At 70.9% G+C, this 55,027-nt stretch carries 52 protein-coding genes (1 of these 52 cut by a window edge); 29 read left to right on the forward strand and 23 right to left on the reverse strand.

Annotated elements, in window-relative coordinates:
- The 3 genes from AC2YHJ_RS08330 to AC2YHJ_RS08340 all read right to left on the reverse strand — a co-directional run.
- Positions 1-1,387 (reverse strand): AAA family ATPase (locus AC2YHJ_RS08330; protein WP_487395288.1); only part of this gene is annotated, 1,387 nt, incomplete at its 3' end.
- A 3-nt stretch (positions 1,388-1,390) separates the two neighbouring features.
- The gene (locus tag AC2YHJ_RS08335) at positions 1,391-2,026 is read right to left on the reverse strand and encodes a DsbA family protein (RefSeq protein WP_487395289.1); all 636 of its coding nucleotides are present in this window, start codon (positions 2,024-2,026) and stop codon (positions 1,391-1,393) included.
- A gap of 70 nt (positions 2,027-2,096) precedes the next feature.
- Positions 2,097-2,561, reverse strand: a complete 465-nt coding sequence (locus AC2YHJ_RS08340; RefSeq protein WP_487395290.1) for a DUF721 domain-containing protein — start codon at positions 2,559-2,561, stop codon at positions 2,097-2,099.
- On the opposite strand from AC2YHJ_RS08340, the gene AC2YHJ_RS08345 reads away from it, so the two are divergent.
- A complete protein-coding gene (locus AC2YHJ_RS08345; protein ID WP_487395291.1) occupies positions 2,555-3,610 on the forward strand; it encodes an A/G-specific adenine glycosylase in 1,056 nt (351 codons plus the stop codon). The two genes, AC2YHJ_RS08340 and AC2YHJ_RS08345, sit on opposite strands and share 7 nt — an antisense overlap.
- Complete coding sequence (locus AC2YHJ_RS08350; RefSeq protein ID WP_487395292.1) at positions 3,607-4,779, forward strand: glycosyltransferase family 87 protein; 1,173 nt, start codon at positions 3,607-3,609, stop codon at positions 4,777-4,779. Before AC2YHJ_RS08345 ends, AC2YHJ_RS08350 begins: the two co-directional genes overlap by 4 nt.
- 132 nt (positions 4,780-4,911) lie before the next feature.
- Here AC2YHJ_RS08350 and AC2YHJ_RS08355 read toward each other — a convergent pair whose 3' ends face one another.
- Genes AC2YHJ_RS08355 through rnhB form a run of 3 tightly spaced genes read right to left on the reverse strand, consistent with a single transcriptional unit; the run spans position 4,912 to position 7,276 of the window.
- Entirely contained in the window at positions 4,912-5,478 is a 567-nt protein-coding gene (locus AC2YHJ_RS08355) for a hypothetical protein (RefSeq protein ID WP_487395293.1), read from the reverse strand.
- 15 nt (positions 5,479-5,493) lie between these two features.
- Positions 5,494-6,579 (reverse strand): DNA methyltransferase, encoded by a 1,086-nt coding sequence (locus tag AC2YHJ_RS08360; protein ID WP_487395294.1) that lies wholly within the window; start codon positions 6,577-6,579, stop codon positions 5,494-5,496.
- Between the two features lie 58 nt (positions 6,580-6,637).
- A complete protein-coding gene (gene rnhB / locus AC2YHJ_RS08365) occupies positions 6,638-7,276 on the reverse strand; it encodes a ribonuclease HII (protein WP_487395295.1) in 639 nt (212 codons plus the stop codon).
- 50 nt (positions 7,277-7,326) lie between these two features.
- Between rnhB and AC2YHJ_RS08370 the strand changes: the two genes are divergently transcribed.
- On the forward strand, positions 7,327-8,385 hold the full coding sequence (locus AC2YHJ_RS08370; RefSeq protein ID WP_487395296.1) for an NAD(P)H-dependent flavin oxidoreductase: 1,059 nt from the start codon (positions 7,327-7,329) through the stop codon (positions 8,383-8,385).
- A gap of 64 nt (positions 8,386-8,449) precedes the next feature.
- On the opposite strand, the gene AC2YHJ_RS08375 is transcribed toward AC2YHJ_RS08370, so the two are convergent.
- Together AC2YHJ_RS08375 and AC2YHJ_RS08380 are read right to left on the reverse strand one after the other, a co-directional pair.
- On the reverse strand, positions 8,450-9,670 hold the full coding sequence (locus AC2YHJ_RS08375; protein WP_487395298.1) for an MFS transporter: 1,221 nt from the start codon (positions 9,668-9,670) through the stop codon (positions 8,450-8,452).
- Entirely contained in the window at positions 9,667-10,380 is a 714-nt protein-coding gene (locus AC2YHJ_RS08380) for an ArsR/SmtB family transcription factor (protein WP_487395300.1), read from the reverse strand. The genes AC2YHJ_RS08375 and AC2YHJ_RS08380 overlap by 4 nt, the downstream gene beginning before the upstream one ends.
- Before the next feature lie 217 nt (positions 10,381-10,597).
- On the opposite strand from AC2YHJ_RS08380, the gene AC2YHJ_RS08385 reads away from it, so the two are divergent.
- The 4 genes from AC2YHJ_RS08385 (at position 10,598) to AC2YHJ_RS08400 (ending at position 15,221) form a co-directional block, all read left to right on the forward strand.
- A complete protein-coding gene (locus AC2YHJ_RS08385; RefSeq protein WP_487395302.1) occupies positions 10,598-10,984 on the forward strand; it encodes a DUF4280 domain-containing protein in 387 nt (128 codons plus the stop codon).
- An 18-nt stretch (positions 10,985-11,002) separates the two neighbouring features.
- Entirely contained in the window at positions 11,003-14,173 is a 3,171-nt protein-coding gene (locus AC2YHJ_RS08390; protein WP_487395304.1) for a type VI secretion system Vgr family protein, read from the forward strand.
- Positions 14,174-14,190: 17 nt separating this feature from the next.
- A complete protein-coding gene (locus AC2YHJ_RS08395) occupies positions 14,191-14,802 on the forward strand; it encodes a hypothetical protein (protein WP_487395306.1) in 612 nt (203 codons plus the stop codon).
- Between the two features lie 68 nt (positions 14,803-14,870).
- On the forward strand, positions 14,871-15,221 hold the full coding sequence (locus AC2YHJ_RS08400) for an antibiotic biosynthesis monooxygenase family protein (RefSeq protein WP_487395307.1): 351 nt from the start codon (positions 14,871-14,873) through the stop codon (positions 15,219-15,221).
- On the opposite strand, the gene AC2YHJ_RS08405 is transcribed toward AC2YHJ_RS08400, so the two are convergent.
- Entirely contained in the window at positions 15,222-16,385 is a 1,164-nt protein-coding gene (locus AC2YHJ_RS08405) for a pyridoxal phosphate-dependent aminotransferase (RefSeq protein ID WP_487395309.1), read from the reverse strand.
- Entirely contained in the window at positions 16,382-17,782 is a 1,401-nt protein-coding gene (locus tag AC2YHJ_RS08410; protein WP_487395311.1) for a gamma-glutamyltransferase, read from the reverse strand. Before AC2YHJ_RS08410 ends, AC2YHJ_RS08405 begins: the two co-directional genes overlap by 4 nt.
- Before the next feature lie 305 nt (positions 17,783-18,087).
- On the opposite strand from AC2YHJ_RS08410, the gene AC2YHJ_RS08415 reads away from it, so the two are divergent.
- The 5 genes from AC2YHJ_RS08415 to AC2YHJ_RS08435 all read left to right on the forward strand — a co-directional run bounded on the left by AC2YHJ_RS08415 (position 18,088) and on the right by AC2YHJ_RS08435 (position 26,162).
- Positions 18,088-18,822 (forward strand): DsbA family protein, encoded by a 735-nt coding sequence (locus AC2YHJ_RS08415; RefSeq protein WP_487395313.1) that lies wholly within the window; start codon positions 18,088-18,090, stop codon positions 18,820-18,822.
- Positions 18,819-19,640 (forward strand): MBL fold metallo-hydrolase, encoded by an 822-nt coding sequence (locus tag AC2YHJ_RS08420; RefSeq protein WP_487395314.1) that lies wholly within the window; start codon positions 18,819-18,821, stop codon positions 19,638-19,640. Before AC2YHJ_RS08415 ends, AC2YHJ_RS08420 begins: the two co-directional genes overlap by 4 nt.
- A gap of 139 nt (positions 19,641-19,779) precedes the next feature.
- A complete protein-coding gene (locus AC2YHJ_RS08425) occupies positions 19,780-20,445 on the forward strand; it encodes a Hint domain-containing protein (protein ID WP_487395315.1) in 666 nt (221 codons plus the stop codon).
- Between the two features lie 138 nt (positions 20,446-20,583).
- On the forward strand, positions 20,584-21,060 hold the full coding sequence (locus AC2YHJ_RS08430; RefSeq protein WP_487395317.1) for a hypothetical protein: 477 nt from the start codon (positions 20,584-20,586) through the stop codon (positions 21,058-21,060).
- A 182-nt stretch (positions 21,061-21,242) separates the two neighbouring features.
- Positions 21,243-26,162, forward strand: coding sequence for a beta strand repeat-containing protein (locus tag AC2YHJ_RS08435; RefSeq protein ID WP_487395319.1), 4,920 nt, complete (start codon positions 21,243-21,245; stop codon positions 26,160-26,162).
- 85 nt (positions 26,163-26,247) lie between these two features.
- Here AC2YHJ_RS08435 and AC2YHJ_RS08440 read toward each other — a convergent pair whose 3' ends face one another.
- Positions 26,248-26,655, reverse strand: a complete 408-nt coding sequence (locus tag AC2YHJ_RS08440) for a CDGSH iron-sulfur domain-containing protein (RefSeq protein ID WP_487395321.1) — start codon at positions 26,653-26,655, stop codon at positions 26,248-26,250.
- A gap of 142 nt (positions 26,656-26,797) precedes the next feature.
- On the opposite strand from AC2YHJ_RS08440, the gene AC2YHJ_RS08445 reads away from it, so the two are divergent.
- The 3 genes from AC2YHJ_RS08445 (at position 26,798) to AC2YHJ_RS08455 (ending at position 29,555) form a co-directional block, all read left to right on the forward strand.
- Positions 26,798-27,787 carry a M14 family metallopeptidase gene (locus AC2YHJ_RS08445; protein WP_487395322.1) on the forward strand — a complete coding sequence of 330 codons (990 nt, stop codon included), beginning with the start codon at positions 26,798-26,800 and terminating at the stop codon, positions 27,785-27,787.
- A 221-nt stretch (positions 27,788-28,008) separates the two neighbouring features.
- Complete coding sequence (locus AC2YHJ_RS08450; protein WP_487395324.1) at positions 28,009-28,899, forward strand: fumarylacetoacetate hydrolase family protein; 891 nt, start codon at positions 28,009-28,011, stop codon at positions 28,897-28,899.
- Between the two features lie 5 nt (positions 28,900-28,904).
- The gene (locus AC2YHJ_RS08455) at positions 28,905-29,555 is read left to right on the forward strand and encodes a polysaccharide deacetylase family protein (RefSeq protein ID WP_487395326.1); all 651 of its coding nucleotides are present in this window, start codon (positions 28,905-28,907) and stop codon (positions 29,553-29,555) included.
- On the opposite strand, the gene dctP is transcribed toward AC2YHJ_RS08455, so the two are convergent.
- The gene (gene dctP / locus AC2YHJ_RS08460) at positions 29,543-30,508 is read right to left on the reverse strand and encodes a TRAP transporter substrate-binding protein DctP (RefSeq protein ID WP_487395327.1); all 966 of its coding nucleotides are present in this window, start codon (positions 30,506-30,508) and stop codon (positions 29,543-29,545) included. The genes AC2YHJ_RS08455 and dctP overlap by 13 nt on opposite strands.
- Positions 30,505-31,191: a NeuD/PglB/VioB family sugar acetyltransferase gene (locus tag AC2YHJ_RS08465; protein ID WP_487395328.1), complete on the reverse strand. Its 687-nt coding sequence runs from the start codon at positions 31,189-31,191 to the stop codon at positions 30,505-30,507. Before AC2YHJ_RS08465 ends, dctP begins: the two co-directional genes overlap by 4 nt.
- 57 nt (positions 31,192-31,248) lie before the next feature.
- Here AC2YHJ_RS08465 and AC2YHJ_RS08470 point away from each other — a divergent pair, with 57 nt between their 5' ends.
- Complete coding sequence (locus AC2YHJ_RS08470) at positions 31,249-31,869, forward strand: Tat pathway signal protein (protein ID WP_487395329.1); 621 nt, start codon at positions 31,249-31,251, stop codon at positions 31,867-31,869.
- A 32-nt stretch (positions 31,870-31,901) separates the two neighbouring features.
- Here AC2YHJ_RS08470 and AC2YHJ_RS08475 read toward each other — a convergent pair whose 3' ends face one another.
- Positions 31,902-32,510: a glutathione S-transferase family protein gene (locus tag AC2YHJ_RS08475; RefSeq protein ID WP_487395330.1), complete on the reverse strand. Its 609-nt coding sequence runs from the start codon at positions 32,508-32,510 to the stop codon at positions 31,902-31,904.
- 232 nt (positions 32,511-32,742) lie between these two features.
- Here AC2YHJ_RS08475 and AC2YHJ_RS08480 point away from each other — a divergent pair, with 232 nt between their 5' ends.
- Positions 32,743-34,965: a zinc-dependent metalloprotease family protein gene (locus AC2YHJ_RS08480; RefSeq protein WP_487395331.1), complete on the forward strand. Its 2,223-nt coding sequence runs from the start codon at positions 32,743-32,745 to the stop codon at positions 34,963-34,965.
- Between the two features lie 19 nt (positions 34,966-34,984).
- On the opposite strand, the gene AC2YHJ_RS08485 is transcribed toward AC2YHJ_RS08480, so the two are convergent.
- Positions 34,985-35,212 carry a hypothetical protein gene (locus AC2YHJ_RS08485; RefSeq protein WP_487395332.1) on the reverse strand — a complete coding sequence of 76 codons (228 nt, stop codon included), beginning with the start codon at positions 35,210-35,212 and terminating at the stop codon, positions 34,985-34,987.
- The gene (locus tag AC2YHJ_RS08490; RefSeq protein WP_487395333.1) at positions 35,209-36,837 is read right to left on the reverse strand and encodes an electron transfer flavoprotein-ubiquinone oxidoreductase; all 1,629 of its coding nucleotides are present in this window, start codon (positions 36,835-36,837) and stop codon (positions 35,209-35,211) included. The genes AC2YHJ_RS08485 and AC2YHJ_RS08490 overlap by 4 nt, the downstream gene beginning before the upstream one ends.
- Positions 36,838-36,922: 85 nt before the next feature.
- On the opposite strand from AC2YHJ_RS08490, the gene AC2YHJ_RS08495 reads away from it, so the two are divergent.
- Together AC2YHJ_RS08495 and AC2YHJ_RS08500 are read left to right on the forward strand one after the other, a co-directional pair.
- Positions 36,923-37,732, forward strand: coding sequence for a uracil-DNA glycosylase (locus AC2YHJ_RS08495; RefSeq protein ID WP_487395334.1), 810 nt, complete (start codon positions 36,923-36,925; stop codon positions 37,730-37,732).
- A 143-nt stretch (positions 37,733-37,875) separates the two neighbouring features.
- On the forward strand, positions 37,876-39,657 hold the full coding sequence (locus tag AC2YHJ_RS08500; RefSeq protein WP_487395336.1) for a lytic transglycosylase domain-containing protein: 1,782 nt from the start codon (positions 37,876-37,878) through the stop codon (positions 39,655-39,657).
- A gap of 155 nt (positions 39,658-39,812) precedes the next feature.
- On the opposite strand, the gene AC2YHJ_RS08505 is transcribed toward AC2YHJ_RS08500, so the two are convergent.
- A complete protein-coding gene (locus AC2YHJ_RS08505) occupies positions 39,813-40,754 on the reverse strand; it encodes a sterol desaturase family protein (protein WP_487395338.1) in 942 nt (313 codons plus the stop codon).
- Positions 40,755-40,823: 69 nt separating this feature from the next.
- On the opposite strand from AC2YHJ_RS08505, the gene AC2YHJ_RS08510 reads away from it, so the two are divergent.
- Positions 40,824-41,603, forward strand: a complete 780-nt coding sequence (locus AC2YHJ_RS08510; RefSeq protein WP_487395339.1) for a creatininase family protein — start codon at positions 40,824-40,826, stop codon at positions 41,601-41,603.
- Positions 41,604-41,662: 59 nt separating this feature from the next.
- Positions 41,663-42,202 (forward strand): molybdenum cofactor biosynthesis protein B, encoded by a 540-nt coding sequence (gene moaB / locus AC2YHJ_RS08515; protein ID WP_487395341.1) that lies wholly within the window; start codon positions 41,663-41,665, stop codon positions 42,200-42,202.
- A gap of 148 nt (positions 42,203-42,350) precedes the next feature.
- Here moaB and AC2YHJ_RS08520 read toward each other — a convergent pair whose 3' ends face one another.
- Positions 42,351-43,496, reverse strand: coding sequence for a PA0069 family radical SAM protein (locus tag AC2YHJ_RS08520; protein WP_487395343.1), 1,146 nt, complete (start codon positions 43,494-43,496; stop codon positions 42,351-42,353).
- Positions 43,497-43,645: 149 nt separating this feature from the next.
- On the opposite strand from AC2YHJ_RS08520, the gene AC2YHJ_RS08525 reads away from it, so the two are divergent.
- Entirely contained in the window at positions 43,646-44,329 is a 684-nt protein-coding gene (locus AC2YHJ_RS08525) for a glycosyltransferase (RefSeq protein WP_487395344.1), read from the forward strand.
- The gene (locus AC2YHJ_RS08530) at positions 44,326-44,913 is read left to right on the forward strand and encodes a TIGR04282 family arsenosugar biosynthesis glycosyltransferase (RefSeq protein WP_487395346.1); all 588 of its coding nucleotides are present in this window, start codon (positions 44,326-44,328) and stop codon (positions 44,911-44,913) included. Before AC2YHJ_RS08525 ends, AC2YHJ_RS08530 begins: the two co-directional genes overlap by 4 nt.
- Positions 44,914-44,933: 20 nt before the next feature.
- Here AC2YHJ_RS08530 and AC2YHJ_RS08535 read toward each other — a convergent pair whose 3' ends face one another.
- Together AC2YHJ_RS08535 and AC2YHJ_RS08540 are read right to left on the reverse strand one after the other, a co-directional pair.
- Positions 44,934-45,113: a hypothetical protein gene (locus AC2YHJ_RS08535; protein WP_487395347.1), complete on the reverse strand. Its 180-nt coding sequence runs from the start codon at positions 45,111-45,113 to the stop codon at positions 44,934-44,936.
- Positions 45,114-45,272: 159 nt separating this feature from the next.
- Complete coding sequence (locus tag AC2YHJ_RS08540) at positions 45,273-46,013, reverse strand: metallophosphoesterase family protein (protein WP_487395348.1); 741 nt, start codon at positions 46,011-46,013, stop codon at positions 45,273-45,275.
- Positions 46,014-46,091: 78 nt separating this feature from the next.
- On the opposite strand from AC2YHJ_RS08540, the gene AC2YHJ_RS08545 reads away from it, so the two are divergent.
- A complete protein-coding gene (locus tag AC2YHJ_RS08545; protein WP_487395350.1) occupies positions 46,092-46,778 on the forward strand; it encodes a DJ-1/PfpI family protein in 687 nt (228 codons plus the stop codon).
- A gap of 1 nt (position 46,779) precedes the next feature.
- On the opposite strand, the gene AC2YHJ_RS08550 is transcribed toward AC2YHJ_RS08545, so the two are convergent.
- Entirely contained in the window at positions 46,780-47,388 is a 609-nt protein-coding gene (locus AC2YHJ_RS08550) for a pyridoxamine 5'-phosphate oxidase family protein (RefSeq protein ID WP_487395351.1), read from the reverse strand.
- A 134-nt stretch (positions 47,389-47,522) separates the two neighbouring features.
- Here AC2YHJ_RS08550 and AC2YHJ_RS08555 point away from each other — a divergent pair, with 134 nt between their 5' ends.
- Positions 47,523-47,879 (forward strand): hypothetical protein, encoded by a 357-nt coding sequence (locus tag AC2YHJ_RS08555; RefSeq protein WP_487395353.1) that lies wholly within the window; start codon positions 47,523-47,525, stop codon positions 47,877-47,879.
- A 3-nt stretch (positions 47,880-47,882) separates the two neighbouring features.
- Here the strand turns inward: AC2YHJ_RS08555 and AC2YHJ_RS08560 are convergent, their stop codons facing one another.
- Positions 47,883-48,200 (reverse strand): hypothetical protein, encoded by a 318-nt coding sequence (locus AC2YHJ_RS08560; RefSeq protein ID WP_487395355.1) that lies wholly within the window; start codon positions 48,198-48,200, stop codon positions 47,883-47,885.
- A 61-nt stretch (positions 48,201-48,261) separates the two neighbouring features.
- Here AC2YHJ_RS08560 and AC2YHJ_RS08565 point away from each other — a divergent pair, with 61 nt between their 5' ends.
- Positions 48,262-48,825, forward strand: a complete 564-nt coding sequence (locus tag AC2YHJ_RS08565) for a lysozyme inhibitor LprI family protein (RefSeq protein ID WP_487395356.1) — start codon at positions 48,262-48,264, stop codon at positions 48,823-48,825.
- 46 nt (positions 48,826-48,871) lie between these two features.
- On the opposite strand, the gene AC2YHJ_RS08570 is transcribed toward AC2YHJ_RS08565, so the two are convergent.
- Entirely contained in the window at positions 48,872-49,885 is a 1,014-nt protein-coding gene (locus AC2YHJ_RS08570) for an aspartate-semialdehyde dehydrogenase (RefSeq protein ID WP_487395357.1), read from the reverse strand.
- A 308-nt stretch (positions 49,886-50,193) separates the two neighbouring features.
- On the opposite strand from AC2YHJ_RS08570, the gene AC2YHJ_RS08575 reads away from it, so the two are divergent.
- From AC2YHJ_RS08575 to AC2YHJ_RS08585, 3 genes are all read left to right on the forward strand, one after another.
- Positions 50,194-51,837, forward strand: coding sequence for a lysine--tRNA ligase (locus AC2YHJ_RS08575; RefSeq protein ID WP_487395358.1), 1,644 nt, complete (start codon positions 50,194-50,196; stop codon positions 51,835-51,837).
- 2 nt (positions 51,838-51,839) lie between these two features.
- Positions 51,840-53,792 carry a phosphatidylglycerol lysyltransferase domain-containing protein gene (locus AC2YHJ_RS08580; RefSeq protein ID WP_487395614.1) on the forward strand — a complete coding sequence of 651 codons (1,953 nt, stop codon included), beginning with the start codon at positions 51,840-51,842 and terminating at the stop codon, positions 53,790-53,792.
- 66 nt (positions 53,793-53,858) lie between these two features.
- A protein-coding gene (locus tag AC2YHJ_RS08585; RefSeq protein ID WP_487395360.1) for a UDP-glucose dehydrogenase family protein crosses the window boundary here: on the forward strand, positions 53,859-55,027 show its 5' portion. Its footprint extends 136 nt past the window's final position; 1,169 of the gene's 1,305 nt are visible here — the first part of the coding sequence; it begins with the start codon at positions 53,859-53,861; its stop codon lies beyond the right edge, outside the window.

Below are 55,027 nucleotides of genomic sequence, written 5' to 3' on the forward strand. Positions count from 1 at the left end.
CGCGGGCACGGGCGGCGGCCTCATGCTCGGCGGCGAGGCGGGCGTGGCCTTCCTGCGCGCGCTTCAACCGTGCCTCGGCGGCAGCGCGCGCCTCGCCAGCCGATTGCACGCGGGCGGCGGCCTCGGCGGCCTGTTCGGTGGCGGCCTGGGCGGCGAGCTCAGCGGCCTGGGCGGCCTGCTCGACCTCCGCCAGCGCTGCTTCGGCGGCCTGCTTGCGCGCAGGCAGCGAGCCCTCGACGGCGCGCAGCGCCTCGGCTTCCTGGGCAAGGCGCTCGCGTGCGGCGTCGGCATCGCGCAGCACGCCCTCGGCATGGGTCAGGTCGCGCTGCAACTGGGCGAGGCGGGCCTCGGCGGCGTCCAGCGCCTCCCGTGCACGGCGTTCCTCGGCTTCCAGCCCTTCGGATTCGACGCGGCGGCGTTCCAGCGCGGTGCGCGCGGCGGCCTCGGCGGCGCGCGGGGCGGGGATGGCCTGTTCGGCCTCGAAGGCGGCGATGGTGGCGCGCTCGGCCTCGGCCTCGGCGGCGCGGACGGCGGCGCGGGCCTCGTCGAACTGGGCCTTGGCCATGCGTGCGGCGGCATCGGCGCGGGCGGCCAGGATGGCGAGCCATTCCCCTTCCGCCTGCCGCACCAGCCCCGACAGGTTGCGGTAACGATTGGCCTGCCGCGCCTGGCGCTGCAGGCCCTGGCGCTGGCCGTCCAACTGCCCGAGCAGATCCTCGGCGCGCGACAGGTTCGTCTCGGCCTGGCGCAGCTTGAGTTCGGCCTCATGCCGGCGGGCGCGCAGGCCGGCGATGCCGGCGGCTTCCTCCAGCACCTGGCGGCGATCCTCGGGCTTGGCCTGGATCAGCGTTGACACGCGCCCCTGGCTGACCATCGCCGAGGCCCGCGCGCCCGACCCGATATCCGCGAACATCGTCTGCACGTCGCGGGCGCGGATCTCCTTGCCATTCACCCGGAAGGCCGAACCCTCGCCGCGGTTGATGCGGCGGACGATCTCAAGTTCCGGCTGGTCCTGGTTCGGCGGCGGGGCAAGGCCCTCGGCGTCCTCCAGGCTCAGCGTGACTTCGGCGAGGTTGCGCCCGGCGCGTGTCGCGGTGCCGGCGAAGATGACGTCGTCCATCTCCCCGCCGCGCATCGCCTTGGCCGAGGTCTCGCCCATCGCCCAGCGCAGCGCCTCGACGACGTTGGACTTGCCGCAGCCATTCGGGCCGACGATGCCGGTCAGGCCCGGGCGCACCTCGACCGTCGTGGCCTCGGCGAAGGATTTGAAGCCGGCGATGCGGATGCGCGACAGGGTTGCGCGCACGGAAGCAAGGCGCTGCTCCTCGCTGCGCGGCGCGCCGTCATCCTCGTCCTCCGGGGAAGGAGGGATCGCCTGCCCGTCCACCACTCAGCCCCGCGCCACTTCCTGCGCGAAGCGGTCGAAGGGGATCGCCCCGGACACCACGCGGCTGCCGAAGACGAAGGTCGGCGTCGCCTGGATGTTGTACTGCCTCTCTCCCTGCTGGCGCAGCGCGAGCACGCCGCGCGCCGTGTCGTCATCAGCCCAGGCGGCTTCGAAGGTCGCGGAGGACATGCCGGCCAGCGCCGCGATCTTGCCGATCTCCGCCTTGTGGTCGATGCCGCGCGCGAAGGCCCAGCGGTCCTGGGCGGCGAACAGCGTCTCGATGAAGGGCTCGTAGGCCTCGGCCGGGAAGTAGCGGGCGACGACGGCCGCGCGCAGCGCGATCTGGTCGAGCGGGAAGTCGCGCCAGATGAAGCGGATCTTGCCGGTCTGCACCAGTTCCGCCTTCACCTGCGGCCAGGTGTCCCGCCCGAAGGCGCCGCAATGGGAGCAGGTGAGGGAGAAGAATTCCTGCACCACCATCGGCGCCGATGCCTGGCCCATCGACCGCTCCGACAGGCGGGGGTTGTCGGCCGCGGGGGCCTGGGCGGCGGCCGGGCGGGACAGCATCGCCATGGCGGCGGTGCCGCCGGCGAGGAGGGCGGTGGACCGGGTCAGCAGGACGCGGCGATCGAAGGGCATCGGTGGTTCCCGTCTTGTGGCGGGCCGTCCGGCCGGGGCGGGCCCGGGGGGAGGCCAGTGAGTCGGCAGATCAACGGTTTCGATAGACGCCGCGGGCCAATCTTGCCAGCGCATCCCGCAATTCCGGGGAGGACACCCCCTCCAGCGCCGATTCGACCCTCTCCGGGAGGGGTTTCGGCGCCGATTCGCGGGGTTTGCGCGGGGTGGGCGCGGACGGGGCGCGCTGCACGAATCGGAATCGTTCCACCGCCACCCGCCCCAGCGCCGCATTGATGCGGGATGCCAGTTGCGGGGCCAGGTGCTGCATCTCCATCGCCACCGGCCCGGCGCAGGCCAGCGTCAGCGTGCCCTGGGTCAGGCGCAGCGGCTGCGTCACTGCCGCGATGGCCGGGCCGACCAGGGCCGGCCAATCGGCCATGATCTGCGCCCCCGCGGGAGACTTGCGCTTGAAGGCCGGGCGTGTGAGCGCTGGCACCAGCGCGCCGACCGGCCGCGGCCCGCCCAGGAACCGCTTATCCTCCGCATCCCGTGCCATACGCATTGCCCTCCGCCGCCGCCTTGCTCGCCTGGTACGACCGGCACCGGCGCATCCTGCCCTGGCGTGCCGGCCCCGGTCAGGCGCGCGACCCTTACCGCATCTGGTTGTCGGAGGTGATGCTGCAACAGACCACCGTCGCCGCGGTGGGGCCGCGCTATGCCCGCTTCCTGGATCGGTTCCCCACCGTGCAGGCGCTGGCTGCGGCGGATTGGGCCGAGGTCGCGGAGGAATGGGCGGGCCTCGGCTACTATGCCCGCGCGCGCAACCTGCATGCCTGCGCGAAGGCCGTCGTGGCGGCAGGGAGCTTCCCGCGCGAACCGGCCGCACTCGAGGCCCTGCCGGGGATCGGGCGCTACACCGCCTCGGCGGTCGGGGCGATAGCCTTCGATGCGCCGGTGGTCCCGGTCGATGGCAATGTCGAACGGGTCACCGCCCGGCTCGCGGCCATCGAGGACCCGTTGCCAGGTGCGAAGCCTCGCCTGACCGCGCTCGCCGCCGGCTTCATGGCTGACCCGGCCGCGCGCGCCCGCCCCGGGGATTTCGCCCAGGCGCTGTTCGATCTGGGCGCCACCATCTGCACCCCGCGCAGCCCTGCCTGCGCCCTGTGCCCCTGGCAGGAGGACTGCGCGGCGCGGCGCGCCGGCATCGCCGCCGATCTGCCGCGCAAGTCACCGAAGCCCGCCCGCCCGCTGCGGCACGGTGCGCATTTCCTGCTGACCGACCGGCAGGGCCGTATCCTGCTGCGCCGCCGGCCCGACAAGGGATTGCTCGGCGGCATGCTGGAGGTGCCGGGAACCCCGTGGCGCGCCGGCGGGCCCTGGGCGGAGGCCGAGGCGCTGGCCCATGCCCCCGCCGCCGCCGCCTGGCGGCCGGTGCCCGGCATCGCACGGCACGGCTTCACCCATTTCGAACTGGAGATGGTCCTGTTCACCGCCCCGCTGCCACGTGGCGCCGCGCCCGAGGGCGAATGGCAGCCGCCCGAGGCTGCCCGCGCCGCCGTGCCCACGGTGATGCGCCGCCTGTTGGACCTCGCGGGGGCACGATGATCGCCGCACTGCGGGACGGGGCCTGGATGAATGCGGAGCGGCTGCGCGCCTATGGCCTCGGCTACGCCCTGGCGGCGCTGGCGGCGATCGGCAGCACACTGCCCGGCATCCTCGGTTGGCGGGACGCGCCCCCGGTCGACATGGACTACCTCAGCTTCCATGCCGCCTCCGCCCTGGCCCAGGCCGGGGAGGCGGCGGCGGTCTGGAACCGCGACCTGCATGCGGCCATGCAGACGGCGCTGCAGGGACGGCCCGGGCGCTACTACGCCTTCTTCTACCCGCCGATGTACCTGCTGATCCTGCTGCCGCTGGCGTTGCTGCCGCCGATCGCGGGATTCTTCGCCTGGGTGTCGGCGACCGGGGCGGCCGCCTGGGCGGCGCTGCGCGGCTGGGGTGGCTTCGACCGGCCGATGCTGGTGCTGCTCGCCGTGCTGTCGCCGGCGGCGGTGCTGAACCTGCTGCATGGGCAGAACGGCTTCCTGACCACGGCGCTGCTGGCGGCCGCGGGGCTGTGGATGGACCGGCGGCCGGGGCTGGCGGGGGCGGCGCTGGCGTCGCTGGCCTTCAAGCCGCAACTCGGGCTGCTGGTGTTGCCGGTGCTGATCGCGACGCGGCGCTGGGCGGTGCTGGGCTGGGCGGCGCTGGTCGGGGCCGGCTGGGTGGCGGCGACGCTGCTCGCCTTCGGGCCGGGCGTCTGGACGGGCTTTCTCGCCCGCCTGCCGGGTGCCGGGGAGGCCATCGCGGACGGCACGCTGCACATGTGGAAGCTGCAGAGCGTGCTGGCGATGGGTGTGACACTCGGCCTGCCGCCTGGCCTGGCCGGGGCGCTCCAGGGGATGGTGACAGTCGGCGTCATCGCGATCTCCGCCTGGATGCTGCGCCGCCGCCCCGGCGGACGGGCCGAGGCGGCGACGATCGCCGCCGGAGCGCCGCTCGTGACGCCCTTCGTGCTGTCCTACGACCTGGTGATCCTGCTGATCCCCACCTCGTGGCTGCTGGCCGAGGCGAAGCAGGGCGGCTTCCGGTCCTGGGAGAAGACCGGCATCGCCCTGGCCTGGCTGGTGCCATTGCTGTCCTTCATCACGGGCACTACGGCCGGGATCAGCATCGCGCCGCCAGCGGCGGGGGTCCTGCTGGCGCTGGTGTTGCGACGGGTAGGTTCGGGTTGAGGGCTGGTTGTTGAAGCGGCCACGTGTTCCTGATATGTTCCTACAATCAAGGACCGCATCGCGCCCGCGGATCGGGCCGGACTAAAGGTCTAAAAGCTTAAAAACCTAAAGTTTAAAGTTGCGGACCCGGTCCTAGCCGCGCGCCCGCGCGAAGATGAAGACGGCGCCCACCAGCGCCACCAGCAACCCGCCGCCGACGATCAGCATCGCCGATTGCTGCAGCACCGCCACCGCTGGCACCGAGGCCCCGAGCACGGCGCCCACCGCGATGATCCGCCACGACCCGGCATGGATGCCCGCGACAAAGGTGCCGAGCCCGAGCAGCAGCAGCAGCCCGATCTCCGTCGCGTTGTCGTTCACCACGCCGCGCACGGACGGTAGGAACAGCATCAGCATGGCGATAAGGAAGGCCGCCCAATGTGCCGCCTGGGTCCAGACCAGGCGCATCCGCAGCCCGCGCCCCGCCGCGGCATTCCAGCCTGCGGCGATGCAGAGCAACCCGAAGACCGGTGCCAGGATCTGCCAGTAGAGGAGGTTCGGTGTCTCCGTGCTGCCGGCATAGGCGACGCCGGCGAAGCCGGCGATCAGCATCAGCAGGTAGGGCGCTTCCGCCAGGACCGCGCGGCCCCAGGACCGGGCCGGTGGCGGTGTCGGCGCCGGCACGGGTGATGGGGCGGCGCCGGCGATGCTGTCGCTCATGGGGCGGTCCTTCCGCTAGGCGCCGCGCGCGACCGTCTCGCGCAACTCATCCAGCACGCGCAGCCGGCCCTCGCGGGTCTCGATGTGCCAGAACAGCCAGCCATTGCAGGACGGTGCTTCCTGCACGGCGGCACCGACCTTGTGAATGGACCCGGTGGCGAGGCCGCAGCGCAGCGTGCCATCCGCGCCGACCACGGCTTCCCAGCGCTTCTGGCGGTCGAACAGCTTCGCCCCGGCGGGCACCAGGCCGCGCTCGACCAGCGTGCCGAAGGGGATGCGCGGCTGCTCCTTCTTGGACGGCAGCGCTGCGGCGGCGTCCTCGGGCGCGGGCTCGGTCGCGGCGATGCGGGCGAGCGCGGCATCGGCGTAGGACTGCTCGCGCTCGATGCCGATGAAGCGCCGGCCGAGGCGCTTGGCCACCGCCCCCGTGGTGCCGGACCCGAAGAAGGGATCGAGGATGACATCACCCGGCGAGGTGCAGGACAGGATCACGCGATGCAGCAGCGCCTCGGGCTTCTGCGTCGGATGCAGCTTGTCGCCCTTGTCGTCGCGCAGCCTTTCATGGCCGGTGCAGAGTGGGATCAGCCAGTCGCTGCGCATCTGCAGGTCGTCGTTCAGCGCCTTCATCGCCGCGTAGTTGAAGCGGTAGCGGGATTCGGGGCCCCGCGCCGCCCAGACCAGCGTCTCGTGCGCGTTGGTGAAGCGGCGGCCGCGGAAATTCGGCATCGGGTTCGACTTCCGCCAGATCACGTCGTTGAGGATCCAGTAGCCGAGATCCTGCAACGCGGTGCCGAGCCGGAAGACGTTGTGATAGGCGCCCATCACCCAGATGGTGCCGTCCTTGCGCAGCACGCGGCGGCATTCGGTCAGCCATTCGCGCGTGAAGGCGTCATAGGCGCCGAGGTCCGAGAAGCGGTCCCATTCGTCGTCCACGCCATCGACCAGGCTGTCGTCGGGACGGCGCAGCGTGCCCTTGAGCTGAAGGTTGTAGGGCGGGTCGGCGAAGATGGCGTGCACCGAGGCCGGCGGCAGATGCCGCAGCCACGCAATGCAGTCCCCGACCAGCACCTGGTCGAGCGGCGTGTCGATCTGCGTGCCCACTCGTTAAACCCCGTCCCCCGACGCGAAGGCCGCAGAATCGCTTGTGCGACTCGGCAGGTCAAGCAAACCGGAAGGCGACCTGGTCGACGGGGCGGAAACCGCGCCGGTGATGCGGGCTCGGGCCCAGGCGCTGAAGCGCGGCCAGATGCGCCGCCGTCGGGTATCCGGCATGGCGTGCGAAGCCGTATCCCGGCCAGCGCGGATCGAGCCGGGTCATTGCGCGGTCACGCACGGTTTTCGCGAGGATCGAGGCCGCGGCGATCGACAACGAGATCGCATCGCCGCCGATCACGCAGCGCACCGGGCAGGGCAGCCGCGGCGGCTGGTTGCCATCGACCAGCGCGAGGTCGGGCAGCGCCGCCAGCCGCGCGACGGCGCGCGCCATGGCGAGATGCGTCGCGCGCAGGATGTTGTGCGTGCCGATCTCGGCGGCCGAGGCGGCGCCGATGCCGAACTCGATCGCGCCCTCAGCCGCCGCGGCGCGGATCGCCGCACAGGCGGCGTTGCGCTGCGCTTCCTTCAGCTTCTTCGAATCATCGATCAGCGCCGACAGCGCGGCGGGCGGCGGGCGCAGGAACACCACCGCCGCGGCGACCACCGGCCCGGCGAGCGGCCCGCGCCCGGCCTCGTCCACGCCGGCGACGCGGCCGGCGCCGGCTTCCAGGGCAAGGTCGGGGCGGGGTCGCGGGCTGCGCATTGCGGGGGTGGGCCTGGTGCGGGAGAATCACGGGAACGGAGGATCAGCGCATGACCAGTATCACGGCGAGGGCCCGCGCGGCCGCCTTCTGCGAGCGCTTCGGCCTGCGCCTGCCGATCCTGCTCGCCCCCATGGCGGGATCGACGCCTGCGCCCCTGGCGACCGCGGTCGCCAATGCCGGCGGCATGGGTGCCTTCGGGGCATTGAACGCGACACCCGAAGTCATCGCCGATTGGGCACGGACCTTCCGCGCGCAGTCCAACGGGTCCTTCCAGATCAACCTGTGGATCCCCGATCCGCCGCCGGTGCGCGACGCGGCCCGGGAAGCGGCGATGGCCGACTTCCTCGCCGGCCATGGCGCGCGCCCATCGATCCCCGACGGCCCCTTCCTGCCCGACTTCGCCGCGCAATGCAGCGCGATGCTGGCCGTCGGACCGACCGCGATCTCCTCCATCATGGGCGTCTTCCCCGCTGAGGTGGTCGCCGAGGCCAAGGACCGCGGCATCGCCTGGTTCGCCACGGCGACGACACTCGCCGAGGCGCGGGAGGCCGTCGCCGCGGGGGCGGACGCCATCATCGCGCAGGGCGCGGAAGCGGGCGGGCACCGCGGCGCCTTCGACCAGGGGCGGGCGGAACAGCAGCAGACCGGTGGCCTCGCGCTGATCCCGCGCTTCGCCGATGCGCTGGACGTGCCGGTGATCGCGACGGGCGGCATCGCCGATGCGCGCGGCATCGCCGCGGCGCTGACGCTCGGCGCCAGCGCGGTGCAGATCGGGACCGGATACCTCCGCTGCCCCGAGACGGCGCTGCACCCGTCCTGGTCGGCGGCGATCGCGGAGGCCGAACCCGAAGGAACCATGCTGACGCGGGTCTTCTCGGGCCGGCTGGGGCGCGGCATCGCCAACGCGGTCACGCGCAACGCCCCGCCGGCAGCGGCCTATCCGGTGCAGCGTGCGATGTTCGCCCCGGTGCGTGCGGCGGCGGAGAAGGCCAACAACCCGGATGCCATGCAGATGTGGGCGGGGCAGGCGGCACGGCTGGCGACGGCGGAGCCGGCCGGGGATCTCACGACGCGGCTTTGGGCGGAGGCACAGGCGCTGCTGCCGTGATCGAGAGGGGCGTCGCCCCTCTCGAACTCTCCCCACCAGGGGGCAACGGCCCCCTGGACCACGATTACCTGACGCCACCGCGGGGCAGCAGCAGCCAGCCGGCCAGGCCAACGGCGAGTGAAGCGCCGAGCACCGCGAAGCCGGCGCGATAGGCCGCTTCGGGACGCGCACCGGCCACTTCGGGGAAGAACCCGACCACCGCGCCCACCAGCATCGGCAGCAACGCCGAACCCAGCACCTGCGCGAGGTTCACCGTCGTCGCCCCACGCCCCACCAGATGGTCGGGGAACAGCGCGCGCCCTTCCGCCACCACCAGCACCGGGAAGGCCGAGAACAGCACCAGCAGCACCAGCAGCGCCAGTGCAGCCCCGAGCGGTACGCCGGGCCACAGCGCCAGCGCGAACAGCGTCGCCGCCGCCAGCGCGGCGGCCACCGTCACGATGCCCCGCCGCCCGCCGACGCGCCGTTCCAGCGGCCCGATCAGCAGCAACCCGACGGGCATCGCCACGCCCATCGCCGCCAGCGCCCAGCCCCGCCCCGTCGCATCCAGCCGGTGCACGTCGGCGAGATAGGGGCCGGCCCACAGCCCCAGCACCGTCGCCGCTGCCGCATAGCCGACGAGATGCATCGCCAACACCCGCGCCAGCCCCGGCAGGCGCCAGATCGACACCTGGCCGAGCAGCGCTTCCTTCAGCGTCTCTGGCTCGCGAAACGCCGGTGGACGGTCGGGCGGATCGTCCCGCACCAGCCGCCACCACAGCAGCAGGCACGCCGCGGTCAGCACTGCCGAGGCGCCCAGTGCCCCGCGCCAGCCAAGCAGCCCGGACGCCGCGGCAAGCGGCGCGCCGGCCAGCAGGATTCCCATCTGCGACAAGGCGAAGACGCGCGACAGCGCCACCGTCATGGCCGCCCCGCTGTACCAGCGCGCGCACAGCACCACGGCCGCCATGAAGGACGCGCCTGACCCGAGCCCGAGCAGGAAGCGCGCCGCAAGCAGCGTGGTCCCATCCGTCGCGAAGGCCTGGAACGCTGCACCGACCACTGCGATGCCGCTCAGCGCGGCCACCGTCCGCCGCGGTCCGGCACGGTCCAGTGCGATGCCCACCGGCACCTGCGCGATCAGCAGCGCCACGAAGAACATGCCGTTCGCGGCACCCAGCACCGCCGGGGTCAGCCCCAGATCCGCCGTCAGGTCGGGCGCGATGACGCCGAGTGCGGCGCGATGGAACTGGCTCAGCCCCGTCATCGCCGCCAGCGTCACCATCAGCGCGGTCGCAGCCCTCATGCGGCGTCGAGGCCGAGGCCCTCGCGCAGCCCCCGCGCGCCTTCGGGTGTCACGACGATGCGCCGCCGTGCCAGCACGTCACCCTCGCTGGCCGCGGGCAGGCGGCGCAGCCAGCCGCGGCCGAGCCAGGCGCTCGCGATCTCCTTGCCGAGGCCGCCCGCCAGATGCGGGCGACGTTCCGACCAGTCCATGCAGTCGCAGGCGAAGCGCGGCGCGCGCACCGCCTGGTCGAGATCCACCCCGGTCGCGGCAAGCCGTGTGCGGCCCTCGGCAGAGGCGTCCCAACCGCCGGGCACCGGCGTCAGCCAGCCAGCGCCGGTCAGTCTCTCATGCAGCGCGACACCAAGCCGCCCGGCCAGGTGGTTCCAGCACAGCCGCGACTGGCGCGCGGCATCGCCATGCTTCCAGGGGCGCGCCGGGGCGATGCGGGCGGACAATCCGCCCAGCGTCTCGATCACCGCGGCGACTTCCTCGGAGGCGAGGCGATGGTAGCGATGGCGTCCCTGGGCATGCACCGCGATCAGCCCGCCTTCGGCGAGGCGCGCGAGATGCCCGCTCGCCGTCGCCGGCACCACGCCTGCGATGCGGGCGAGCTCGCCGGCCGTCAGCGCTTCGCCACTCATCAGCGCGGCGAGCATGCGCGCGCGCGCCGGATCGGCCATCAGCGCGGCGGTGGCGGCGAGCGGGCCAGGGGCGGTGGGATCAGTCATGGCGGGAACATAGCCGCGATGCACGCGGGATGCTTCGGCCCACGACGAAGTGCGGCAACCGCCGGTTGCGACGCAGCCATGCGAATGCGCGGTACGCATGAAGCTTGTGCAATGGCTGGTGCGAGCGGGGTTATACGCTGGCGTAACGGGCGGCGGCGTGCCTATCGTTTGTGTGATCGTCGGCCCATGCGGGCCGCCGCGCGCGGGAGCTTCCAGCATGCCGCGTCAGGTTGTGGACGGCGCAATTCTGAAATGCAGCTTCGGCACCACGCCGTCGGCGATGGGCGTGCTGCCGCAGAATGTGTCCTGGAACACAACTCCGGCCGCGACGATCCTTGACCATGTGCCCATGACGAACATCCGGCCCTTCGGCATGTGCATGAGCATCGCCAACCCGCAGGTCGCGGCGGCGACCTCGGCGGCGCTCGGCGTGCTGACGCCGCAGCCCTGCATCCCCTGCACCGCCACGCCGTGGAGCCCGGGCGTGCCGGACGACACGCTCGGCGGCGCGCCGACGCTCAACGATACCTCGGTCCTGCAATGCAACTGGGCGGGCGTCATCACCGTCACGGATGCAGGCCAGACCTCGACCTTCGTGCCGTGACGATGCCGGAGAGGTCTCATGGCACTGAAGCAGAAGGACCGCTTCCTCGAGATCGATACGGTCCTCACCAACCCGCAGGGCGACGATGAGGACGACAACTTCGTCCTGATCCAGGTGCGTGGGGCCGAGGGCATTTCCTTCCCCTATGCCTTCGACCTCGCCCTGATCGGGCCGAAGAACAAGAAGCACGACCCGGCCGAGCTGATCGGCACCCGCGCGCGCTTCGGCGTCAGGCAGCTCACCAACGACGCCCAGCGCAAGGATGCCCAGCTGGTGTTTCGCCACGGCCTGATCGAGAGCTTCGCCGACACCGGGATGATGGGCGATTTCCGGTCCTACGCCGCGCGGCTGGTGCCGGCCTTCAAGTTGACCGCCTACGAGACGCGCTTCCGCGTCTTCGAGGAGCGCACGCTCGAACAGATCCTGCGCGACGTGCTGCGCCCCTATCCCGAGATCGAGCTGAACACCAATCAGCTGCGGGAGGAAGCGGCGGAGATCATCCCATACTGCGTGCAGTTCGGCGAAAGCACCTTCAACTTCGTGCATCGCCTGCTCGATCGCTTCGGCGCCTTCTACCGCTTCGAGCATGAGCTGAATGACCAGCGCGAGGTATTCGTGGTTTGCGGCCGCGGCGCTGTGCCGCCCGTGCAGACCCCGGTCGTCCAGGTCGCCGCCGGCGATCCGTCCCCCGGGACCGTGACGGGATTGCGCCGGTCCTTCGTGCTGGCGACGCGCATCGCCCATGTCGGCAACTTCAATGAGATCAACCCCGCGACGCCCTTCCGCGGCCGCGCGGACATCGCACCCGCCTATGACCTGATGCGCGAGCATCCGATGCATGAGGCGATCGCCTTCCCGGTGCCGGCCACCGTCTCACCGCAGCCGCGCGATTTTGCCGAGCGCCGGATGCGCCAGAATGAGGGCGGCGTCTTCAGCGTCACCGGCCAGACGCGGAACACGCTGTTCCGCGCCGGCCGCAAGTTCATCGTCGAGAAGGACACCACGGTCCCCGACGGTTCCTCCGACACCGGCGCGACGGGCAAGACCTTCCTGCTCAAGACCTGCTCGATCTTCGCCTTCGATCATTCGGCGCTGGTCAGCACGGGGCAGAAGCTGTTCGACATGATCAAGGGGCTCCTCGGCCTCGGCTCGGGCGACAAGAACGATGTCGCGACGGCCGCGGCGCAATCGCTGCTCGACCAGATCAAGAAGGACGTCGAGAGCGGCAAGGAGATATTCAACTGGCTCGACAAGCAGCCGGGTGCCAAGAACCCGTCGGGCCTGCCGGAATTCGTCGGCAATGCGCTCGGCCTCGGCGGGTCCGCGGTGGCGGGCGCGGTCCCGCTGCTGATCGCCACGGCCAAGGGCGTGAAGGACCTGATCGAGAAGTTCCTCGCTATCCCCGAGGGCGTGTCGATCGCTTTCGAGGCGCTGCCCTTCGACCCGCCGCATCTGCGCGACGTGCTGCCGACGCCCTCCGCGTCGAAGCCGGTCGCCTATGGGCCACATTTGGCGATGGTGGTCGGGCCCGACGGCATCAACACCGCGCAACGCGACATCTTCACCGATGCGATGGGCCGCGTGCGCATCCGCTTCCCCTGGGATCCGGGGCCGGACGATCCCAATGACCCGCTCGGGCAGGAGGCGATCCTGACGGGGCGTAACACCTGCTTCGTGCGTGTCTCGGATGGCTGGGCGGGGGAACGGCTCGGCCTGCAGTTCATCCCGCGCATCGGGCAGGAGGTGGTGGTCGGCTTCATCGACGGCGACCCGGAGCGGCCGATGGTGGTCGGGCGCGCCTACAACGCGCGCGGCGGCACCAGCCACCTGCCGTTCCTGCCCGCCACCGCGCAGGGCAAGCAACTGTCGGTGCCCGCCGACCTCAAGGGCACGGAGACCGACCAGGCGACGCGATCGGGCCTCCGCACCAAGACGACGCCGCGCAAGCCCGAGGGGCAGTCGGGCTTCCACATGATGCGGCTGGAGGACAAGCAGGGGGAGGAGCAGTTCCTCATCCGCTCCGAGCGGCGGATGGACCAGACGGCCTTCGGATCACGCTTCGACACGACGCATGGGAACCTCAACGTCCTGGTGGGCGGCGGCAAGCAGGAGGAAGGCAAGCCACCGCCGGGCGGGGCCATCGCGACAACCGCCGGTGCGACCTGGGACCTGCATGTCGGCAAGGAGCGGTACGAGACGAGCGATGCGACCTGGGACAACTACGTCAAGGGCTACAGCCTGTCCCACATCGAGGGCGAATGGCTCACCGTCTCGGACGATGCCGCGAAGATCACCGCGCCGAAGATCGTGATCCAGGCGAGCGACAAGATCACGCTGCGCGTCGGCTCCAGCCGGATCGTCATCACCCCGGCCTCGATCTACATTCATTCGGCGATGGTGCGGGAGAACCAGGGCGGTCCGATGGATCTCGTCGCCGACGCCAAGGTTACGGAAGCAGCCGACGCCGCCATGGCTGATCCGGGCGAGCCGCCTGACTTCCTCGCCCGTCTGCCCAAGGGCGGCGGTGGTGGGCGACGCACGCATGCGGCCACCTCGAAGAAGGCATTGTTCTTCGTTCGGAGTAAGGAGGACAAGAAGATCCATATCCAGAATCAGGATGGCAAGCCGGGAGCCATCATCATCGACGACAAGGACCAGGATTTCGCGGACCGCACAGCAACCGAACTGAACAACCATGCAAAGACCGAGGAGGGACGCGATCGGATCGGCCGCGTAAACGAGAACAAGTCGAAGCCGGTAGTCTTCGAGAAGCCGGCACCCCCGAAGAAGGGCAGCGCGCCGACTGCTGGCTTCGCACCCACAAGCGTCCCCGACGCGACCCAGGCCGGCGAACCGACCGGGCGCTTCGACAAGGAGAGCAATTTTGAGCGCGGCACCGGGGCAGGCAGCGGAGGCAAGGCGCTCTTCGACCCGCAGGACTGGCCGCGGCCGGGCGACCCCAACTCGCCCGACAGCCAGAAGAAGCTCACGACCGTGCTCAATCGGGCGGGCGAATCCCAGGAGGGCGACCTGCCCCGGAATTCCTTCACGGGACAGGTGCCGCCTTCACAGCCACCGCCTGGCACTCCACCGCCGGCCGGTGGCACCCCTCCCGCGGGCGGCGCCCCTCCCGAGGGCGGTGTGCCGCCGCCAGGCAGCTTGCCACCGGGCGGAGGACCGCGGCGATGAGGGGCGCGTGAGCCGCCATGGACACCGGCACGCCTCGCAGCGCGCTTCACCTGGAATGCCACCCGAACAAGGTCGGCGCCGCCTTCACCTTCGCCTATCGCGCGGAAAACCGTTGCGCCGTGCCGCTCTACGTCATGGATGCGATGCCGGGCATCGATCCTGATACGCAGTCGGCGCAGGCCAATTCCCAGGCCGCGGCGGTGATCCTGCGCCCGGACGGCACCGCGCTGCTCGGCAAGTTCATCGCGCCGCTGCCGCAGGACCGCCTGTTGATGGCGCCGGACCTGCCGCTCTGCGCAAGGCTCGACCCCGGGCAAGTGATTGAGCGCGAGTTGCGCGTGCCGCTGCCCTTCGCCGAGGCCAGCCCGTACTTCCCCGATCTGCCCCTGCGCGAATACGAGATCGCGGAGGTGACCGGCATCGTCTTCGCCATCGGCTTCTTCGCCGCCGATACGCGCGGCCTCTACGCGGCGCCGGCCGCCTATGCGCCGGAATTCCATGTGCTGTCGGCGACGGTGGCACCGGTCATGGCGGGCCTCGCCTGGCAGTTGCTGCCGGTGAAGAAACTCGAGATCCTGAAGCGGACGGACGACTTCCCGCGCGAGATCAAGTCGCACGCCGTCGGTTGACCTGCCGCCTGCCATGCATGCCGCGCCTCTTTCGTGCGATATGGCGGCAGGCAAGGGGAGGGCGCAGCGTGATCGCGGTGATCTTCGAAGTCGAACCGGCGGAGGGGCGCGAGGCCGACTACCTCGCCATCGCCGTGGCAATGCGCGCGGAGCTGGAGACGCAGCCCGGCTTCATCGCGGTGGAACGCTTCCGCAGCATCACCAACCCCGCAAAGCTGCTGTCCCTGTCCTTCTGGGAGGATGAGGCGGCGGTGCGCAACTGGCGCTGCCATGCCGGACATCGCGGGGCGCAGCAGGCCGGGCGCGGCGGCGTCTTCGCCGGATATCGGCTGCGTGTCGCCGGCGTGCTGCGCGACTACGGCATGGCCGAGCGGCGGGACCAGGCCCCGGCGGACAGCAACGCCGCCTGGGGCATCTGATCAGCGCCCGAGCCAGCCCTTCAGCCGCGCCGGCACGTCCCTCATGTCCGCTTCCGCCCCGCAATAGGAGAAGCGCAGGAAACGCGCGCCGCGGCCACGGTCGAAATCCAGCCCCGTGGTCGCCGCGATGCCGGCCTTGTCCAGCATCTCCACGCAGAAGGCCGCGCTGTCATTGGTCAGGTGGCCGACATCGCACCACAGGTAGAAGGCGCCATCGGCCGCCGCGATGTTGGTGAAACCAGCCCGCGGCAAGCCTTCGAGCAAGGCCGCTCGGCTGCGGGCATAGGCGGCCTTGTTGGCTTCCAGTTCCTCGACGCAGTCCATCGCGGCTTCCGCCGCCACCTGCGCGATGTGTGGTGCGCTGATGAACATGTTCTGCGCGAGGCATTCCACCGGCCGGACCAGGTCCTCGGGCAGCACCAGCCAGCCGATGCGCCATCCCGTCATCGACCAGTATTTCGAGAAGGAATTCACCACCACAGCGCTGTCGCTGAAGGCGGCGGCGCTGCTCTCGGCGACGGTGCCCCAGGTCAGGCCGTGATAGATCTCGTCGCTGATGAGCCGGACGTTATTCGCATGGCACCACCGCGCGATCGCCCGCAATTCATCCGGCGAGAGCATCGTCCCGGCCGGGTTGCACGGGCTCGCGACGATCAGCCCCTGCGGGCGGGGGTCCATTGCCTCCAGCATCGCGATGGTCGGCTGGAAGCGTGTGGCGGCATCGCAGTCCAGCAGCACCGGCTGCATGCCGAGCGCGGTCAGGATGTTCGCATAGGGCGGGTAGAAGGGTGCCGCCATCGCCACCCGGTCGCCCGGGTCGAAGGCGGCAAGGAAGGCGAGCGGGAAGGCCCCGGAGGCACCGACCGTCACTGCGATCCGCGTCTCCGGCACGGTCACGCCGTAGTGCTCGGCGTAGTGCCGCGCGATGCGCGCGCGCAGCGACCGCAGCCCGAAGGCCTCGGTGTATCCCATCGGCTCGCCGGCCTGCAGCGCCCGGATCGCCGCCTCGGCCGCGCCCCGCGGCGCGCCGGTGCCGGGCTGGCCGACCTCCATGCGGATGATCCCCGGCGCGCCGGGGGGCAGGGCCGCGGCGCGCGCATTGGCCGCCGCGATCACGTCCATCACCAGGAAGGGCGGGGCATCCCCCGCCCGGCCGACCTTCATGGGGCGAAGGACCCGGTGGCGACGCCGCCGCCGCGCGGGTCGGCCGCCGCGACGCAGCTCGCATTGCCCCCCGGCACATAGGCTGGGCAGGACAGCGCCAGCCCGCGCCCGGGCTCGGGGATATTGGCGAAGCCGCTCTCGAAGGGCTGCCGGCGCAGCGCGGTCCACATCATCGTCGCCGCAGCGATGCCCGCCGCCTGCTGCCCGGTGCCGGCCGCTGCCGCGCGGAAGGCCCGCAACTCGCGGTTCGTCGCAAGCGAGACGGCGAGCGGCGCCGGCGGCACCGACCCCATGCCCGGCGCGGCCGCCAGCAGGATGCCGGTGCCGTCGGCGACACGCCCGGTGCCGAACAGGTTGTTCATCGAGAAGGTGCAGGCGACCGCATTGCCCTCGGGGTCCATCGTCAGCAGTCCCGCGCTGGCGCCCGAGATGCCGCCGCCGCCAAACGGCGCATTGCCACCCTGCAGCGCCTGGAAGGCCGAGGCCGTGCCAGCCGCGCCATCGCCCGCGGCAGGCAGGAAAAAGGCGACGTCCTGGCCGACCGCCATGCGCACCGGCTCCACCACCTCGGCCCGCGTCTCGCGCAGTTCCGGCGCGGTCAGCCCGCCGCCTGCAATCACCGAGGCATCCTCGAACCGCTGCGACAGCGAGCCCTGGTACAATTCGCCGACACCGCCCGAGCGCATCTGCGCCAACGTCGCGCCCAGGTCGAGCTGGGTCAGCCGCTCGCCCCCGCGCAGCGGCCCACCGCCGCGTGCGCCGAAGACGCGCCGCGCCGGCGGATCGTTCAGCAGCGGGGCGGCCACGACGGCGAGGTCCGCGGCCAGCGCGGCGCTGACCTCGGTGCCGAAGCGCGCCAGGTCCTCGGCCGGGCGGACCAGCTGCTCGAAGCGCAGCCGCCCGCCACGGGTGTGGAGCAGGAACAGCCCGCGCGGCAGCATTGGCACCGCCGCCGGCCGGTCCGTGCCGGGCGGCAGGGCGGAACGGCTGCCGGCGGGGAAGGAGACGGTGATCACCTCCCGCAGCCGCATGTTGTAGGCAAGGCAGGCGCCGCCACCGCCGATCCCGGCGCGCGAGGGCAGCGTCACCGCCATGGCGAAGGCGCCCGCGATGGCGGCGTCGACGGCCGTGCCGCCGGAGGACAGGATCTCCCGCGCCACCAGGGCGGCGCGCGGTTCGTCGGCCACGGCGCCGCCCAGGAAACCCCGGACATAGCCCGGCGTGCCGATCGGGGCGGTTGGCGTGCTGCTGCCGCCGAACAGCGAATTGACCGTCGAGCAGCCCGACAGCAGCGCCACGGCCGCCAGCAGAAGGGGCGCGCGACGGCGCGACGGCCGTGTCGCCACGCTGCCGGTCGCATGGATGGCGCTGGCGGTCCTCGGTGTGCTGGTGCTCATGCCCCTGACGCTCACTTCCCCTGCCGAGAGGCCCGACGGGCCGGTGCCGGATTGAATCGAACGAACTTCCAACCGCCCGGCCATAGACGCCTTCGCCATCAGCGGCAACCGCATGTTCGTCCGCCCCCGTGCCGATCCCCGGTCCGGATGGCGGTTGAGCCGTCGCGCCGGCGCGCGCATTTTGCGACGCGCGCCGAGGCGCGTATTTTGCCGGGCGCGCACCGGGGCTGCGCCCGGCCTCCGTCTTCGGGCCGCGCATCCCCATATCGGGTGCGGCACGCGGCCCTCGCCGCCGGGAGTAGTGCATGAGACGAGCCTTCCTGCTGGCCGCGGCCGGCACCCTGTTGACCGGCCGCGCCATCGCGCAGTCCTTCACCGACGCGCAGCGCGCCGAGATCGTCGGCATCCTGCGTGATGCGCTGCGTCGCGACCCCACCATCCTGCGCGAGGCCTTCGGCGCGCTGCAGGCGGCCGAGGAGCGCGAGCGCGAGGACAGCCAGCGCGCTGCCATCACCGACCGGCGGCAGGAGATCTTCGGCGTCGCCGCCGACCCGGTGCGCGGCAATCCGCGCGGCAACGTGACGATCGTTGAGTTCTTCGATGCGCGCTGCCCCTACTGCAAGCGCCTGCATGCCGAGATGGGGCCGCTGCTGCAGCGCGACCGCAACATCCGCGTGGTGATGAAGGACCTGCCGATCCTCGGGCTGCAGAGCGTCGTCGCCGCCCGTGCGCTGCTCGCCGCGCATCGCCAGGGCAAGTATGCCGAGCTGTACGACGCGCTGATGAGCCTGCGCGGCGAACCGACCGACGCGGCGATCCGCAGTGAGGCCGAGCGCGTCGGCCTCGACTACGCGCGGCTGCGGCGGGAGATGGAGGACCCGGCGATCCAGCAGCGTCTGGATGCCAACATCGCGCTGGCGCGCGCGCTGCGCATCGAGGGCACGCCCGCGCTGATCATCGGCGAGACGCTCGTCCCCGGCGCCGTCCCGGTCGCCCAGATCGAGCAGATGGTCGCCGCGGAGCGCCAGCGCCGGCGATGAGCCTGACGGCCTTCATCTGCGCCACCTGCGGCACGCAACACGCGCCTTCCGCCGTCGCGCCCGCGACCTGCGCGATCTGCGAGGATCCGCGCCAATGGGTGCCCGCCGCCGGCCAGCAATGGACGACGATGGAAGCACTCGCCCGCCGCTACGCGATCGGCTGGCGGGAGGTGGCGCCAGGGATGCTCGGCTGCGGCATGTTCCCCGACTTCGCCATTGCCCAGCGGGCGCTGCTGCTCCGCACGCCGGCGGGCAATGTGCTGTGGGACTGCGTCACGCTGCTCGATCCCGCGACGGTCGAGATCATCAAGGCGCTGGGCGGGATCGCCGCCATAGCGATCAGCCATCCGCACTACTACGCGTCCATGGTGGACTGGGCGCGGGCCTTCGGCTGCCCGGTGCTGCTGCACGGCGCCGACCGGCGCTGGGTGATGCGGCCCGACCCGGCGATCAGCTTCTGGGAGGGTGAGCGCCATGAAGTGCTGCCCGGCATCACGCTGCACCACCTCGGCGGGCACTACGCGGGGGGGACCATCCTGCACCGGGCGGAGGGCAAGGGCGCGATCCTGACCGGGGATATCGCCTCGGTCGCGCCGGACCGGCGCCACGTGTCCTTCATGTGGTCCTTTCCCAACTGGGTGCCGCTGCCCGCCGCCGAGGTGGCGCGGATGGGCGCGGTGTTGGAGGGACTCGAATTCGATGCGGTATATGGCGCTTGGTGGGACCGCGTGATCCCCACCGGCGGCAAGGCAGCGGCCCGGCGCAGCGTGGCGCGCTACATCGCGGCGGTGAGCGGAACAGGACCCCTCGGCGACTGAGCGGCGTTGCGCGGATTTGTTACAATTCGCGCGTTTCGTCGTAAAATTGCGTCAATTTCCGCATTGCGACTCACGATTCGGTGATATAGCTCCCCGAGCCGCCCAGCCCGAAGCCGAGCGGGGCGCCAAGGGGAAGTTTATGAACGGCTGGTTCGGACGCCCGGATATTGTGGGCGCGGGGGATGTCGTCGGTCTCGCGGGCGAGGGTGCGGTGTGCTTCGCGGAAGGCACCCTGATCCTCACGCCGGAAGGCGAGCGGCCGGTCGAGCGGCTGCGGGCCGGCGACCTCGTCGTGACGCCGGGCGGGTCGGCCCCGGCCGCACCGCTGCACTGGGTCGGCAGCCTGCATATCGACCTTGCGCGCCAGCCCGACCGCACGCGCGTGGCGCCGGTGATGATCAAGGCCGGCGCGCTCGCCGAGGGCATCCCCTTCCGCGACCTGCATGTCAGCCCGGACCACGGGATCCTGATCGACGGCCGGCTGGTGGCGGCGCAGCTGCTGCTGAACGGCATCACCATCGTGCAGCAGACCTGGTTGCGGGAGGTGACGTACCATCACCTCGAACTCGCCAGGCATGAGGCGGTGGTCAGCGAGGGTGCGCTGACCGAGAGCGGCCTCGAGGCCGGCAGCCGGCACCTGTTCGGCAATCCCGGCATCGTCACGCTGGGGACCGACCTGCCGGCTGGGCGCGAGGGCAGTGCTTCGGCGCCCGTTTTGCTGGAAGGCGACCCGGCGCTGGCAGCGATGCGCCGGCGCATCGGGGCGCGGGCGGGCTTCCTGCAGGACCGCCGCAACCGCGCCTGACGCGGCGCGCCCTGATTTGCAGGATGGACGGGGCGGGCTGCCGGTGTAGCGTCCGGCGCGGCGGTGCATCCATGTCGGGGGCGAGGCTGTGATACGGACCATCTGGCCGGTGCGCGCTTCAGGCCAGGCGTATGCGGCATGACCGCGACAGAACTGCGCTTCGCGGTGCGCCAGGTGGACGGGCGGCACCTCGCCATGGGTCTGGCGCTGCCCTACCTCGCGGCTCGGCAGCCCTTCGCCGTGTTCCAGGCCGGTGAGCTGACGCGCACCGTCGCCGGGCAGATCCTGCGCGGGCACTACCTGATGGCCTTCGAGGGACCGCGACTGGTCGGCTATCTCGGATGGGCCTGCTACAGCCCAGAGGACGCGGCAGCCTACGCCCGCAGCCTGGAGGCACCGCCCGATGACCGCGCCAGTGGCCGGGGCGTGGTTTGGTTGATGATCGCCGCGGCGACCTTCCCGCAGGCGCTGGAGGCCCTGCTCGCCGAAGGACGCATCCGCCACGTCGGATGGCGCGTCATGGGCGTGCGACACCGCCGCAATGGCAAGGTGGTGGTGTTCGATCAGCCGATCAGGCCGCGCGCCGGGAGGGGCCCGGCTCTGGCCCGGCCGTGAGGCGGCTGCGCAGACGCCGCTTGCCCGTTGTATGCAACTGGCCTCACTGTGAAGCACTTCGTAACGAATTGACGCCGGTGGGAGCACGGTCGCGCAATTCGGCGTGCCGTCGCGAATACTCGACGCGCATCGGCGACTGAGGCCCGGTAGCCAGCCGGGACGCAACGGCGTTTGGGGGGCAGATGGCACTGTTCAACGGGGGCAACGCCAACGACACCCTGACCGGGGGTGCGGACGCCGACACGGTTGTAGGCAATGCGGGCTTCGATACTCTCTCGGGCGGGGCCGGCAACGACACGATCTTCGGCGGCATCCTGGATCCGCTCAATGATGTGGCGCCGGGGCCCTACATCGATTTCCTCTACGGCAATGACGGCAACGACCTGCTCTTCGGCGGCTTTGGCAACGACCGGATCGAAGGCGGCGCCGACAACGACACCATCTATGGCGACCTGCAGGTTTTCGTCACGCCGCCCAACGGCATCGCGTCGAACGACATACTGCTCGGAGATGCGGGCGACGACCTGATCTTTGGCGGCATCGGCAATGATTCGCTGCAGGGCGGGGCCGGCGCGGACACGCTGAATGGCGGCGACGGCAATGACACGCTCAACGCTGCCGTCTTGTTCGAAACGGTGGGGAACACGCTCGACGGCGGCGCCGGCAACGACCTGATCCACGGGGCGGATGGCGCCGACGTGTTCTACGCGCTGGCCGGCGCCGATACCGCCTATGGCTACGGCGGCAGCGACAGTTTCTCCTTCTCGGATGCTACCGTCGATGCGGTCATCTATGGTGGCAACGACCTGGACGCGCTGAGCGCCATCGCCGCCGTCGCCGATGGAATCTACGTCCAGGGCAATGAAACCTCCGTCGCCGTCGGGCACCTGAACGGCTTCTTCCCCACCTCCGGCGCATTGGCTTATTCGGTCGAGAATCTCCAGGGGACGAACGCCGGCGACTACGTCTGGATGCTGGGCGCCGGCAGCAGAGTCATTCTCACCGAGGGTGGCGACGACTCGGTGTTCGTCGATCGCGGCTCCGACACCATCGGGGGCGGCGAGGGGCGGGACATCATTGGCTATTCGGCTGCCGATCTGAACCGCGTCGATGTGCGCGTCGGCGGGCTCGCCAGCGGCAAGGCGACCGCCGCGAAATACGATGGGACAGGCGCGCTGATCGGCACCGACCTCCTCGCCGATTTCGAGATCTTTGTGCTGACCGGCGGCGCCGACACCTTCCGCGGCGATTCCTCGAACGACACCGCCGATGCCTCGCTCAATGAGAGCGTGGAGGGCGGCTACGGCCAGGACAGCCTGATGGGCGCGTCCGGCGCCGACACGCTGTCGGGCGGCGTCGCCAACGACACGATCTGGGGCGGCGCGCCCGATGCCGCATTCGATGGCCGGGACCTGCTGTATGGCGACGACGGCAACGACATCATCTTCGGCAACCAGGATGCCGACACCATCCATGGCGGCGCGGACCAGGACTGGCTGGTCGGCGGCGACAGCGGGGCAGCGACGGTCGCGGGCGGCGGCGGCGCGGCGCGGATCGACGGCGCCGACCTGATCCTCGGCGAGGCCGGGGCGGACACGCTGATCGGCGATGCCGGCGCAGATACACTGGATGGCGGCAGCGAGGCCGACTCGCTGCTCGGCGGGGCCGGCGGCGATTCCCTGGCGGGCGGCGCAGGTGCGGACACGCTGCTCGGCGGCGACGACGCCGATATCCTCGATGGCGGCAGCGAGAATGATTCGCTGTCCGGCGGCGCCGGCGACGATGTGCTGCGCGGCGGCGCGGGCGTGGACACGATCGACGGCGCCGCCGGCGCCGACATCGTCGAGGGCGGCGCGGGTGCCGACAGCCTGCTGGGCGGCAGCGAGGATGTCCTCGACTATTCCTCCGACACGGCGGGTGTGACGATCGACCTCGCGGCGCGCACCGCCGCCGGCGGCGACGCGACGGGCGACACCTTCAGCGCGGCCTTCGACAGCGTCATGGGTGGCCTCGGCGGCGACGTCCTGCGCGGCGACGCGGACGCCAACAACCTCACCGGCGGCGACGGCAACGACCTCATCGAGGGACGCGGCAACGCGGCCGGCAGCAACGATGTGCTCAATGGCGGGGCTGGCGAGGACACCGCATCCTATGCCGGATCGACCGCCGCGGTGACGGTGGACCTCGCCACGGCGGACACCACGCCGGGCTTCTCCTTCGGCAAGGTCGTGGGCTTCGGCGGCGACGCCGAGGGCGACGTGCTCTCGAAGTTCGAGCACCTGGAAGGATCGGCGCTGGGGGATTTCCTCGGCGGCGACACGCTGGGCAACGCATTGTACGGGCTGGCGGGCGGCGACACGCTGCTCGGGCGCGACGGCAACGACACGCTGTCCGGCGGGGAAGGTGCGAACAGCCTGCTCGGCGGCAATGGCGCGGATTCCATCACCGTCGGGTCCGGCGACGACACCATCGACGGCGGTGCGGACAACGACATCATCCATGGCGGGACCGGCGCCAACCGCCTGTCCGGTGGCGAAGGTGCGGATTCGATCATCGCCGGCATCGGCAACGACACGCTGCTGGGCGGCGATGGCAACGACACGCTGGCCGGCGGGCAGGGCGCGAACAGCCTGCTTGGTGGCAATGGCGCGGATTCCATCACCGCCGACGACGGCGCCGACACCATCGACGGCGGCGCGGACAACGACACCATCCATGGCGGCAAGGGCACCAACAGCCTGTCGGGCGGCGACGGCGCGGATTCCATCGTCTCCGGCACCGGCAACGACACGCTGCTGGGTGGTGCGGGCAACGACACGCTGAACGACACTGGCGGCACCAACAGCCTGTCGGGCGGTGACGGCGCGGACCGGATCACCGCCGGCGGCGGCAACGACACCATCGATGGCGGTGCCGACAACGACACGATCAATGCGGGCGCCGGAGCAAACACCGTCCTGGGCGGCGAAGGCGCGGATTCCATCGTCGCCGGCAACGGCGCCGACACGCTGCTGGGCGGTGCCGGCAACGACACGCTGACCGACAGCGGCGGCGCCAATAGTCTGACGGGCGGTGACGGCGCGGACAGCATCAACGCCGGCACAGGCAACGACACCATCGATGGCGGCGCGGACAATGACCGCATCGCCGCTGGCGCAGGGGCGAACAGCGTCGTCGGCGGCACCGGTGACGATACCATCATCCTCGCGGCCGGGACCGACACCGTCGATGCCGGGTCGGGCCATGACAGCATCGTGGCCGCGGGCGGTGCGGCACGCATCCTGGCGGGCGAGGGCAACGACACCATCACCGGCGGTGCCGGCGCGATGACGGTCGAGGGCGGCGCCGGGGCGGACAGCTTCAGCGACGCGGGCGGCACGGATTGGCTGTCCTATGCCGGCGCTACCGCGGGAGTGACCGTATCGCTGGCTGGCGGCACCGGCATCGGCGGCGATGCCGCGGGCGATGTCGTCGGTGCGGGGTTCGAGGCGCTGCTCGGCGGCGCGGGCAACGATTCGCTGACGGGCGGCGCGGGTGCGGACACCACCATCATCGGCGGCGGCGGGCGCGATACCATCGCCGGCGGCGCGGGCGGCCTGGACAGCCTGGTGGGTGAGGGCGGCGACGACGTCTACATCATCGACGACGCCGCCGATGCGGTGGTCGAGGCCGCGGCGGGCGGCACCGACGTGGTGCGCACGGCGCTCGCGGCCTACACGCTGGCCGCCGAGATCGAGAACATCACGGCGACCAGTGCGATCGCCCACCTCTTCACCGGCAACGCATCGAACAACGCGCTGACCGGCTCGGGGGGTGCCGACACGCTGATCGCCGGAGAGGGCAATGACGTCCTGAACGGTGGGGGCGGCGCGGACAGCCTGATCGGCGGCGACGGCAACGATCTCTACTACGTCCAGAATGCCGGTGACGTGCTCGTGGAGCTGGCCGGTGGCGGCAGCGACGTCGTGCGCACCTGGCTCGCCGTTTTCTCCCTGGCCCCCTTCGCCCAGGTCGAGACGCTGATCGACCAGGACAGCATCGCCAGCGCCCTGACCGGCAACGACCTCGACAATCGCATCATCGGCAATGCCGGCAACGACACGCTTCTGGGCGCTGGCGGCGCCGACGCGCTGTTCGGCAATGCGGGTGACGACAGCCTCTACGGCGGCGCCGCGATCGACCGGATGAGCGGCGGTCTCGGCAACGACAACTATCTGATCGACAGCGCCGGTGATATCATCATCGAGGCCGCCGGCCAGGGCATCGACACGTTGCGCACGACGCTCGCATCGCAGTCCCTCGCCGCGAATGTCGAGCACCTGATCGGACTGAACGACGTGGGCCAGGCGCTGGTCGGCAATGTCCTCGGCAACAGCATCATTGGCGCCGCCGGGGCGGACACCATCACGGGCGGCGGCGGCAACGATACGATCGATGGCGGAGGCGGGGTCGATAGCGCCTCGGGCGGCGGCGGCGACGACCTGTTCATCGGGACCGCAGGTGACGTGTTCTTCGAGGCCCTGGGCCAGGGCCTCGACACGGTGCAGGCGACGACAGGCACGGCCTGGACGCTTGCCGCCAATCTCGACGTGCTGGTGCTGGCGGGGCCGACGCTGCTGAACGGCAAGGGCAACGCGATTGCCAACACGCTGATCGGCAATGATGCAGCCAACGTGCTGTACGGCCTGGGCGGCGCCGACAGCCTCGCGGGCGCGGGCGGCAACGACGTGCTGATCGGCGGCGCGGGCGCGGACACACTGACCGGCGGCGGCGGTGCCGACCAGTTCCGCATCACCGTCGCCGCGGACAGCGCGCCGGGGCAGCGGGATGTGATCCTGGGCTTCACCTTCGATGCGGTGAACGGTTTCGACAAAGTGGATCTTCGGTTCATCGACACGGATCCGGTGGCACCGCTCGACCAGGGGTTCACCTATATCGGTGGCGCGGCCTTCGGGGCGAGCGGGGCGGCGCAACTGCGGGTGACGACGCTTGCGCCCGGTGTTCACTTGGCCGAGGGCGATGTGGATGGCGATGGCTCGGCGGATCTGGCGGTGGAGATCCACACGGCCGCCGTGCCGGTTGCGGGTTGGTTCCTGCTGTAGAGCAGATCCCGATCAGGTGGTTTCACCTGATCGGGTGGGGACGCTGCCGTGAGTCGTGGGGAACGGAAGCTCTCCGCCGCGGCGCCTACGGCGCGACGAAACCCGACCGCCGATGGCTGCCGTCGCAATAGGGCTGCTTCGCGGATTTCCCGCAGCGGCACAGGAACGCCTGCGTCGTGCGGTCGGTTGGCTCGCCCGCATCGTTCAACATCACCAGCGGCCCCGTCAGCTTGAGCGGACCGTTGGGCTGAAGCGACAGTTCGACTGGCGCGGGGACCGCGGGCAGTGTCACGCCGTCGCGCCGCGGCGGATCCCCGGTCAACGCGCAGCCCGAATTCCTGTGACTTCCATCACACCACGGCTTGTTCGCCGAACAGCCGCAACGGCACAGCCAGGCTTCGTCCCCCACCGTCTCACCGGCCAGCAGCAAAGGTCCGCGCAATTCCAGCGGGCCGTCCCTCAGCACGCGTGCCGTCACATAATCCGCCGGCATGATGATTCCTCCATCGGGTCGCGGATGGACGAGGTTGCCCGTCCGTATACACTGCAACCGTGAGTTCCAGATCGTTTCGCAACAGTCGCATGGTGCATCGCGCGATCGTCCGTCGCGCGTGCTGTGCAAGCGCCTGCGTTCGATGAGCGGCGTGATCGGGGAGGCCGGCTGGACTCTCGCGCCGCCGATGGTGGCGGTGAACATTCCAGTGCCGGACCTTCGGCGCTGGCTGCCCGGCAATACGGGCATCGCCGGCGCCTGGTCCTTCGCGGCGGAACGGCCCGGCCCGCATGTCGCGGTGACCGCCATCGTGCATGGCAACGAGATCTCCGGCGCGGCGGTGCTCGACCGCTGGCTGAGCGCGGGCATCCGCCCGGCCCGCGGGCGGCTCAGCCTCGTCTTCTGCAACATCGACGCCTTCGCGCGCTTCGACGCGAAGGACCCCACCGCCTCGCGCTATGTCGATGAGGACATGAACCGCGTCTGGGACGACGAGATACTGGGCGGCAGCAGCCGACGCTCCTCGGAACTGCGCCGCGCACGTGAATTGCGCCCGTTGATCGATACGGTGGACCTGCTGGTCGACCTGCATTCCATGCTGTGGACGTCCGACCCCCTGATCCTGGCGGGGGAGACCGAGAAGGCGGCGCGGCTCGGCATGGCGATCGGCGCGCCGCAGACCGTGGTGTCCGACAATGGTCATGCCGGTGGGCGCCGCATGATCGATTATGCGCGCTTTGCCGACCCCGCCACGGCACCCACCGCCGTGCTGGTCGAAGCCGGCCGGCATTGGCAGCCGACGACCGTCGCGCTGATGGAACTCGCCTGCGCGCGGCTGCTGCGCCATGCCGGCCTGGCGCTGCCGGGCCAGCCGCTTGCTGACGACGCGTCGCTTCCCGCGCCGCGGCGCGCCCGGGTGACGCGCACCGTGACGGTGCGCAGCCGGTCCTTCGCCTTCGTTCGCGAATTCCATGGCGGCGAGATCGTCCCCGCGCGCAACACGCTGATCGCGATGGATGGGGAGGAGGAGATCCGCACCCCCCACGACGATTGCCTGCTGGTGATGCCGACGCCGATCGTCCATCGCGGCCACACGGCGGTGCGGTTGGCGCAGTTTCTCGACGATCGCTGAAGGCGTTCTTTGATCCCCTCAAACGGCGGGCGGCCCGCATCCGCGGGCCTTTCCTTCGCGCCGTGCACTGTCGCGCCGGGGGCCGCTGACGGTCTGAGCGCGGTCGCGCTGTGCGCTCCTGGCCCGATGCCACGCATCGGGCCGATCCCGGCCGGAGGGGGCTTGTGCGGCGGGCGTGGGCGCGCTTGCCTGCGCGCCATCCTGATCCTCGGAGGAATGCCATGGCCGGCCTGAAGCTCATCACCTTTTCCGACGCGGCGGGCAGCCGGGCGGGCGTGCTGCTCGATGGGGGGCGTGTGCTTGACCTCGGCGCGGCGATGCCGCCCGCGCGCGGCATGATCAGCCTGATCGAGGCCGGGCCGGGAGCGCTTGCCACCGTGCGCGCGCTGGCGGCGAACCCGCCGGCCGCTGCCGTCCTGCCGCTCGCCTCGGTCGCCCTGCAGGCACCCATCCCGCGTCCGCGCCGCAACGTCTTCTGCGTCGGGCGCAACTACATGGACCATGTGGCGGAAGGTGACCGCACCCGCGGCATCACCAATTCCGAGGTTCCGAAGTTTCCGCAGTTCTTCACCAAGGCGGGCGACACTGTCGTGGCGCCCGGCGCGCTGGTGCCGTCGCACACCGGCATCACGCAGTGGCTGGACTATGAGGTGGAACTCGTCGCCGTCATCGGCACCGCCGGGCGCGACATTCCGAAGGACAAGGCGCTCGACCACGTCTTCGGCTGGACCATCGGCAATGACGTGACGGGGCGCGACCTGCAGCGCCGGCACGGGCAGTGGTTCAAGGGCAAGTCGCTCGACCGGTCCTGCCCGATGGGGCCGGTCATCGTGCCCGCTTCCGATCTCGATGCCTCGGACCTCGCGATCGGGCTGAAGATCAATGGCGAGCAACGCCAGTCCAGCCGCACCTCCAAGATGATCTTCGACGTGAAGGAGATCATCCACCAGCTCTCGGCCGGCTTCACCCTGCTGCCGGGCGACGTCATCATGACCGGCACGCCGGAAGGTGTGGGCTACGCCATGCAGCCGCCGCAGACCATGAAGACCGGCGACGTGATGGAACTGACCATCGAGGGCATCGGCACGCTGACAAACGCCATCGGCGACTGACGCCGATGGTCAGGGTCTGCCTGACCTTCGACAATGGCCCCGAGCCGGAGGTGACGCCCGGCGTGCTGGATGTCCTGGCACGCCGGCGCATCGCAGCGACCTTCTTCCTGATTGGGCGGAAGCTGCGCGATCCCGCCGCGCGCGCCTGCGCCGAACGCGCGCAGGCCGAAGGGCATGCCATCGGCAACCACACGTTGACGCATGGCGAGCCGCTCGGCCGCCGCAGCGCCGCCGAAGCGGTCGCCGAGATTGCTGGGACGGACGCGCTGCTCGGCGCGCTGCATGGACCGGACCGGCTGTTCCGGCCCAATGGCGGCGGCGGCGTGCTCGGCCCGCATCTGCTGAACCGCGCCGCGGCGGATCACCTAGTCGCGCATCGTCACACGGTGCTGTTGTGGAACGCGGTGCCGGGCGATTTCCGTGACGCGGACGGCTGGGTCGCGACCGCGCACGCTATGCTGCGCGACGCGCGCGAGACGGTCGCGCTGGTGCTGCATGACCTGCCGGGCGGCGCGATGCGACACCTCGACCGCTTCCTTGGCGAGGCCGAACAGGCCGGCGCGCGCTTCGGCGCCGCGCCGGCGGATACCTGCGTGCCGCTCCGCCGCGGCGTCCCCTCGGCGGATTTCGCGCGCTACGTCAGTCAGGCGCCATAGGCCGAGAGGATCGCCACACCTGCCTCGCCAGCCCGGCCGCGCCATTGCGCGATCGCATTGCCGGCCGCGTCGCGCAGTGCGGCCCGCAGCGCCGCATCGGGCTCGTGGATGGCGACCTGGTTCTCCCGCATCACGCGGCGATTGGCGTCCAGCCGGCCGATGATAGCCTGCCACTGACGCGCCTCGGTCTCCGCGCCGGCCTGGGCCACGGCATCACGCTGGGCCGGCGTCAGCGCGGCAATCCGCGCCTGCGACGCGAAGCCGAGCGACAGCGGCCAAGCGTAGTTGAGCTCCGTGAAGTTCGGCAGCCAGCGCCACAATTGCCGCCCCGCCCCACCATCGCCCGAGGACAGCACGGCATCGAGCGTCCCGGCCTCGAGCCGCGCATTCACTTCGGCGAAGGACAGCACCTCGGCCGCGGCACCCGCGGCGCGCAGCACCTCGGTGCCCGTGGCGTCATACGTACGCACGCGCAGGCCGCGCAGGTCCTCCGGCTTCGCCACCGGCCGGCGCGTCCACAGGCCGGAGGGCGGCCAGGGCGTCGTCCACAGCAGGCTCGCGCCGTGCCGTTCCAGCGTCGCGACATAGTGCGGGCGCGCCAGGTCGCGCAGCCGCGCCGCATCGGCATGCGACGCAGTCAGGAAGGGCAGGGAGGAGAGCAGGAGCAGCGGATCGACCGCTTCCATCGAGCCAGCGAAGGAATCGACGGCGGCGAAGCGGCCCTCGGCCAGCGCGGTCAGCGCGGCGGCGGAGCGATAGCCGCCCGGCCCGTCGGTCGCGGCGGTGACCGGGACGCCGCGCGCCGTGGCGGCAGCGGCGAAATGCGTCACCCCTTCGCCGGGGATCGAGGTGGCGGGGTATTCGGTCGCGACCGTCCATCCCGCCGGCTGCGCCCGCGCCGTGCTGATGACGAGCGCCGGGGCGGCGAGGAACAGGCGGCGGGGAAGGGTCATGGCGGGGCGGGCTCCGGCAGCAGGGGCTTGGCGGGGACGCCGGCGACCGTCACCCCCGGGGGGACATCGGCCATCACCGCGGCCCCCGCGCCGATGATGGCCCCGGCGCCGACGATCACGCCAGGGCCGATGACCGCGCCGGCACCGACCATGGCCGCCGCGCCGATGCGCACGCCGCCGGCCAGCACGGCGCCGGGCGCGATATGGGCGGCCTCCTCGACGATGCAGTCGTGTTCGACGATGGCCCCGGTGTTCACCAGGGCGAGGCGGCCGATCCGCACGTCCGGCCCGATCACAGCGCGCGCCAGCACCGCCACGCCTTCGCTGATCTCCACGCCGTGGCCGAGGATCGCGGCCGGATGCAGCAGGGCGGGCAGGGCGAAGCCGGCCGCGCCCAGCCGTGCGGCGGCGGCGATGCGCTGCGCATTGTTGCCAATGGCTGGATGGGCATGGCCGATGCCTGACTGCGCCAGTCCCGGCAGCAGCGATTCGTCGCCGAGCACCGCTACGCCCAGCAGCGTCGCAACCTTCGGCGTGGCATCGACGACGCCCGCTGCTCGCCACTCGCCATGCGCCAGCACCAGGTCGAGCACCGCCTTGCCGTGCCCGCCCGCTCCCAGCACCAGGATCGCAGGCTTCCCATCATTCATCACCGCACCTGCCATCGAGACCATGCGTGCCATCACCCTGCCGCGCGAAGGACGCTACAATGCCCCGCCATGCCCGACCGGAGGAGACGGATGCGCATCCTGGCTGTCCTTGCCGCCCTGGTCGCCATGCTGGCAGGCGCCGCGCCGGCCCAGGCGCAGAACCGCTTCTGGCTTCAGAACAACACCGGCCAGACGATCGTCGCGGCCAATGTCTCGCCCTCGCGCGTGCAGGATTGGGGACCGAACATCCTGACCCAGGGACCGGTGCGCCCAGGCATGCAGGTCTGGGTCGAGCCGACCTTCTCCGACTGCTACCTCGACATCCGCGTCCGCTTCGCCGACGGGACCGAGGACGGGCATCTCGGCGTGCATGCCTGCACCTTGTCGCGCATTACCTTCGGCCAGGACGTGCCCTACGCGCCGACACCGCCGCCGCCGGTCGAGCGCGTGATGAACAACCCGTCCTTCACCTTCGTCAATCGCACCAATGAGGCGATCCGCGAGATCTACGTCTCGCTGACCAGCAGCCGGAACTGGGGTTCCGACCGGCTCGGTCCGAGGCAGATCCTGCCGCCAGGCGCCTCCATGCCGATCAGCCTACCGCGCGGGGAAGTCTGCACGGCGGACATGCGCATCGTCTTCATGGATGGGCGCATCGTGGAACAGCGCAACGTGGAGACCTGCAACATCCGCGAATACGTCTGGCGGTAGGGGCGGCGGGCAGCCGCCCCCACCGGTCGGCGTCACCCCTCGCGCTGCTTGCGCGCGCGAAGTGCTGCCGGGCGCGTCAGGCAGGTGTCGAGCCAGGCCTTCACCTTGGGGAAGCGCGCCAGGTCGTACTTGTTCGCCCAGGGCGCATAGAGCACGCAGGCGAGGTTGAGGTCGGCGACCGTGAAGTCCTTGCCCACCAGGAAGGGCCGCTGCGCCAACTCGCCTTCCAGCACGGCGAGGCGCAGGTCGAGCGCCTCCTTCCCCGCCGCCGCCTCCGAGGCGACGCGCTCCGCCTCGGGCTTCAGGTAGGTGTTGTAGCCCCAGCGCATGACATGGGCCTCGATCTCGGTCGCGGTCCACAGCGTCCATTGCAGCACGCGGGAGGCATCGTTGCCCGTGGGCATCAGCGGTGCGCCGGCCTTGCCCGCGATGTGGTTGTTGATCGCCAGGCTCTCGAACAGCACTAGGTCGCCATCCTCCAGCGCCGGGATCTTGTTGTTCGGATTGATGGCGAGCGGGCGTTCCAGCTTGAAGCCGGCGGCGAAGCCGAGCGGCACGACCTCATAGGGCAGGCCCGCTTCCTCCGCCGCCCAGATGCAGCGGAACGCGCGGGAACGGGGAACGCCGTGGATCTTCAGCATGGATTGGTTTCCGTTTCCTGGGTAACCCGACCGCTCTACCGCAGCGCCCGAGTCCGGCCCAGGGGCCGCGGGGGCGGTCCGGTCATCTGCAAATTCATCTTTATCACGAATTGGTGTGCCGATTTGGCACACCCTGAACTTTTCGATGCGGCTTAAGTAGCGCTCACTTGTCCTTGAGCGGCAGGCTGCGCTAGCCCTCTACCACAGCCATTGGTTGCGGCAGGGGGAATTGATGCGGCCATTGCGTGTGGGACTGCCGGATGAGGCGGGCCTGATATCTTTTGACCTGCCTGACCTTGCTGTCGCCGCACCTCCGCCCGCGGCCGCCCGAGTCGAGGACGTGCTGGTCCATACCGCCCGCGATGCCGTTCTCGGCGGCCCCGCGGGCCAACAGGCCCCGGTGTTCCAGGCCCTGCTGCCGGACGGCATGCCGGGTGTCCACGCCGTGCAGCCCCAAGCGATCACCTTCGATCCCGGCCTTGTGCTGACGACGGTGCCTGGCGACGGCGTCGGCGTCTCCCTTGGCGATACCTTCCGCCTGCACAGCAATCCGACATCGACCTACAAGGTCTATCTCGACTTCGACGGCCACACGACGACGGGCACCCAGTGGAACTCCTACTGGGGCACCAGCAGCTTCTATTCCGCGGCCTTCTCGACCGACGGGTCGGAGTCCTTCAACACCACCGAGCTGACAAGCATCCAGCAGGTCTGGCAGAAGGTCGCGGAGTATTTCGCGCCCTTCAACATCGACGTGACGACCGAGGATCCCGGCACCGCCGGCCTGATCCGCTCCGGCACCGGCGACAACGCCTTCGGCATCCGCGTGGTCATCACCGACACGGCGCGCGACGGCTCCGGCGGCATCGCCTGGGTTGGCTCCTTCGACTGGAGCTCGGGCGAGGCGGCCTTCGTCTACGCCAACAACCTCGGCCCCGACAGCGCGCGCTACATCGCCGACGCCGCGGCGCATGAGGCAGGCCACTCCCTCGGCCTGTCGCATGACGGCCAGACGGGCACCGAATACTACTATGGCCACGGCAGCGGCACGACGAGCTGGGCCCCGGTGATGGGCGCGGGCTACAGCGCCAACGTCGTCCAGTGGAGCAAGGGGCAGTACTATGGCGCGACGCAGACCGAGGACGACCTCAGCATCATCACGGCGCAGAATTCCGGCGTCGGCTATGCTGCGGACACGGCGGGCGGCACCTTCGCCACCGCGGCGACGCTCGGCGGCACGAATGCAGGCGGCATCACGACGGTCGCGACCTGGGGCGTGATCTCGGGCTCGGGCGCGACCAATGATGTGGACATGTTCCGCTTCGACGTCTCGGCGGGGGGCAGCGTCAACCTGACGATCAATTCCGTCACGCGCGCCTACGTCACCGGCAGTTCGACGCCGATCTACGACCAATCCTCCTTCACCATGCTCGACCTGTCGGCGACGCTCTACAATGCCACCGGCGGCGTCGTCGCCACGTCGAACGACCCGGCGCGGCTCGATGCGGTGATCAGCGCCTCCGGCCTTGCAGCAGGGTCCTATTACCTGGCCCTGGACGGTGTCGGTCTGGGCAACCCGACATCCGCGACGCCGACCGGCTACACGGAATACGGCTCGCTCGGGCAGTACATGATCGGCGGGACCTACTCGACGGGTACCACGGCTCCGCCGCCGGCCGGCGTGCTCAGCGTGGACCGCAGCGCGGTCACCACCGGGGAGGGCGGCAGTGGCGCGACCTTCCGCGTCTTCCTGGCCAACGCCGATGCATCGACGCCGGACAGTGTCACCGTGCAGATCGGCGGCCTCGACGCCACCGAGGGCAAGCTTGGCGCCACCAGCCTGGTGCTGACGCGGGCCACCGGCTTCGCGGCCGATGTCGTGCTGACCGGCGTGAACGACCGCGACGATGACGGCAGCGGCGCCTATGGCCTCAGCCTCACCACCAGCGCCTTCGGCAGCGCGTCGGTCGGCGTCACCAATCTCGACAACGACTTCGCGACGGCGACTGCCGGCGCGCGCGGCGCCAGCCTTGGCAACTGGAAGAAGGCGCCGACGGCGGCCAGCGCGAACCTCGCCTCGCTCGCGAAGGATGACGGCGCGTCGATGACGCTCACCGAAGGCACTGTCGGCCAGACCGCGCGGCTGGAATGGCAGTGGCAGTTCACCGGCCTGACCGCCGGCAGCAAGGTGGTCCATCTCGACGCCACGGCGGCGTCGGAGGCGATGACCTTCCAGTATTCGAACAATGGGACGAGCTGGCAGAACATCGATGGCGGCTCTACGGCGCACACCTCGTGGAAGGGCGACTACGACGTGGCCGCGACCGGCAGCATGCTGTGGGTGCGCGTGATCGATTCCATCGCCACGGGGGATTCGTCGCGCAGCACCGTGTCGATCGACATGCTGACGATCGAGGATGCCGGTTCGGTCGCGCCGCCGACCTGGTTCATGTGATCGTCTGCCGGACGATGCGTCAGTCGCGCGAGGCCTGATCCCGGGCGAGGCCATGTGCCAGCGCCTCCACCGCGCCGTGGAAGCGCCGCAGCAGCAGCACCCAGATCACCAGCAGCGGCACGGCCCACAACACGCCGAAGGCGCCCCCGGCCAGCGCCGCGCAGGCGACCCAGCCGAGGCCCATCAGCATGCCCGACCGCAACACCCCGATGACGGGATGCGCGGCGCTGGCCTGCGGCGTCGTCACATGCCGCCGATGTAGTTCGGACCGCCGCTGCCTTCCGGCGTGCACCAGTCGATGTTCTGCGTCGGGTCCTTGATGTCGCAGGTTTTGCAGTGGACGCAGTTCTGCGCGTTGATCTGCAGCCGCGGCTGGCCTTCCTCGACGCCCACCGCCTCGTAGACGCCGGCTGGGCAGTACCGGCTCTCGGGGCTGCCGAAGCTGTCCCAGTTCACGCCTTTCCAGCGCGACGGGTCCTTCAGCTTCAGATGCGCGGGCTGGTCCTCCTCATGATTGGTGTTCGACAGGAACACCGAGGACAGACGGTCGAAGGAGATGACGCCATCGGGCTTCGGATACTCGATCTTCGGCGCATCCGAGCCCTTCTTCAGCGTCGAATGGTCGTCGTGATGCGCAAGCGTCCAGGGCGACTTGCCGCGCAGCACATAGGTCTCGAGTGCTGCGTTCACCATGCCGCCCCACAGGCCGAACTTCGCGAAGCCGGGGCGGATGTTGCGCACGGCCTCGAGCTCGCTCCACACCCAGGATGCGCGGAGGTTCGCCGGATAGGCCTCCAGCACCGGCGGGCGCTCCTCGACCTTCAGCGCCTCGGCGATCGCTTCGGCCGCGATCATGCCGGACTTCATCGAGGTATGCGTGCCCTTGATCTTCGGCACGTTCAGGAAGCCCGCGGCATCGCCGATGATGGCACCGCCGGGGAAGACCAGCTTCGGGATGGATTGGAAGCCGCCCTCGTTCAGCGCGCGCGCGCCGTAGGCGATGCGCTTGCCGCCTTCCAGCATCGCCTTCACGGCGGGGTGGTGCTTGAAGCGCTGGAATTCCTCGAAGGGCGACAGCCAGGGATTGGTGTAGTCCAGCCCGACAACGAAGCCGATCGACACCAGGTTCTCGCCGAGCATGTAGAGCCAGGACCCGCCATAGGTGTCCGACTTCACCGGCCAGCCGACGGAATGCCAGATCAGCCCGGGCGTGTGCTTCTCCTTCGGGATCTCCCACAGTTCCTTGATGCCGAGGCCGAAGGTCTGCGGCTGCACCCCTTCGCGGAGGCTGTAGGTCTCGAACAGCTTCTTGGTCAGGGATCCGCGGCAGCCCTCGGCGAACAGCGTGTAGGTCGCGCGCAGTTCCATGCCCGGCTGGTAGTTCGGGCCTTCCTCGCCATCCTTGGTGATGCCCATGACGCCGGCGACCACGCCCTTCACCTGGCCATCCTCGATGATCGCCTCCGACGCCGCGAAGCCCGGATAGATCTCGACGCCCAGCGCCTCGGCCTTCGCGCCGAGCCAGCGGCAGACATTGCCGAGGCTGACGATGTAGTTGCCGTGGTTGTGCATCTGCGGCGGCGTCGGCAGCCGATAGGCCTTCGTCGCCGTCAGGTACATGAAGCGGTCGTCCTTGGCGGGCGTGGCCAGGGCGGGCGGGTCGTCGCGCCAGTCGGGGATCAGCTCGTCCAGCGCACGCGGTTCGAGCACGGCGCCGGAGAGGGTATGCGCGCCGATCTCGGACCCCTTCTCGACCAGGCAGACCGCGGCGTCGGGGCTGAGCTGCTTGAGGCGGATCGCGGCGGCGAGCCCGGCCGGGCCACCCCCCACGATCAGCACGTCGAATTCCATTGCCTCGCGCTCTGCGGCCATGACCCTGGCGTCCTCTCGATTGTCACGATCCATGTAGCGGCAGGCCGGGTTGCGCGGAACCCCGCCACGGCCCGATATGGCACGGATGGAGCCTGATCGGGCCGCACTTCTCGCCGCGCTGGCGCTGCAACTGGACTGGGGAGCGGAGGAGGCGCTGGCCGAAGCGCCGCCGGACCGCAGCCCCCCCGCGCGCCCTGCGCCAGCCGCGAGCCCCGCCGCCGAGCCGGAGCGGTCCGCGCCAGCCACCCCCCGTGTGGTTGCCACGCTGCCGCCGGTCGCCGCCCCACCCGCCGCCGGCCGCGCCGCCGAGGCAGCCGCCGTCGCGACGAGCCTCGACGCCCTGCGCGAGGCGATCCGTGCCTTCGATGGTTCCACGCTGCGGGAGACCGCGACCAACCTGGTCTTCGCCGATGGCGACCCCGCCGCGCAGCTGATGCTGATCGGCGAGGCCCCCGGCGGCGAGGAGGACCGGCTTGGCAAGCCCTTCGTCGGCCCGTCCGGGCAGCTGCTCGACCGCATGTTCGCCTCGATCGGGCTGAAGCGCGACGAGGGCGGCTTCTACATCACCAACATCCTGCCTTGGCGCCCGCCGGGGAATCGCACGCCGACGGATGCCGAGATCGCGCTGTTCGTGCCCTTCGTGCTGCGCCACATCGCGCTCGTGCGACCACGCCATGTGGTTCTGTTGGGCGGCACCTCGGCCAAGGCGCTGCTGCGTGCGAAGGAAGGCATCACGCGGCTGCGCGGCAAATGGCAACGCATTGCCGTCGAGGGGCTGGGCGAGGTGCCGGCGTTGGCGACCCTGCATCCGGCCTATCTGCTGCGGACCCCCGCCGCCAAGCGCGATGCCTGGGCGGATCTGCTGATGCTGCGCCGCAGCATTGATGCCGAATGAAGAGACCGCGCTTGCAGGACCCCGCCCAAGCTACTGACCGCGTTAAGGGGCGTTTCAAAACCCGGGAACCGTCCCGATCATCGGCATTGCGTCGCTTGCGCAGCGATCGTTAGTCGCGAGTCGCCATGCGCGCGATCTGCCCCATGGCCCGGCATGCGCCGGCGGCCCTCGCGGCCGTTGTCGGTGCGCCGCTGTTGCTCGGAACCCCCCTTCCGGCGATGGCGCAACGGGCCGCCCAGACCGCCTCGGCCGCTGCCGACATGCCCGTTCCGGGCGACGGTGCGGCAGGGCTGCCGCGTCCGCTTGCGCCTGCCGATGCAACGCGTATCGCGCGCATCTTCCTCCTTCAGGCGCAGGGCGAGCATGCCGCCGCGTTGCGCGAGCATGAGGCGCTGCGCGACCGGCGTCTGGACGGGCCGATCCTCGCCGATCGCTGGCTCGGCCCGCAGGCGGTCGCGCCCCGCGCGGAGGATCTGCGCGCCTGGCTCGCCCGGCATGCCGATGAACCGGATGCGCCGCGCGTCCATGCGCTGTTGGTGCAACTGTCCCCCCAAGGCACCGCACTGCCGCCCGCCCCCGACGAAGCGGCCCTGCCCGAGGATGGCGAGGCCGTGCCGGAGGAGCGCGAATCCCCCGCGCGCGGCTTCATCCGCAACCCCGCGCTCGACCGCACGGTGCGGGAGCGCGCGGCCAATGGCGACACGCGCGGCGCGCTCGACCAGATCCGTCGCACGCGGGGCATGACGCCGGCCTATGCCGCCGCGCTGCGAGCCGACATCGCGCTGGCGCTGTTCCGGCGAGGCGATGACACCGCCGCTTTCCGCATGGCGAGCGAGGTGGCGCGCGGCGGGCGCGAGCGGACCGGCCGTGCCGCCTTCGCCGCTGGCCTCGCAGCCTGGGGCCTCGGCCGCTACGAGGTGGCGCTGCCCTATTTCGAAGCCGCCGCACGGGCGGAGGGCGGTTCGGCTGCCGCGCGCGCCTCCGCCGCCTTCTGGACGGCGCGTGCTGCGGTACGGGCGCGCCGGCCGCAGCACTACGTGTCCTGGATGCTGCAGGCGGCGCAGGAACCGCGCACCTTCCACGGGCTGCTGGCCCGCCGCGCGCTTGGTCTCGCGCCCGGCTTCGCCTGGCACGGCACCGCGACCGAGGCCGCTGCGGCCGCATTGGCGGAATCGGCCGGGGGCTGGCGCGCGCTCGCCTTGCTCCAGGCCGGTCAGACCTCCCGGGCCGAGTCCGAGTTGCGCGCCCTGTGGCCTGCCGCGCGCGGCAATGCCGCACTGGCCGGGGCGATGCTTGCCGTCGCGACGCGGGCGGGGATGACCAATCTCGGGGCACAGCTCGCGGGGCTGGCGCAGGGGGCGGATGGCCGGCCGCGCGACCTGCAGCGCTTCCCGCTGCCGCGGCTGGAACCCGCCCAGGGCTTCCGGGTCGATCCGGCGCTGCTCTACGCGCTGGCGCGCCAGGAATCGAATTTCGACCCGGAGGCGATCTCCCGCGCCGGGGCGCGCGGCATCCTGCAGGTGATGCCGGCGACGGCGGCCTATGTCGCCAACGACCCGACCTTCCGTGCCGAGGGCGCGGCGCGGCTGCACGACCCGGCACTGTCGCTCGAGATCGGGCAGCGCTACCTGCTGTATCTCGCGCGGCATGATGTGGTGGGCGGCGACCTGATCCGGCTGCTTGCGGCCTACAATGCGGGGCCGGGCAACCTCGCGCGCTGGCTGCCGGCGGCGCGGCACCGTGACGACCCCTTCCTGTTCATCGAGGCGATTCCGATCGAGGAGACGCGCGGCCATGTGCAGCGTGTGCTCGCCTATTCCTGGATCTACGCCTCGCGGCTCGGCCTGCCGTCACCGAGCCTGGAGGCGCTGGTGCGCGGCGCCTTTCCTCAGTTCAGCGCCACGCAGCGCGTGGCGCTGAACTGAAGTTTTTGTTTTGCCCTCAGACGCCGGGCGCCGCACATCCGTGCGGCTTGGCTTCGCGCCGTGCACTGTCGCTCCGGGGACGACTGGCCGGTTGGGCGCGGTCGCGCTTTGCGCTCCGGGCCCGATGCGGGGCACCGGGCCGATAGGTGGTGCGGTCAGCGCAGGGCTTGCGGGGCGGCTTGCGGGGTTTCGGTGGCCTCGGGCGCGTGGTCGTCCACGCCGAAGCGGAACCGCTCGCCCTTGGCCGGCAGGTACAGCGTACCGAACATCCAGTCCCACAGCGCGAAGACCGTGGCAAAGTTCTTGTCGTGCTGCGCCTCATCCGCCGAATGATGCGCCTGGTGCATGTGCGGGCTGACCAGGATGTAGGACAGCCAGCGCGGGAAGGGCAAAGCGAGGTGGCTGTGGCGCAGATGGGAGAAGCCGAGGTTCCACAGCACGCTGAAGGCATTGACGCCGAGCAGCGTCAACGGATCGACCCTCGCCCCGAACGCCGTCGCGACGATGCCGAGGCCGAGCCCGTTCATGAAGGCGCCGCAGCCGATATGGACCATCTGCTCCTGCGGCCAGAAGCGGAAGGCGGTCAGAGGCGTCAGTACGGGGGGTTCGTGGTGCAGCCGGTGCGCGCGCCACAGCAGCGGGTAGCGATGGAAGAGCCGATGCGTCCAGTAGAGCGAGAGATCCGTCGTCGCGAAGGGGATCAGCGCGGCACAGGCCATGGCGAGCGGATGGTCGAGCCGCGCACCCTCCTGTGGCGCGCCGAAGACCGGCGAGAGCAGGGCGACGCCGATCGCCGCGCCCGAGGCACTGAACAGGAAGAAGGCCGGCGCCAGCAGGAAGGGCAGTGTCGAGTTCAGGACGAACAGGCCGAAATCCTCGGCGGTCTGCCGCAGGAAGGCCCGGCCGGTGACGGGCACCGACTGCGCCCGCATTTCCTGAAGGGAGGCGCGGGTCACGAAACCGATCACCACGAAGGCGAGGATCGTCACCACGAGCGTCGGCCACCAGAAGGGCGATGCAGGATCGGTCAGCACCCCCGCGAGGTGACGGAGCCAGTTCCAGGCGGCGGTCAGCGGGTCGTATTCGGGCCAGTTCATCGGCGCGCAGAATCCCACATCGCGGCGACGGAGGGAACGCCATTCCGTCGTTCCCTGCTGCGCGCGGCGGTGCTCGCGAGCCTCGTGCTCCCCGCGCAGGCGCGCGGCCAGCGCCTGCCCGACAGCCTCGACATCGCCGACATGACCTGGATCGAGGTGCGCGACGCGGTCGCCGCCGGCCATCGCACCGCCATCGTGCCGAGCGGCGGGATCGAGCAGAACGGCCCGCACATGATCCTCGGCAAGCATGACCACATCGTCCGCGTCGCCGCGCGGCGCATCGCGCGCGAACTGGGCGATGCGCTGGTGCTGCCGGTGCTGTCCTTCTCGCCGCAGGGGCGCTTCGAGCCACCGGAGGGCAACCTTCGCTTCCCCGGCACCATCGGTGTGACGGAGGACGCCTTCGCCGCGATGCTGGACGGCATCGCCCGCAGCCTGCGCGCCACCGGCTTCCGGCTGATCTGCTTCCTCGCCGACAACGGGCCGAGCCAGCGGTCGCAGGAACGTCTTGCCGCGAGGCTTTCCGCCGAATGGCGGCGGGACGGGGTGCGCGTCATCGCCGTCGATCGCTACTACGCCGCCATCGCGCAGCAGGATGACTGGCTGCGCGCGCAGGGGGAGACGGATGCGACGATTGGCACGCATGCGGGCATCGGCGACACCTCGGAACTGATGGCGACGCACCCGCCCGGCGTGGACCTGGCCCGCCTGCCGCCACGCCCGGATGCGCTGCCCCCGCTGGGTGCGACCGGCGACCCGTCCCGTGCGACCGCCGCGCGCGGGGAGGCGATGCTCGCCATGCGCATCGCCGCCGCGGTGGCACAGATCCGCGCCGCCCAGGGGCGATAGGCCCGGTTGCAGCCACCCCCGCCCATGCCCATGGTGAGGGCCGACGCACGGAGGATGCCATGCCGATCGACGAAAGCCTTCCCTTCCTGCCCGTGAACATCGCCGTGCTGACCGTGAGCGACACGCGCGACATGGCGACCGACCGTTCGGGTCAGACCCTGCAGGACCGCATCGAGGCCGGTGGCCATCACTGCGTCGCGCGGGAGATTTGCAAGGATGAGGCCGACATCATCGCCGCACTTTTGCGCCGCTGGATCGCTGACCCCGCCATCGACTGCGTCATTACCACGGGCGGGACCGGCATCACCGGCCGCGACGTGACGCCCGAGGCCTTCAAGCGTGTCCTGGAGAAGGAGATCGAAGGCTTCGGCGAGTTGTTCCGCATGCTGAGCTACCAGAAGATCGGCACCTCCACGATGCAATCGCGTGCGCTGGGTGGTGTCGCGGATGGCACTTACCTGTTCGCGCTGCCAGGCTCGACGGGGGCCTGCAAGGATGCCTGGGACGACATCCTGAAATTCCAGCTCGACAGCCGCTGGCGCCCCTGCAACCTGGTCGAACTGATGCCGCGCCTGAAGGAACACCTGAAGGCGGCCTGAGCGGTCGATGCCCACTTTAAACTTCTACGTTTTTAGCACTTTATTCTTGCCCCACCCGGGTGCGCCCCTGAGTCCCCGCGGTCCAGGGGGCCCCTGCCCCCTGGTGGGGGAGTTCGAGGGGGCAACGCCCCCTCGATCCGACCGTGGCTCAGAACAGCGCCAACTGCGTCGCGCGCGGTGCCGCACCCGGCACCTCCGGCACGCGAAACTGCCCGCAGTCGAGCGCATCCACCCCGCCGCCGCGGCGTTCCAGCCCCAGCCGCTTCGCCGCCACCGCGAAACGCCGCGCCAGCAGGTCGGCATAGGCGCCGGTGCCCTTCTGCCGCACGCCGAAGCGGCTGTCATACAGCGCGCCGCCGCGCGTCTGGCGGATCAGCGACAGCACCCGCGCGGCGCGGTCCGGCATGTGCCGTTCGAGCCATTCCTCGAAGAGCTGCTTGATCTCAAGCGGAAGGCGCAGCAGCACATAGCCCGCGCTCGACGCCCCGGCGGCGGCGGCGCGTTCGAGGATCGTCTCCAGCTCCGCATCGTTGACCGCGGGGATCATCGGCGCGGCCAGCACCGCGGCGGGAATGCCGGCGGCGGCGAGGTCCCGCACGGCCGCCAGGCGCCGCTCCGGCGTGGCGGCACGCGGTTCCATGATGCGGGCGAGGCGCGCATCGAGCGTGGTGATCGACAGGCAGACCCGCACCAGCTTGCGCTGCGCCATGGCCGTCAGGATATCGAGGTCGCGCAGCACGCCGGCCGACTTGGTCACGATGGTGACCGGATGGTTGAAGCGGTCCAGCACCTCCAGCACCGCGCGCGTCAGCTTCAGCGTGCGCTCCACCGGCTGGTAGGGGTCGGTGTTCGACCCCAGCGCGATCGGCTTCGGGTCGTAGCCGGGCTTGCGCAGTTCCTTTTCAAGGAGTGCGGCGACCTCGGGCTTGAACAGCAGCCGCGTCTCGAAATCCATCCCCGGCGACAGGCCGAGATAGGCGTGGGAGGGGCGCGCATAGCAATAGACGCAGCCATGCTCGCAGCCGCGATAGGGGTTTATGGCGCGATCGAAGCCGATATCCGGACTCTCGTTCCAGGCCAGCGCCGATTTCGCGTTGTCCTTGGTCAGCGTGGTCGGCAGCGGCGGCAGGTCGGCGAAGGCGGCTTCCAGCGTGCCCCATCCATCGTCGAAGGCCTCCCGCGCGGTGCGCTCGAAGCGCACCGCTGGGTTGAGGCCGGCGCCGCGGCCCTTGCGCGCCAGCGGCGGCAGGGCGTGGACCAGATCGGGCGAGAGGTTCGGGGTGCCGTCCGGCATGGCGCGGGTCCTGCCTGTCCTGGGGGAAGGGGGATCAAGTTCCCATTTCGTTCCTGGGCATCCTGCGCAAACGACCCTCCGCCGTCAAGAACAGAATGGGAACGAGAGGTTAATGCGCCGCGCATCCTCCGGCGGCCGGAATGCGAACATTGAAAGAACTCACGGCCGTCCTGCCGACCCTGAACGCGGCGGAAATCATGGCTGACAGCCTTGCCGCGCTGCGCGGCCATGTCGCCGCCATCGTGATCGCCGATGGCGGCAGCAGCGATGGCACGGCGGCCCTGGCAGCGGAAGAAGGGGCGCTGCTCATCGCTGCCCCCCGCGGCCGCGGCAGCCAGCTGGCGACGGGCACCGCCGCCGTCGCCACCCCCTGGATCCTGGTGCTGCATGCCGACACCCGCCCCGGCCCCGGCTGGCAGGACGCCGCCCAGGCCTTCATGGTCGACCCCGCCAATGCTCGGCGCGCTGCCCATTTCCGCTTTGCGATGGACGATGCCTCGCCGCAGGCCCGGCGGCTGGAACGCATGGTCGCCTGGCGCTGCCGCCGACTTGGCCTGCCCTATGGCGACCAGGGGCTGCTGATCGCGCGCGGCTTCCTCGCCGAACTCGGCGGCTACCGGCCCATTCCGATCATGGAGGACGTCGATCTGGTGCGCCGCATCGGAAGGGCGCGGCTGGTGGCGCTGGACGTGCCCTTCGTCACCTCCGCCGCACGCTGGCGGACGCAGGGCTGGTGGGCGCGTTCGGCGCGCAACCTCGGCTGCCTTGCGCTCTGGTTCGCCGGCGTCTCGCCGGAGCGTATCGCCAAGCTCTATACGGGGCGGCGGCGGTGACGCGGCCGACCGTCATCCTGTTCGCCCGCGCGCCGCGCCTCGGCATGGTGAAGCGGCGGCTGGCGCGCGGCATCGGTGATCGCGCGGCGCTGCGCTTCCATCGCGCGACGCTGGCTGCCACGGCGCGGCCGATCGCGCGGGACCGGCGCTGGCGGACGCTGCTCGCCACCACGCCGCGAGGCGCGCGTGCCGATTGGGCGCGCTTCGTGCCGCGTGGGACGATGCGCATCGACCAGGGGCGTGGCGACCTCGGCGCCCGCATGGCCGCCTGCTTGCGCCGTGTGCCGCGCGCTGTCCTTGCCGGCAGCGACATTCCCGACCTGTGCCCCGCCGACATTGCCGCCGCCTTCCGCGCGCTGGGCCGGGCCGATGCGGTGTTCGGGCCTGCGACGGATGGCGGCTACTGGCTGGTCGGCCTCGGCCCGCGGCGGCCAGCGCGGCCCTTCGCCGGGGTGCGCTGGTCCAGCGAGCACGCGCTGGCCGACACGCTCGCGAATTTCCGTGGCCGGCGCGTCGCGCTGCTGCGGCGCCTGCAGGATGTGGACACGGCGGAGGACCTGGCGCGGCTGACGCGAGGCGCGTGAAGCGGCCGCGCCGGGTGGGCTCACATCATGCTGCCGGCCAGGGCGAGCGCCAGGGCCTCGTCCTCGGTCGGCGGCAGCACGGCGCGCAGCCAAAGGCCCAGTGCTGCTGCGACCCAACTCGTGGCCCACAGCATGGCGACCGGATCCGTTGCCACGGCCAGGATCGGCGCCACGAGTTCCGAGGTGAACACATATGCCATCGCGACCGCTCCTCTGCTTGAGCCTCAGGCCCCCGGAAGCATCCGACCCGTCCGGACAATCCGCCGGACGGTCGCAGTTCGCTGACGCGGCATTGGGCGCGCCGCCGATCCTCTTCGCAACAGGAATCGTCACGATTGGGTGATGTGTTCGCCGGCCGATCAGCCCATCGCGCCGGTCGCGAGCGTCTGAGCCCAGTCCGGCCGGCCATTCTCCGCCGCGCGTCGCGCCGCCGCGTCCCAGTCGTAGTCGAGGGCAAGCAGTTCCGCGCCCCAACGGCCGCGCCGCAGCGTCAGAACCGCATAACGCGCATGGGGCGACCGATGTTCCAGCCCCGGTGCCGCCGGGCTGTCGGCGAAGACCGGGCAGCCGACGCTGCCCGGGTTGAGGATGGTGCAGCCCGTCGGTCCCTGCACCAGCGCCTGGCGATGGCTGTGCCCGCACAGCACCACGCCGCCCGGCCGCGCCGCAGCGCCGAGCCGTGCGGCCACCGTACCGCGCGGCGCGGGCGCGAGCAGGCCATGGGCCGCTTCCTCCAACAGATAGGTGCTGTCATCCGTCGGCGTGCCGTGGACGGCGAGGATGTCCGGGGTGACCTCCAGCGTCGCCGGCAGGGCGTGCAGGCTGGCGCGCTGCGCTTCCGTCAGCGCATTGCGCGCGAAGCGGCCGGCGGGGGTGAGGTCGGCCTCCGCCTTCTCGACGATCCAGCGGTCGTGGTTGCCGCGCACCGTCGGCAGGTCGAGCGCGGCGAGGCGCTCGAAGGTCTCGCGCGGCCAGAGCGGGCTGGTGACGCAATCGCCGAGGTTCACGATCGCATCGGGCCGGCGTTCCTCGATGTCGGCGAGGACGGCCTCGAGCGCGAGCAGGTTGCCGTGGATGTCGGAGATCACCGCGAGACGCATGGCTTGCTCCCTCCGCAAATCCGGCGGCTGGTCGGGTGGGGCCGCCCATGCGAGCCTCGCCGCAGGAGGACCGCCATCATGACCGCACCGCTCCGCTTCGGCCTGCTGTTGTTCCCGCGCCTGACGCAGCTCGACATGACCGGGCCCTTCGAGGTGTTTTCCCGCGTTCCCGGCGGCAGCGTGCACCTGCTGTGGAAGACGCGCGAGCCGGTGAGCGCCGATACCGGGCTGACCATGACGCCCGATACCGCCTTCGCGGATTGCCCGCCGCTCGACGTGATCTGCGTGCCTGGCGGGCCGGGCGTGGCGGCGCTGATGGAGGATGACGAGGTGCTGACCTTCCTGCGGCAGCAGGCGGCGAGCGCGCGCTTCGTCACATCGGTCTGCACGGGCGCGCTGGTGCTGGGGGCGGCGGGGCTGCTCAAGGGTGTGCGGGCGACGACGCATTGGGCGAGCCACGATTTCCTCGGCGCGCTCGGCGCCGTGCCGGAACACGGCCGCTGGGTGCGCGACGGGCGCGTGGTGACGGGCGGCGGCGTGACGGCGGGAATCGACTTCGCCCTGGCGCTGGTGGCGGAAATGGTCTCGCCCGAGGCCGCGCAGGCGATCCAGTTGCAGATCGAATACGCGCCCGCACCGCCCTTCGATGCCGGTTCGCCGGAGACGGCACCGGCCGGCGTACTGGCCGCGGCCCGGGCGCGCGGGGCGGGGATGCGGGCGGAGCGGGAGGCGCTGGTCGCGCGCGTCGCAGCGCGGCTCAGCTGAGTCACCACATGGTCTTGGCGGCGCGGGCGGGCCATTCGCGGTCATAGGCCTCACCGCCCGTTTCGCCCCGGCTCATCACGGCGAGAATCTCGCCCGGTGTCGGCAGGCTGCCCGGCGCCGCATGGCGCGCGGCGTCCCACAGCCCCGCGCGCACCACGGCGCGGGCGCATTGGAAGAAGATCTCCTCCACCGCGACGACCACGACCGATCGCGGCGCCGCGCCCTCCACGGCGAAGGAGGCGAGCAGATCGGGCGCGATCGACAGATGCGCGCGGCCATTGACGCGCAGCGTTGTGCCGGAACCGGGGATCAGGAACAGCAGCCCGACGCGCGGGTCGCGCACGATGTTGCGCAGGCTGTCCACGCGGTTGTTGCCGCGCCGGTCGGGCAGCAGAAGCGTGGCCTCGTCGGCGATGCGCACCAGCCCATGCGCGTCCCCGCGCGGGGATGCGTCGAGCCCCTCCGGTCCTACCGTCGCCAGCACCATGAAGGGGGAGGCTTCGATCAGCCGCCGGTACTGCCGCGTGATCCGATCCGCGACCTTGGCGGTCGAGGCGAGGTTGGGCGTGCCGTAGAGCGCTTCCAGCGCCTCCACCGTCTCGATCCGCATGGGCGCGATCCCCTGTGCTGCCGCAGGATCGCATAGGCCGCACGGCCGGGCGGCGGAAGCCGGAGGACCGGGCCGCCCCTCCGCGTTCATCCAACCTTCACGCGGTCGCGCGAGACTGATGCCGGAGGCCGTCCATGGACAACGCCATCGGTGAGGCGGAACGCGACGCCCGCGGCCGCATCGCCCGCCATTTGCAGGATCTGCATCGGCTGCACCTCGCCCTCGCCGAGGAAAGCCGCGCGCTCAAGCGCTTCACCACCGAGGGGCAGGCGGGGGTGGAGATCGCGTTGGCGACGGAACTGCTGGAGCAATATCTCGCCGCCAGCGGCGGCTTCGTCGAGAACATGCGCGGGCGGTTCGAGGCGCGGCTGCCGCTGCTGCGCCGTGGCGAACCGGCCTTCGGCGGCAGGCCCGAGCAGACGCCGGAGCATGGCGCCTTCTGGCTCGGCTTCTCGCGCCTCTGCGCTGTGCTGCGGCGCTGCGGGGGGTAGCGGTCAGCGCAACGGCCGGCGCATCGTGCCGTGCCAGACGCAGACGAGGTGGACCTCCGACCCGCGTTCGAAGAGCACCGGCCGGTCGAAGCGGCAATGCCGGGCGGCGACTGCGGCGGCGACACCCTCCCCGGTGAAGCTGAAATGCAGCAGGTCGCCCGCCGAGCACCCATCGCCTGCGAGCAGTCCGACGAAGCGCGGCTCCAGGGCCAGCATGTCCCCGGCCGTGAAGCGCGCCACGCAGATGCGTGGCTCCGCTTCCTCGGCCCGGAGGGTGGTGGGCGACAGCAGCGTGACCAGAAGGGCGAGGCAACGGCGCATGGATGCGGCAGGATGCCCCGCGAGGCATGAACGCCGCGTTGATCGTGGAAGGAGGAGGCTGATGGCACGACGCCTCGGTGCCGCCTGCTGGGCGATGGCGCTGGCCGTTTCACCGGCGATGGCGCAGCGCGCACCAGACCCGGCGCGGCCGCACCCGGCCGAACGCGCCTGGCTCGAAGCCTGCGTGCTGCGGGCGCTCGCCCATCCGCCGCGCGCCGCCTTCGGCCGCTGCGCCTGGCGCATCGCCGCCGTCTGCCAGGGCGAACCGGGGGAGGGGCTGCTCATCGCCCGCCTGCCGCCGCTGCCCGGCCGGCCGCAGGGCGCGGCCATCTGCGCCCAAGTCGAGGTCGCGCTGTGGCAGCAGCAGATGGATCGCTGGCTGGGGGAGGTCACGCTGCTTGCGCCCCCGGCCCAGCGGGAACCACTGCGCCGCGCGCAGCGCGCCTTCATCGGCTATCGCGACGCGGCCTGCGCGATGGAGGGCACGCTCTCGCCGCCCGCCGAGGCGGAGGCGAACCGGCGATCCTGCCAGTTGGAGCAGACGGCGCTGCGTGCGCTGGAACTCAAGCGGCTGCACGACGAGATGTGGCTTGCGATCGGCGCGGCGTCGCTGGAAGGGCCGTGACGACGGCCCGGTTGGGGCGAGGCCGCTGGCCCCGCCCCCGCACCGTTCAGGCGGCCTTGCGCGCCACCAGGGGCAGGCGCTCGGCGATCTGCACCGCGTTGAGCGCGGCACCCTTCAGCAACTGGTCGCCGCAGAGGAAGAAGTCGAGCCCGCGATCCCCGAAGACCGGGTTGGCGCGGATGCGCCCGGCCTCGACATCGTCCTGGCCCGTCGCGCTGATCGGCATCGGGTAGAGGCCGTGCTCGGGGTCGTCCACCACCTTCACGCCGGCCGCGCCGCGCAGCACCTCGCGCGCCGCTTCCGGCGTGACGGGGCGCTCCGTCTCGATGGTCACGGCTTCCGCATGTACGCGCATGGTCGGGATGCGGACCGCGGTGCAGGAGATGGGAAGATCGGGCATGCCCATGATCTTCCGGCTCTCCCACGCGACCTTCATCTCCTCGCGCGTGTAGCCATTCGGCTGGAACGCATCGATCTGCGGGATGACGTTGAAGGCGAGCGGCCAGCGGAACACCTCATGCTCCGGCTTCACGCCTTCCACCAGCACGCGGCGGGATTCGCGTTCGAGTTCCGCCATACCCTCCGCCCCCGCGCCCGAGGCCGCCTGGTAGGTGGACACGATGACGCGCTTCAGGCCGAACGCCTTGCGCAGCGGTTCGAGCGCCACGACCAGGATCGCCGTGGTGCAGTTCGGGTTGGCGATCAGCCGCGCCTTGCCGGCGGCGGCCGCGTTCACCTCCGGCACCACGAGCGGGACGTCGTCCTGCAGGCGGAAGGCGGAGGAATTGTCCACCACCGTCACACCGGCTTCGACCATCTTCGGGGCGTGGGCCTTCGCGAAGTCGCCGGAGACGGCGAGCAGGGCGAGGTCGAGGTCGCGCACGGCGGCGTCCGAGAATTCCTCGATCGTGACGTCGCCGAAGGGCGTTTTCGTTTTCGTGCCGGCGCTGCGGGCGGAGGCGAACAGCCTCAGCGAGGTGACCGGGAAGGCCCGGCGCCCCAGAACGTCCACGAGCTCGCGGCCCACCGCACCGGTGGCACCGACAATACCGACACGCATGTCCCTCTCTGTCCTTTCGACGGTTGGAAGGGGGGCGATGTCTAGCGCAAAGCGGCGGCGGGACCAATGGTCCAGTGCCGTTGCGGCCGGGATGCCGGCCACCAGCCTGGGGCATGGCCTTCCAACGCCGCTCCCCGGAGCGCAAAGCGCGACCGCGCCCAGACCATCCGTGGTCGCCAGCGCGGCAGTGCGGGGCGCGAAGGCGAGCCGGCCGGATGGCCGGCGCCCGCCGCGTGAGGGCAAAACTAAAACTCCGCCGGGGTCGCCTCGCGACCCCGGCCAACCTATAACGCCCCTCCGATTCACGCATGAGTTTCGACACCGTGATGAACCAGCCCCCTGCCGATCTGACCGCCGTGAAGGCCTGGCCCTTCGAGGAAGCGCGCAAGGTTGCCGCGCGGCTGGCCAAATCGGGCAAGGGCGAAGCGTTGTTCGAGACCGGCTACGGCCCCTCGGGCCTGCCGCATATCGGCACCTTCGGGGAGGTGGCGCGCACCACCTGGGTGCGTCGCGCCTTCGCCCTGCTGACCGGGCTGCCATCCCGCCTGATCGCCTTCAGCGACGACATGGATGGCCTGCGCAAGGTGCCGGACAATGTGCCGAACAAGGAGATGCTGGCCGAGCATCTCGGCCGGCCTGTCACTGCCATCCCCGACCCCTTCGGGACGCACGAATCCTTCGGGCATCACAACAATGCCCGGCTACGCGCCTTCCTCGACGCCTTCGGCTTTGACTACGAATTCGCGTCGTCGTCCGATTACTATCGGTCCGGCCGCTTCGACGACGCGCTGATCCGCATGGCGGAGAAGCATGAGGAAGTCCGAGGCGTCATCCTGCCGACGCTGGGGCCTGACCGTCGTGCGACCTACTCGCCCTTCCTGCCGATCCACCCCAAGACCGGCGTGGTCATGCAGGTGCCGATGGAGGAAGTCCGCCCTTCCGAGGACCTGTTGATCTGGCGCGATCCGGCAGACGGCACGCGCCACGCCACGCGCATCACGGGCGGCCACTGCAAGGCGCAGTGGAAGGCCGACTGGGCGCTGCGCTGGTACGCGCTCGGCGTGGACTACGAGATGTCGGGCAAGGATCTGATCGATTCCGTGCGGCTGTCCTCGGCGATCTGCCGCGTGCTCGGCGCCGAGCCGCCCGAGGCCTTCACCTACGAGCATTTCCTCGACGAGCAGGGCCAGAAGATCAGCAAGTCGAAGGGCAACGGCCTGACCATCGACGAATGGCTGCGCTACGCGCCGGCCGAGAGCCTGTCGCAATACATGTACAACCAGCCGCAGCGCGCCAAGCGGCTGTTCTTCGACCAGATCCCGCGCGCGGTGGATGAATACCTCCAGCACCGCGCCCGGCTGCGCATCGCCGCCGATCCAACCAACCCCGCCTGGCACATCCATGGCGGCGCCGTGCCGAACGATCCCGAGCCGCCGGTGTCCTTCACCATGCTGCTCAACCTCGCATCCGTGGTGAATGCCGACGACCCGGCGATCCTGTGGGGCTTCCTCGCCCGCTACGCGCCAGGTGCCACGCCCGCGACGCAGCCGATGCTCGGCAAGCTTGTCGAGCACGCCGTGCATTACTACCGGGACTTCGTCGCGCCCACGAAGCGCTTCCGCACCCCGACCGAGGCGGAGCGCGCGGCGCTGACCGCGCTGATGACCGCGCTGCGCGACCGCGCCGTGGACCTCGAGGCCATGCCGGCCGAGGAGCGAGCGAAGGAGATCCAGGACCTGGTCTATGACGCCGGCCGCCGGGAGCCCTTCCTGCAGCCGAACAAGGACGGGTCCATGGGCGTGTCCCGCGGCTGGTTCAACGCGCTGTACCAGGTGCTGCTGGGGCAGGAGGAAGGCCCACGCTTCGGCGGTTTCGTCGCACTCTACGGCATCGCCGGCACGATCGGGCTGATCGAGACGGCGCTTACCCGGCAGGAGAGCCCGGCCGCGTGACCATGGGCGCGCGCCTGCTCGCGCTGGTGAAGCGGCATGGGCCGACCGTCTTCGGCCTGCTGCTGCTGGGTGGCGCGCTCTTTGTCGTGCAGCGCGAATTCCGCACGCTCTCCTGGGCCGACATCAAGGGCGCGCTGGACGGCACCTCGGCAACCTCCCTATGGGCCGCGGCGGGCTTCACCCTGCTCGCCTACATTGTGCTGACCGCCTACGACCGGCTCGGCTCGGTCTATGCGGGCCATCCGGTGTCCTATGCGCGGACCTCGCTGGCGTCCTTCGTCGCCTATTCGCTGGCGAACAACCTCGGCTTCGCGACGGTGTCGGGCGCGGCGATCCGCTACCGCTTCTATGCCGCCTGGGGGCTGCCGCCGCTCGCCATCGCCAAGGTGGTGGCCTTCACCTCCCTGACCTTCGGGCTCGGCGGCTTTGCGCTGGGCGGGCTGGTGCTGGTGGCGGAGCCCGAGATCCTGTCCTTCTTCACCGAGAGTGCGCCGCGCTGGGCGAAGCAGGCGACCGGGCTGGTGATGTGGGCGATTGTCGCGGCCTATGTGCTGCTGGCGCGCTTCGTGCCGCATTTCCGGCTGTTCGGGCACCAGATCGACCTGCCGGGCTTCCGCATGGCGGTGGCGCAGACCGCGCTCGCCTCGGCCGATGTGGCGGTCACCGCGCTGATCTTCTGGACGCTGCTGCCGCATGCGGATGGCCTGACCTTCCTGCACTTCCTCGGCATCTACGTGCTGGCCCTGTCGGCGGGCATCGTCGCCAACGTGCCGGGCGGGATCGGCGTCTTCGACGGGGCGATCCTGCTGGGGCTGTCGGGCCATCTCGCCGCGCCGGTGGTGATCGGCGCGCTGCTGCTGTTCCGCCTGTACTACTATATCGTGCCGCTGTTCATCGCCGGCCTGATGTTCGCGGGCTTCGAGGTCAGCCAGCGCCGCCACCTGATGGATCGCATCGCGCCCGAGCGCGGCGTCGCGATTTCCTTCGAGGTGCCGGCGATGGCCGCGCTGACCGGCCTCGCGGCGATGACCATGATCATCATCGGCGCGCTGCCGCCCAAGCCGAACATGCTCGATGGCATCTTCGACCTGCTGGACGAGGCGGCGAGCCATTTCGCCGCGTCGGTGGTTGGCTGCCTGTTGCTGGTCGCCGCCTATGGGCTGATGCGGCGGCTCGCGATCGCCTGGTGGGCGGCGCTGGTGCTGCTGCTGAACGGCGCGCTGGTCGTCTGGCTGCGCGGGGAGCCATGGTGGCTCACCGGCGGCTTCCTGCTGCTGGCTGTGCTGCTCGCCACCGTGCGGCCGGCCTTCTACCGCCGCGCCCGGCTGACGGCGGAACCGCTGACAGCCGAAACGGTCGCGGCACTCGCCGCGCTGTCGCTCAGCGCGCTGACGCTGGCGGGCATCGCCTATGCCGGGCCGTTCGGCGAGATGTCCTGGTGGGCGGTGGTGATGTCGGCCGAGACGCCGGACTCGCTGCGCTTCGCCGTGGGCCTGGCGGGCGTGCTGCTGCTGGCGGCCGCGGCACGGCTGCTGCGCCCGGCGCGTACCGGGGCGGTGGCCTATGACGAAGCGACGCGGCAGCGCTTGCTCGCCCTGGGCGCGGTCGCACCGGCGATCGGGGGTGCGGATGGCGCCATCTTCGGGGAGGCGGGCCGCGCCGGCTTCGCCTTCGTGAAGCGGGAAGGGATCTGGCTCGGCCTCGGCGATCCGGCCGGGGAGGAGCGCGACCGGGTGTCCGCCATCTGGCGATTCCGTGATGTCTGCGAGCGCGCCGGCGTCGATCCCGCCTTCTGGCGCGCCGGGCCGGGGCTGCTGCGGGTCTATGCCGATATCGGGCTGACGCCCTTCCCGCTGGCCGCGGGGCCGGGCGGTCCGCTCCACCTGCTCTGCCGCCCCGAGCGGGACATCGAGGCGCTGCTGACGCTGCTGCCGAAGGTGGACGATGCCGCCTGATCGGCTTGCCAGACCCGCCATGACGCGTCATTCCACCCCCATCTGGCCCAGATACGAGGGATCCCCATGCGCATCGCCATGATCGGCGCCGGTTACGTCGGTCTTGTTTCCGGCGCGTGCTTCGCCGAATTCGGCGTGGACGTGACCGTGATGGATGTTGACCCCGACAAGATCGCCGGCCTGCATGCCGGCCGCATGCCGATCTACGAGCCGGGCCTCGACAAGCTGGTCGCGGAGAATGTGCGGGACGGCAGGCTGACCTTCACCACCGACCTGTCGGTCGCGGTGAAGGGGGCGGATGCGGTGTTCCTCGCGGTCGGCACGCCGACCCGGCGCGGCGACGGGCATGCCGACCTGACCTATGTCTATGCGGCGGCCGAGCAGGTGGCGAAGGCCGCCGACGGCCCGCTGGTGATCGTGACGAAATCCACCGTGCCGGTCGGCACCGGGCGCGAGGTGCAGGCGATCGTCCGCCGCGTGCGGCCGGACGCGAAGATTTCGGTCGCCTCGAACCCGGAATTCCTGCGCGAGGGCAGTGCGATCGGCGATTTCATGCGGCCCGACCGCGTCGTGATCGGCGTCGACGACGACCATGCGACTTCGGTGCTGAAGCAGCTGTACCGCCCGCTTTACCTGATCGAGACGCCGGTGCTTGCCGTGAGCCTCGAGACCGCGGAGCTGATCAAGTACGCCGCCAACGCCTTCCTTGCGACCAAGATCACCTTCATCAACGAGATCGCCAATCTCTGCGAGAAGGTCGGCGCCGATGTGCATGACGTGGCGCGCGGCATGGGCCTCGATGGGCGCATCGGGCGGAAGTTCCTGCATCCCGGCCCGGGCTATGGCGGGTCGTGTTTCCCGAAGGACACGCTGGCGCTGGCGCGCACCGCGCAGGATGCCGGCGCGCCGATCCGCCTGGTCGAGGCGACGATCGCGGTGAACGACGCGCGCAAGGCAGAGATGGCGGAGCGCATCCTCGCCGCACTCGGCCCGGACCCGAAGGGCAGGTGCGTCGGCGTGCTGGGCGTGACCTTTAAGCCCGAGACGGACGACATGCGCGATGCGCCGTCCCTCGTCATCCTGCCGGCGCTGGTCGCCGCGGGGGTGGAGGTGCGCGCCTATGACCCGCAGCCGGGCCATGCGCGCCAGGCGCTGCCGGCCGCGGTCGGCTTCGCCGGCACGGCGCTGGACGCCGCGAAGGGTGCTGATGCCGTGGTGGTGCTGACGGAATGGAA

This window comes from Roseomonas sp. SRI_022, assembly GCF_057586215.1.

Bases quoted from the DNA above. Each gene is read 5' to 3' on its own strand.
- AC2YHJ_RS08335 (WP_487395289.1), bottom strand. From the start codon at position 2,026: ATGCCCTTCGATCGCCGCGTCCTGCTGACCCGGTCCACCGCCCTCCTC.
- AC2YHJ_RS08340 (WP_487395290.1), bottom strand. From the start codon at position 2,561: ATGGCACGGGATGCGGAGGATAAGCGGTTCCTGGGCGGGCCGCGGCCG.
- AC2YHJ_RS08350 (WP_487395292.1), top strand. From the start codon at position 3,607: ATGATCGCCGCACTGCGGGACGGGGCCTGGATGAATGCGGAGCGGCTG.
- AC2YHJ_RS08355 (WP_487395293.1), bottom strand. From the start codon at position 5,478: ATGAGCGACAGCATCGCCGGCGCCGCCCCATCACCCGTGCCGGCGCCG.
- rnhB (WP_487395295.1), bottom strand. From the start codon at position 7,276: ATGCGCAGCCCGCGACCCCGCCCCGACCTTGCCCTGGAAGCCGGCGCC.
- AC2YHJ_RS08370 (WP_487395296.1), top strand. From the start codon at position 7,327: ATGACCAGTATCACGGCGAGGGCCCGCGCGGCCGCCTTCTGCGAGCGC.
- AC2YHJ_RS08375 (WP_487395298.1), bottom strand. From the start codon at position 9,670: ATGAGGGCTGCGACCGCGCTGATGGTGACGCTGGCGGCGATGACGGGG.
- AC2YHJ_RS08380 (WP_487395300.1), bottom strand. From the start codon at position 10,380: ATGACTGATCCCACCGCCCCTGGCCCGCTCGCCGCCACCGCCGCGCTG.
- AC2YHJ_RS08385 (WP_487395302.1), top strand. From the start codon at position 10,598: ATGCCGCGTCAGGTTGTGGACGGCGCAATTCTGAAATGCAGCTTCGGC.
- AC2YHJ_RS08390 (WP_487395304.1), top strand. From the start codon at position 11,003: ATGGCACTGAAGCAGAAGGACCGCTTCCTCGAGATCGATACGGTCCTC.
- AC2YHJ_RS08395 (WP_487395306.1), top strand. From the start codon at position 14,191: ATGGACACCGGCACGCCTCGCAGCGCGCTTCACCTGGAATGCCACCCG.
- AC2YHJ_RS08405 (WP_487395309.1), bottom strand. From the start codon at position 16,385: ATGAAGGTCGGCCGGGCGGGGGATGCCCCGCCCTTCCTGGTGATGGAC.
- AC2YHJ_RS08410 (WP_487395311.1), bottom strand. From the start codon at position 17,782: ATGAGCACCAGCACACCGAGGACCGCCAGCGCCATCCATGCGACCGGC.
- AC2YHJ_RS08415 (WP_487395313.1), top strand. From the start codon at position 18,088: ATGAGACGAGCCTTCCTGCTGGCCGCGGCCGGCACCCTGTTGACCGGC.
- AC2YHJ_RS08420 (WP_487395314.1), top strand. From the start codon at position 18,819: ATGAGCCTGACGGCCTTCATCTGCGCCACCTGCGGCACGCAACACGCG.
- AC2YHJ_RS08425 (WP_487395315.1), top strand. From the start codon at position 19,780: ATGAACGGCTGGTTCGGACGCCCGGATATTGTGGGCGCGGGGGATGTC.
- AC2YHJ_RS08430 (WP_487395317.1), top strand. From the start codon at position 20,584: ATGACCGCGACAGAACTGCGCTTCGCGGTGCGCCAGGTGGACGGGCGG.
- AC2YHJ_RS08435 (WP_487395319.1), top strand. From the start codon at position 21,243: ATGGCACTGTTCAACGGGGGCAACGCCAACGACACCCTGACCGGGGGT.
- AC2YHJ_RS08440 (WP_487395321.1), bottom strand. From the start codon at position 26,655: ATGCCGGCGGATTATGTGACGGCACGCGTGCTGAGGGACGGCCCGCTG.
- AC2YHJ_RS08445 (WP_487395322.1), top strand. From the start codon at position 26,798: ATGAGCGGCGTGATCGGGGAGGCCGGCTGGACTCTCGCGCCGCCGATG.
- AC2YHJ_RS08450 (WP_487395324.1), top strand. From the start codon at position 28,009: ATGGCCGGCCTGAAGCTCATCACCTTTTCCGACGCGGCGGGCAGCCGG.
- AC2YHJ_RS08455 (WP_487395326.1), top strand. From the start codon at position 28,905: ATGGTCAGGGTCTGCCTGACCTTCGACAATGGCCCCGAGCCGGAGGTG.
- dctP (WP_487395327.1), bottom strand. From the start codon at position 30,508: ATGACCCTTCCCCGCCGCCTGTTCCTCGCCGCCCCGGCGCTCGTCATC.
- AC2YHJ_RS08465 (WP_487395328.1), bottom strand. From the start codon at position 31,191: ATGGCACGCATGGTCTCGATGGCAGGTGCGGTGATGAATGATGGGAAG.
- AC2YHJ_RS08470 (WP_487395329.1), top strand. From the start codon at position 31,249: ATGCGCATCCTGGCTGTCCTTGCCGCCCTGGTCGCCATGCTGGCAGGC.
- AC2YHJ_RS08475 (WP_487395330.1), bottom strand. From the start codon at position 32,510: ATGCTGAAGATCCACGGCGTTCCCCGTTCCCGCGCGTTCCGCTGCATC.
- AC2YHJ_RS08480 (WP_487395331.1), top strand. From the start codon at position 32,743: ATGCGGCCATTGCGTGTGGGACTGCCGGATGAGGCGGGCCTGATATCT.
- AC2YHJ_RS08490 (WP_487395333.1), bottom strand. From the start codon at position 36,837: ATGGCCGCAGAGCGCGAGGCAATGGAATTCGACGTGCTGATCGTGGGG.
- AC2YHJ_RS08495 (WP_487395334.1), top strand. From the start codon at position 36,923: ATGGAGCCTGATCGGGCCGCACTTCTCGCCGCGCTGGCGCTGCAACTG.
- AC2YHJ_RS08500 (WP_487395336.1), top strand. From the start codon at position 37,876: ATGGCCCGGCATGCGCCGGCGGCCCTCGCGGCCGTTGTCGGTGCGCCG.
- AC2YHJ_RS08505 (WP_487395338.1), bottom strand. From the start codon at position 40,754: ATGAACTGGCCCGAATACGACCCGCTGACCGCCGCCTGGAACTGGCTC.
- moaB (WP_487395341.1), top strand. From the start codon at position 41,663: ATGCCGATCGACGAAAGCCTTCCCTTCCTGCCCGTGAACATCGCCGTG.
- AC2YHJ_RS08520 (WP_487395343.1), bottom strand. From the start codon at position 43,496: ATGCCGGACGGCACCCCGAACCTCTCGCCCGATCTGGTCCACGCCCTG.
- AC2YHJ_RS08535 (WP_487395347.1), bottom strand. From the start codon at position 45,113: ATGGCATATGTGTTCACCTCGGAACTCGTGGCGCCGATCCTGGCCGTG.
- AC2YHJ_RS08540 (WP_487395348.1), bottom strand. From the start codon at position 46,013: ATGCGTCTCGCGGTGATCTCCGACATCCACGGCAACCTGCTCGCGCTC.
- AC2YHJ_RS08545 (WP_487395350.1), top strand. From the start codon at position 46,092: ATGACCGCACCGCTCCGCTTCGGCCTGCTGTTGTTCCCGCGCCTGACG.
- AC2YHJ_RS08550 (WP_487395351.1), bottom strand. From the start codon at position 47,388: ATGCGGATCGAGACGGTGGAGGCGCTGGAAGCGCTCTACGGCACGCCC.
- AC2YHJ_RS08555 (WP_487395353.1), top strand. From the start codon at position 47,523: ATGGACAACGCCATCGGTGAGGCGGAACGCGACGCCCGCGGCCGCATC.
- AC2YHJ_RS08560 (WP_487395355.1), bottom strand. From the start codon at position 48,200: ATGCGCCGTTGCCTCGCCCTTCTGGTCACGCTGCTGTCGCCCACCACC.
- AC2YHJ_RS08565 (WP_487395356.1), top strand. From the start codon at position 48,262: ATGGCACGACGCCTCGGTGCCGCCTGCTGGGCGATGGCGCTGGCCGTT.
- AC2YHJ_RS08570 (WP_487395357.1), bottom strand. From the start codon at position 49,885: ATGCGTGTCGGTATTGTCGGTGCCACCGGTGCGGTGGGCCGCGAGCTC.
- AC2YHJ_RS08575 (WP_487395358.1), top strand. From the start codon at position 50,194: ATGAGTTTCGACACCGTGATGAACCAGCCCCCTGCCGATCTGACCGCC.
- AC2YHJ_RS08580 (WP_487395614.1), top strand. From the start codon at position 51,840: ATGGGCGCGCGCCTGCTCGCGCTGGTGAAGCGGCATGGGCCGACCGTC.